At 39.8% G+C, this 57671-nt stretch carries 40 protein-coding genes, 1 pseudogene, 1 riboswitch and 1 other annotated feature (1 of these 43 running past the window's edge); of the genes and pseudogenes, 6 read left to right on the top strand and 35 right to left on the bottom strand.

Features of this window, described 5'->3' with window-relative positions:
- The 11 genes from EO115_RS03415 to EO115_RS03365 all read right to left on the bottom strand — a co-directional run.
- Positions 1 to 4620: the 5' portion of a TonB-dependent siderophore receptor gene (locus tag EO115_RS03415; protein WP_126937591.1), read on the bottom strand. It extends 534 nt beyond the left edge of the window; only the first 4620 of its 5154 coding nucleotides appear in the window; the start codon lies at positions 4618 to 4620; its stop codon lies off the left edge, out of view.
- A 502-nt stretch (positions 4621 to 5122) separates the two neighbouring features.
- Positions 5123 to 9709 (bottom strand): glutamate synthase large subunit, encoded by a 4587-nt coding sequence (gltB, locus tag EO115_RS03410; protein ID WP_371413256.1) that lies wholly within the window; start codon positions 9707 to 9709, stop codon positions 5123 to 5125.
- Between the two features lie 369 nt (positions 9710 to 10078).
- Positions 10079 to 11098 carry a branched-chain amino acid aminotransferase gene (locus tag EO115_RS03405; protein WP_126937590.1) on the bottom strand — a complete coding sequence of 340 codons (1020 nt, stop codon included), beginning with the start codon at positions 11096 to 11098 and terminating at the stop codon, positions 10079 to 10081.
- Positions 11099 to 11345: 247 nt separating this feature from the next.
- Positions 11346 to 11924 (bottom strand): hypothetical protein, encoded by a 579-nt coding sequence (locus EO115_RS03400; protein WP_126937589.1) that lies wholly within the window; start codon positions 11922 to 11924, stop codon positions 11346 to 11348.
- Positions 11925 to 12096: 172 nt separating this feature from the next.
- Positions 12097 to 12981, bottom strand: a complete 885-nt coding sequence (locus EO115_RS03395; RefSeq protein ID WP_126937588.1) for a hypothetical protein — start codon at positions 12979 to 12981, stop codon at positions 12097 to 12099.
- Between the two features lie 58 nt (positions 12982 to 13039).
- Entirely contained in the window at positions 13040 to 13453 is a 414-nt protein-coding gene (locus tag EO115_RS03390) for a hypothetical protein (RefSeq protein ID WP_126937587.1), read from the bottom strand.
- Entirely contained in the window at positions 13446 to 13781 is a 336-nt protein-coding gene (locus tag EO115_RS03385; protein ID WP_164724044.1) for a hypothetical protein, read from the bottom strand. The genes EO115_RS03390 and EO115_RS03385 overlap by 8 nt, the downstream gene beginning before the upstream one ends.
- A gap of 587 nt (positions 13782 to 14368) precedes the next feature.
- Positions 14369 to 15811 (bottom strand): [FeFe] hydrogenase, group A, encoded by a 1443-nt coding sequence (locus tag EO115_RS03380; protein WP_126937585.1) that lies wholly within the window; start codon positions 15809 to 15811, stop codon positions 14369 to 14371.
- A gap of 315 nt (positions 15812 to 16126) precedes the next feature.
- Positions 16127 to 17311 carry a methylmalonyl Co-A mutase-associated GTPase MeaB gene (gene meaB / locus EO115_RS03375; protein WP_126937584.1) on the bottom strand — a complete coding sequence of 395 codons (1185 nt, stop codon included), beginning with the start codon at positions 17309 to 17311 and terminating at the stop codon, positions 16127 to 16129.
- 36 nt (positions 17312 to 17347) lie between these two features.
- Positions 17348 to 19531 carry a methylmalonyl-CoA mutase gene (gene scpA / locus EO115_RS03370; RefSeq protein ID WP_126937583.1) on the bottom strand — a complete coding sequence of 728 codons (2184 nt, stop codon included), beginning with the start codon at positions 19529 to 19531 and terminating at the stop codon, positions 17348 to 17350.
- On the bottom strand, positions 19532 to 21706 hold the full coding sequence (locus EO115_RS03365; protein ID WP_126937582.1) for a methylmalonyl-CoA mutase family protein: 2175 nt from the start codon (positions 21704 to 21706) through the stop codon (positions 19532 to 19534). It abuts the gene before it with no gap.
- A gap of 314 nt (positions 21707 to 22020) precedes the next feature.
- Positions 22021 to 22197: riboswitch (cobalamin riboswitch) on the bottom strand.
- 323 nt (positions 22198 to 22520) lie between these two features.
- Between EO115_RS03365 and EO115_RS03360 the strand changes: the two genes are divergently transcribed.
- Entirely contained in the window at positions 22521 to 22862 is a 342-nt protein-coding gene (locus EO115_RS03360) for a TM2 domain-containing protein (protein ID WP_126937581.1), read from the top strand.
- A 95-nt stretch (positions 22863 to 22957) separates the two neighbouring features.
- Here EO115_RS03360 and EO115_RS03355 read toward each other — a convergent pair whose 3' ends face one another.
- Positions 22958 to 23893: a LysR family transcriptional regulator gene (locus EO115_RS03355; protein ID WP_126937580.1), complete on the bottom strand. Its 936-nt coding sequence runs from the start codon at positions 23891 to 23893 to the stop codon at positions 22958 to 22960.
- Between the two features lie 391 nt (positions 23894 to 24284).
- On the opposite strand from EO115_RS03355, the gene metF reads away from it, so the two are divergent.
- Entirely contained in the window at positions 24285 to 25166 is an 882-nt protein-coding gene (gene metF / locus EO115_RS03350; protein ID WP_126937579.1) for a methylenetetrahydrofolate reductase [NAD(P)H], read from the top strand.
- A 178-nt stretch (positions 25167 to 25344) separates the two neighbouring features.
- Here the strand turns inward: metF and alr are convergent, their stop codons facing one another.
- The 16 genes from alr to EO115_RS03270 all read right to left on the bottom strand — a co-directional run bounded on the left by alr (position 25345) and on the right by EO115_RS03270 (position 45164).
- Positions 25345 to 26454 carry an alanine racemase gene (alr, locus tag EO115_RS03345; RefSeq protein ID WP_126937578.1) on the bottom strand — a complete coding sequence of 370 codons (1110 nt, stop codon included), beginning with the start codon at positions 26452 to 26454 and terminating at the stop codon, positions 25345 to 25347.
- A 187-nt stretch (positions 26455 to 26641) separates the two neighbouring features.
- Positions 26642 to 27937, bottom strand: a complete 1296-nt coding sequence (locus EO115_RS03340) for an SLC13 family permease (protein WP_126937577.1) — start codon at positions 27935 to 27937, stop codon at positions 26642 to 26644.
- A gap of 558 nt (positions 27938 to 28495) precedes the next feature.
- Positions 28496 to 28876 (bottom strand): biotin/lipoyl-containing protein, encoded by a 381-nt coding sequence (locus EO115_RS03330; protein WP_126937575.1) that lies wholly within the window; start codon positions 28874 to 28876, stop codon positions 28496 to 28498.
- A 58-nt stretch (positions 28877 to 28934) separates the two neighbouring features.
- Positions 28935 to 29099, bottom strand: a complete 165-nt coding sequence (locus EO115_RS08370) for a hypothetical protein (RefSeq protein ID WP_164724043.1) — start codon at positions 29097 to 29099, stop codon at positions 28935 to 28937.
- 63 nt (positions 29100 to 29162) lie between these two features.
- Complete coding sequence (locus EO115_RS03325; RefSeq protein ID WP_126937574.1) at positions 29163 to 30692, bottom strand: carboxyl transferase domain-containing protein; 1530 nt, start codon at positions 30690 to 30692, stop codon at positions 29163 to 29165.
- Positions 30693 to 30728: 36 nt separating this feature from the next.
- Positions 30729 to 31151 carry a methylmalonyl-CoA epimerase gene (mce, locus tag EO115_RS03320; protein ID WP_009352819.1) on the bottom strand — a complete coding sequence of 141 codons (423 nt, stop codon included), beginning with the start codon at positions 31149 to 31151 and terminating at the stop codon, positions 30729 to 30731.
- A gap of 101 nt (positions 31152 to 31252) precedes the next feature.
- Complete coding sequence (meaB, locus tag EO115_RS03315) at positions 31253 to 32194, bottom strand: methylmalonyl Co-A mutase-associated GTPase MeaB (RefSeq protein ID WP_126937573.1); 942 nt, start codon at positions 32192 to 32194, stop codon at positions 31253 to 31255.
- Positions 32195 to 32261: 67 nt separating this feature from the next.
- A complete protein-coding gene (locus EO115_RS03310; RefSeq protein ID WP_126937572.1) occupies positions 32262 to 32657 on the bottom strand; it encodes a cobalamin B12-binding domain-containing protein in 396 nt (131 codons plus the stop codon).
- Positions 32658 to 32687: 30 nt separating this feature from the next.
- Positions 32688 to 34334 (bottom strand): methylmalonyl-CoA mutase, encoded by a 1647-nt coding sequence (locus tag EO115_RS03305; protein WP_126937571.1) that lies wholly within the window; start codon positions 34332 to 34334, stop codon positions 32688 to 32690.
- A 20-nt stretch (positions 34335 to 34354) separates the two neighbouring features.
- Positions 34355 to 35863, bottom strand: coding sequence for an acetyl-CoA hydrolase/transferase family protein (locus EO115_RS03300; protein WP_126937570.1), 1509 nt, complete (start codon positions 35861 to 35863; stop codon positions 34355 to 34357).
- Between the two features lie 603 nt (positions 35864 to 36466).
- Complete coding sequence (locus EO115_RS03295; RefSeq protein ID WP_126937569.1) at positions 36467 to 37687, bottom strand: O-antigen ligase; 1221 nt, start codon at positions 37685 to 37687, stop codon at positions 36467 to 36469.
- Entirely contained in the window at positions 37660 to 38952 is a 1293-nt protein-coding gene (locus EO115_RS03290; RefSeq protein WP_126937568.1) for a folylpolyglutamate synthase/dihydrofolate synthase family protein, read from the bottom strand. The genes EO115_RS03295 and EO115_RS03290 overlap by 28 nt, the downstream gene beginning before the upstream one ends.
- Positions 38953 to 38963: 11 nt before the next feature.
- Positions 38964 to 41624, bottom strand: coding sequence for a valine--tRNA ligase (locus tag EO115_RS03285; RefSeq protein ID WP_126937567.1), 2661 nt, complete (start codon positions 41622 to 41624; stop codon positions 38964 to 38966).
- Between the two features lie 42 nt (positions 41625 to 41666).
- Positions 41667 to 43052: an ATP-binding protein gene (locus EO115_RS03280; RefSeq protein WP_126937566.1), complete on the bottom strand. Its 1386-nt coding sequence runs from the start codon at positions 43050 to 43052 to the stop codon at positions 41667 to 41669.
- A gap of 143 nt (positions 43053 to 43195) precedes the next feature.
- Positions 43196 to 43406 (bottom strand) — a binding site (T-box leader).
- Between the two features lie 119 nt (positions 43407 to 43525).
- The gene (yfbR, locus tag EO115_RS03275) at positions 43526 to 44119 is read right to left on the bottom strand and encodes a 5'-deoxynucleotidase (protein WP_126937565.1); all 594 of its coding nucleotides are present in this window, start codon (positions 44117 to 44119) and stop codon (positions 43526 to 43528) included.
- A 163-nt stretch (positions 44120 to 44282) separates the two neighbouring features.
- A complete protein-coding gene (locus EO115_RS03270) occupies positions 44283 to 45164 on the bottom strand; it encodes a mechanosensitive ion channel family protein (protein WP_126937564.1) in 882 nt (293 codons plus the stop codon).
- Between the two features lie 325 nt (positions 45165 to 45489).
- Here EO115_RS03270 and EO115_RS03265 point away from each other — a divergent pair, with 325 nt between their 5' ends.
- Positions 45490 to 46233: an adenosylcobinamide amidohydrolase gene (locus EO115_RS03265; RefSeq protein WP_126937563.1), complete on the top strand. Its 744-nt coding sequence runs from the start codon at positions 45490 to 45492 to the stop codon at positions 46231 to 46233.
- Between the two features lie 145 nt (positions 46234 to 46378).
- Here the strand turns inward: EO115_RS03265 and EO115_RS03260 are convergent, their stop codons facing one another.
- Entirely contained in the window at positions 46379 to 48307 is a 1929-nt protein-coding gene (locus EO115_RS03260; RefSeq protein ID WP_126937562.1) for a YadA-like family protein, read from the bottom strand.
- 238 nt (positions 48308 to 48545) lie between these two features.
- The gene (locus EO115_RS03255) at positions 48546 to 49523 is read right to left on the bottom strand and encodes an asparaginase (RefSeq protein ID WP_126937561.1); all 978 of its coding nucleotides are present in this window, start codon (positions 49521 to 49523) and stop codon (positions 48546 to 48548) included.
- Between the two features lie 206 nt (positions 49524 to 49729).
- Here EO115_RS03255 and EO115_RS03250 point away from each other — a divergent pair, with 206 nt between their 5' ends.
- Positions 49730 to 51175, top strand: a complete 1446-nt coding sequence (locus tag EO115_RS03250) for an aminoacyl-histidine dipeptidase (protein ID WP_126937560.1) — start codon at positions 49730 to 49732, stop codon at positions 51173 to 51175.
- Positions 51176 to 51403: 228 nt separating this feature from the next.
- On the opposite strand, the gene EO115_RS03245 is transcribed toward EO115_RS03250, so the two are convergent.
- Positions 51404 to 53017 (bottom strand): class I SAM-dependent methyltransferase, encoded by a 1614-nt coding sequence (locus tag EO115_RS03245; RefSeq protein ID WP_126937559.1) that lies wholly within the window; start codon positions 53015 to 53017, stop codon positions 51404 to 51406.
- Positions 53018 to 53473: 456 nt separating this feature from the next.
- Here EO115_RS03245 and EO115_RS03240 point away from each other — a divergent pair, with 456 nt between their 5' ends.
- Positions 53474 to 54088: a sigma-70 family RNA polymerase sigma factor gene (locus EO115_RS03240; RefSeq protein WP_126937558.1), complete on the top strand. Its 615-nt coding sequence runs from the start codon at positions 53474 to 53476 to the stop codon at positions 54086 to 54088.
- Between the two features lie 335 nt (positions 54089 to 54423).
- On the opposite strand, the gene EO115_RS03235 is transcribed toward EO115_RS03240, so the two are convergent.
- Positions 54424 to 54627 (bottom strand): hypothetical protein, encoded by a 204-nt coding sequence (locus EO115_RS03235; protein WP_126937557.1) that lies wholly within the window; start codon positions 54625 to 54627, stop codon positions 54424 to 54426.
- A 12-nt stretch (positions 54628 to 54639) separates the two neighbouring features.
- Positions 54640 to 54873 (bottom strand): DUF2922 family protein, encoded by a 234-nt coding sequence (locus EO115_RS03230; RefSeq protein ID WP_164724042.1) that lies wholly within the window; start codon positions 54871 to 54873, stop codon positions 54640 to 54642.
- 561 nt (positions 54874 to 55434) lie between these two features.
- Here EO115_RS03230 and msrB point away from each other — a divergent pair.
- Entirely contained in the window at positions 55435 to 56403 is a 969-nt protein-coding gene (msrB, locus tag EO115_RS03225; protein WP_126937555.1) for a peptide-methionine (R)-S-oxide reductase MsrB, read from the top strand.
- Between the two features lie 114 nt (positions 56404 to 56517).
- On the opposite strand, the gene EO115_RS03220 is transcribed toward msrB, so the two are convergent.
- The gene (locus EO115_RS03220) at positions 56518 to 57330 is read right to left on the bottom strand and encodes a class I SAM-dependent methyltransferase (protein WP_126937554.1); all 813 of its coding nucleotides are present in this window, start codon (positions 57328 to 57330) and stop codon (positions 56518 to 56520) included.
- 203 nt (positions 57331 to 57533) lie between these two features.
- Positions 57534 to 57671: pseudogene (gene tuf / locus EO115_RS03215) on the bottom strand (elongation factor Tu); the annotation flags it as partial.

Below are 57671 nucleotides of genomic sequence, written 5' to 3'. Positions count from 1 at the left end.
AGCTGTTTCTTTTGCCGTTTCAAAAACTACATCACGATTACCTTGAGAATGTAAGTACCATGCAGATACGCCCAAGTTAGGTTTCACTTGTTGTTTTACTTCCACAAAGAAAGCTCGTTTAATACTTGGCACTTCTGCACGATCAAGAACATAGCCTTGTTGTAACACATGAACGCCTGTCGCTTCGCCTAATGGTACACGAGGGAATAGACTACCTTTTTCAGTAAATCGTAAATCTGAAGTGATTTTGTTCGCATAGGCTGCTACTGGTGCTACTAGCCCTTTATTATCAACCCCGTCAGCAGGCAATGTATTTTCTTTTTCTAAGGTTGCCCGTAACACATTTTCATCCACAGTACCACCTACGATATCGGTAGCCGTAAATGGAGGACGGTTGATATTCTCCGTATCATCTTTAATTTTATCATTGTAATAATCTACAAGCCAAGATGATAAATCCTGTTTTTTCAGTAACTCAAAATGTTCTTTTTCTGCGTCCGTGAAAGTGCCATTCGCACTTTCTTTACCTCGATAACTTTCTAATGTGCCTAGGCCTGTTGGATGAGCTGCTACAAAGTCAGCCAATTTTTTATTTACTGTATCTAAGTCTCTTTGTTTTTCATCTCGAGAAGCTGTATGTGATTTTAAATCATCAACTGCATAGCCATATTCCTCTTTGGCACTATCTTCTGCACTTTTGATAGCTTCTTTGATATTTTTATTATACCGCTCGATTAAAGTCGCTCCACGTTCTGCCAAGAATTTTTTCACAAATTCACTGCCATCGCCTTGGATCGGTGCATCATCGTCATAACTATATCCTAAAATATCTTTATTCAATGATGGGTATAAATCCGCCGACATGGTTCTAGGGAATGTTTGTGATGCTGTAGCATATTTATCCGTATCTGTACTATAGAATGGATACGTACCCGTTTCTGTCAGGTATTTAACTCCTGCTTCTCCTACTTTTTCAGGTGCTTTTCCAGTAGCTGGATCATAGGTTTTTGTATACCCATACACAGCTTTTGGAATGCTGATATAGTATATTGTTTCCTCAGACTTCAAGTAGTTTGGATACGCTTGTTTCGCCCAATTGTAGTACTTACGAATCGTTTCGTATTGACCTGCTACATCGCCCACTTTTTCACGAACCGCTATGTTCATTGGCTTAAATGGTTTTGTTAGTTTCAACCCTTCTACACTATTCAAGAACTCATTCACTGTCAATGGACGTTCCATAGTTTTGTAGGACATTTGCGTATACGCGGAATCTGTAATGCCTGTATTTCTAGAGAAATCACCATAGCCGACACGAACTTGCGTATTATCTTTCGTCCAAACAGCACGAACCCCATCAAAAGTTTGGTTGAACCAGTAACCAGTTTCCCCTAATTTTTCTGGTAAACGTCCTACAGAGAAATCCCAAGATTTTTCTTTTCTTGTGATATTCGCTTCTTCTAATTTCACTTTGCGTAAGCTTCGATTCGTATCCACCGTATCTTCTGTAGCATGGCCTGCATGACCGCTGGCGCTAGTGATAACTTCCACCGCCGTTTTATCATTAATACGACCTTCTACGCCGATTTGTACTTTTTGTTCCCAACCGTTTTCAGATGGATCTTGCATATTTTTCATAGCAGAACCAATAGCAGATGTTAACGTAGTTCTTACATCAGGACGGTTTTGACCTTCCATATAGTGCGTACGCCATTTGTAGTCCCCAGCAAAGCTCAAATCAGAGCTACTAATCTCACCAAATGGTGTCGTGATAAACTTAGCAAAGTCTACTGGACCTAAATCAATATTTGCCACTTCTTTACCGGACTGATCTTGTAATACTTTGTGAACATGTCCATCACTGCCAATTTTAAAGTTAATGCCAACGCGATATACACGATCTTGCATAGCTCGGTCATCATCACGGTAATTAAACAAGTTGTCTACACCAATGTAGGCTTTCATATCATTGCCCCAAGATTTTTGAACAATGAAATTCCATACACTATATGTTTTGGATTGATACTCTTGCTTTTTACCTTCTTTAAAGTATGTATCAATATGGGAAATATTAGGATTTTCATTCTCTGCTGGGCCATAGGAATCGATGAAGTTACCATTGCCTGCTAAGGAACGACTATCCAACATGTTCATATACAGATTACCATACAAAGATGCATGCAAACCAGAATCTTTATCATCATAGTTGATGCCTACATCAATTTTATGCTGTGGTTTATCCAACAATTGTTTCGGTAAGGTTGGATCCGATTGGTTCTCAGTATGCAAGAAGGTATATCCTAATTTACCAGACCATTTTTTATTAAAGTTATGTTTAACTTCTGCCTCTAACCCTGTAATAGATACTTTTCCAATATTTTTGAAGCTGTAGATCATGTCTGGAGCATGTTGATATTTTTCAGACCCCAAATGCGTCCGTTCATTATACTCTGGATAGAAGTCTAATAAATGACCTGTGAAGTAAATGGAATGGTAATCACGGATACGATTGTGGAAGGCGCTAGCACGGTAGGATGTCGTTTTATTTTCATGTTCCCAACCTACATCCACATTGATGGATTTTTCTGGTTTTAAGTCAGGATTGCCAACCCAGTACCACCCCATTCGAGCCGTACCGCCACCAAGTCCACCACTCAATGGGTTACCAGAATACATTTCCCAGTTATAATACAATTCGCCCATACCTGGCTCATTATAACTAGTGCCAACATTCGCTTTCAAACGAGTATGCACATCCCCACGTAAGTTATGTAGCATACCTACATTAAAAGTCAAATTGTTACCGAATAGACTGCTGTGGTCTAGACGCACAATCGGCGTAATCGTGGTGTTTTTATTCACTTGCCAATCATCTTGTACATATACATATTCTTTTTGAATATCTGCTTCGCCTACCGTCACACGATTGTGTAAGGCATCGCCTTTTTTGAATTGTACATTATTCAATTTCACATCGTATGATTTACCATTGATTTCCATAGGCTTGCCCGTATAGTAGTAATACACGATGGTACTTTGCCTAATACGGGATTCACTTGCATTGGCAGCTTTAATCTCAGGATTTTGCTCATACAATTTGTCTACTAACTCATTAAAACGATCTCTCGTTTCGGACGTAGTATGATCCAAGAAATAAGAAATGCGGTTATTACTATTCATGTGAGAACCTTCGATTTCTTTTGGTACATTGTCCACTAAATCAAAGGCATGTTCTTGGCTGAAAAATTCTTCATAGGTAAAGGAAGGTAAATAATCCTTACCTTGTACCCCTTTTTCATAGCCATACCACTCTTTCAAACGGTTCCAATATGGCGTGCCGTCTGCGTCCTTTTCAATCGGATAATCTTCCACGCGAGAGGCCACTTCATGCGTGACTGGATCTTCTTTCAGATGTTTATCATAATCCCATGGATTGATGAACTGTTTTGTCGTTTTAGGCGCACTTTTTAAACGGCTACCGCTGCCTTTTTCTTTTTTGATACCAAATCCAGTATTGACGAAATGCTTATCATTGACAGCAATATGAAAGTCCGAATGCACGTCAAATTGGGAATGGTCAATAGTATCCACTTGATTCAATTCATTGGCACCAAAGAAGGGTACATGACCTACTGTATTCGTTAAAGTCACATCATTTTCTTTCAATTTCGCGTAGTTCACTTCTACGTCCCAATTGATTTTTTCTTGATTTTTCGCATGCCAACCGATACTATATTGGTTCCGTTTGATACTCCGTTTAAATTGCACTTCTGGGGCCATTAAAGAGTTAGACCCTTTATTAAAACGATGCAATTCTTCTTTATGTTGGTCCACACGAATGTCTACCCCATGGTTTTTATTCGCTTGCCAATGGGCACTCATACCAATATTAGATTGTTCTCCAAAGTAACGCAAAGAGTTCTTTGCAAAGACAGTCATATCGTCATGCGCTAATTCCACACGCTTTCTTGGGTTCACTGCATACACAGGCATCACATCACGTTTGCTACCATAAATAGCCATATTGATATTGCCAATTTTACCTGTGTCGGCACGCATAAAGAAGTTAGAGTATGGCATAGACCCGTTGTCACCTTTTGTGCGCAAAGATTCTACATTAAATTGAAATCCGCTCTTCTTTGTCGGTTTCTTCGTTACTACATTGATGACGCCACCAATAGCACCCGAACCGTATTTCGCAGAGGCTGCCCCTTGGACCACCTCAATGTGATCTAAATTTTCTGCCCCCAGGCGCATCAACTCATCACCTTGCCCTGCATATTTAGCAAACTCACCAATAGCGGGTTGTCCATCAATTAAGATCAATGTATGGCGTGGGTCTGCACCCCGAATGGATACTCCTACACGACCCATCGCATCTACGGTACGAGATACACCCGTTTCATGGAACACTACATCTTCTACATTTTTAGCCTGTTTTGCTTCAATATCTTTTTGCGTAATGATCGTCGTATGCTGCGTTTCATATTGCTCCGCCGCTTTCAGTCTATCTGCTTCTACGTATACGGCATTGTCTGCTGCTACACCATGGAACATACCCATCCATGTCATAATTGCACCGTATAATAGTAGGTGCTTACCTGTCTTTCTTTGATACATCCTAACACCTCATAGTCTTTCAAAAATAAGTTTACTCGCATACAGACACACACATATCCGTATACTACATTATGATACCTTGCAAGGTTTGACTACTATTACAAGTGAAAGAAACCAATTTATTACCTACACACACTTTTACTTGTCTATTGTAAACCTTTGCAATATTTTCATATTAACTATATCAATACTGAAAATGAAAGTCAATAATTTCTTCATCTTTTCTTCATCTTTATCATATATGCCAATCATTTTTCTGTGTTATATCAGCATTTATATATATAATATAAATTTATATAGGTATCGATATCCATACCATATTGAGTGTATATATCAATAATTACTATTTGTAAAGGTAATTTTTGCTGATTCTATTACAACCATATACCTATGAACTCCACACCAAAAGAGGAATGGCTCTGCATCATCAGTTCCATTCCTCTTTTCTTAGTACCTATTCAATTTGAGCGTAAAATTCTATTATAAATACCTTAATAATAATCTATTTTCCACTCATATATTTCGCTTTGAATGCTGCTAATTGTGCTTCTTCTAATGACATACCTTCACCTTGGAAATGAGCGATACTTTGTTGCATTTCTTCGTAAGCTGTTGGCACGATTTTTGTAAAACGATCTTTGTACAGTACCCAATTTTCTAACATATGACGACCTTGTTTCGAGTTCGTATGCAATACATGTTGTTGTACTAGCTCATGAATCCGTGCTAAGTCACTTTCACTAGCTTTGCGAAGTTCCACAAGTCCTGTGTTACAATAACGTCCATCTAGATCAAGGACGTACGCATAGCCACCGGACATACCAGCCCCAAAGTTACGGCCCACACGGCCAAGGACAAGGACCTCACCGCCAGTCATATATTCGCAGCCATGGTCGCCCACGCCTTCTACAACAGCTGTGATACCGCTGTTACGAACGCAGAACCGTTCCCCTGCCACGCCGTTGATATAGGCAGCACCGGAGGTAGCCCCATAGAATGCCACGTTACCGATTAAGATGTTTTCATGCGCCTCATAGGTAGCTGCTTTTGGTGGGTACGCAATGATGGTACCACCAGATAAACCTTTACCAAGATAGTCGTTGGCATCCCCTTCCAGTTCTAATGTCATGCCGTTCGGAATGAAAGCACCGAAACTTTGACCAGCAGAACCAACGAAGTTCAATTTGATGGTATTCTCTGACAAGCCTGCTTCACCGTAACGACGAACTACTTCGCCACCAACCAAGGTACCTACCACACGATTCACATTGCTGATAGCCAATTTGGCACGAATTGGTTTTTGATCATCCAAGGCAGGACGGCACATACGAAGTAATTTTTTCATATCTAAGGTGCGGTCCAATTCATGGTCTTGGTCTATGCTATGCAAATGTCCCACAGATGCATCTGTGTATGGTTTAAACAAGATTCGTTTCAAGTCTACACGAGACAATTTGAAATTATCGTCTTGGGAGCGTTGGCGCACTAAATCGATACGACCTACTAACTCACGCACACTACGGATGCCTAAACGAGCCATGATTTCGCGCAATTCTTGGGCGATGAACTTCATCAAGTTTTCCACATATTCTGGTTTACCTGTGAATTTAGCACGCAATTTTTCATCTTGTGTGGCCACGCCGTACGGGCATGTATTCATGTGGCAAACCCGCGCCATACGACAGCCTACAGCTACTAATGGCAAGGTACCAAATCCGAACAATTCTGCCCCTAGCAAGGCTGCGATTGCCACATCATAACCAGTCATGAGTTTACTGTCTACTTCGAGCTGTACACGGTCACGCAAACGGTTCAACATCAAGGTTTGATGTGTTTCTGAAAGACCTAATTCCCATGGCACACCTGCATGTTTCACAGACGTACGGCCTGCTGCACCAGTACCACCATCATAACCGGAGATAAGGATGCTGTCTGCTTTTGCTTTGGCTACCCCTGCGGCAATGGTGCCTACGCCAGCTTCAGACGTTAATTTTACGGAAATCGCTGCACTTGGGTTAACACATTTCAAGTCATAAATTAACTCTGCTAAATCTTCAATAGAGTAAATATCATGATGTGGTGGCGGAGATACCAGTTCTACCCCTGGTGTGGAATGACGAGCTTTAGCAATGTCTGGATATACCTTTTTACCTGGTAATTGACCACCCTCACCTGGTTTTGCCCCTTGCGCACATTTGATTTGCAATTCTTTTGCGTGCACCAAATAATTTGTAGTTACCCCAAAACGACCAGAAGCAATTTGCTTTACTTCGCTGTTGCGATTATCTCCATTAGCATCGAGAACAAAGCGACTTGTATCTTCGCCACCTTCCCCGGAGTTCGATGTAGATCCTAAGCGGTTCATAGCTATAGCAATGGCCTCGTGCGCCTCTTTACTGATCGCACCATAGCTCATAGCGCCTGCTTTAAAGCGTTTCACAATGTCTTCCACTGGTTCTACTTCTTCTACAGGAATGCCGCCACCCACAGGGAAGTTCAATTCCATCAAGCTCCGCAAAGTTACATGGTAATCATTGCGAACCATTTTGGAGTATTCTTTGTATGTATTGTAATCCCCTTCGATTAAGGATGTTTGCAACAACTTAATCGTATCTGGATTGAATAAATGCTCTTCCCCATCTTTCATAGGACCGTACCAACCGCCTGGTTCAAGAACTTTCACATCCTCTTTGAAAGCTCGTTGGAATCGCTCTAAGGTTTCATGAGCTACTCCACCTAAGCCAATACCACCAATACGTGTCGGTGTGTTCGGGAAGTAGGTACTGATAAAGTTCGTATTCAATCCCAATGCCTCAAAGATTTGTGCCCCATGGTAACTGCGTACAGTGGAGATACCCATTTTCGACATCACTTTCATGATACCCGACACAGAGGCCTTGATGTAATTGGCTTCTGCCTCTTCTGGTGTGAGATCCCCCAAACGATTGGTTGCTTGTAGCTCACGAACCGTTGCTAATGCCACGTATGGGTTAATGGCCGTTACACCATAGCCTAAGAGTGTACAGAAGTGATGTACTTCACGAGGTTCCCCAGATTCTAAAATTAATCCCATTTCTGTACGCAACACGGTGTTAATCAAATGATTGTGCACTGCAGCTACTGCCAATAACGCAGGGATTGGCGCATGGTGTTCGTCCACGCCACGGTCAGACAAAATTAACACATTTTGGTCGGTACGAGCTGCTTCCTCTGCATCTTTACACAGACGATCTAAGGATTCTTTCATACCTTCTGCACCTTTGGCTGGATCAAACAAGATAGGCAATGTCACAGATTTCATGCGACGGCAGTCCAATTGTTTAATACTTGCCAATTCTTGGTTCGTCATAATAGGAGTTCGCATGGATACTGCGTATGTGCCCACTTTATTAGGATCCGTCAAGTTACCGCTATTGCCAAGCATCACTCGTGTAGAGGTCACCATTTCCTCACGAATAGCATCGATAGCTGGATTTGTCACTTGTGCAAATAGCTGTTTGAAATAAGAGTACAACATTTGCGGTTTGTCAGATAGAATCGCCAATGGTGCATCGGCACCCATGGAACCTACTGGATCTTTTCCGTCTTTTGCCATTGGGATAATCATGCGCACCAAATCTTCTTGGGTATAGCCGAATACTTGTTGCTGCATGAGCAAGTCGCCCACTTCTGGGATACTATCTTCCGTAGCTTGTTGAATTTCCGACAAGTGGATCACATGTTCTTTCACCCACTCATGGTACGGCAATTCTGTAGCTACTCGTTGTTTGATTTCTTCATCAGAAATGATACGACCTTCTTCTGTATCAATTAAGAGCATTTTACCTGGCTCTAATCGCCCTTTAGCACGAATCATATCGTCTGCTTCGTTCACAACACCTACTTCAGATGCCATAATCACGCGATCATCAGCAGTCACATAATAGCGCGCAGGACGTAAGCCATTTCTGTCTAAAACACCACCGATAACAGTACCATCAGTAAAGCCCATCGCAGCAGGTCCATCCCATGGTTCCATCATGAAACTGTTAAACTCATAGAAGTCATGTTTTTCTTGACTCATCAAGGTATTGCGTTCCCACGGTTCTGGAATCATCATCATAATCGCATGTGGCAAGCTACGACCTGTCATATGCAAGAACTCAAGGGTATTGTCGAACATGGCAGAGTCAGATCCTGTATCGTCAACAACAGGGAATACTTTTTTAATATCGGGGAACAACGGAGACTCTGCTTTACCTTCACGAGCATTGATCCAGTTTACATTACCACGAATGGTGTTGATTTCCCCATTATGTACTAAATAACGGTTAGGATGAGCCCGCGCCCAACTTGGGAATGTATTCGTACTAAAACGGGAATGCACCATCGCCAAGGCAGAGGTGAAATCTAAATCGTTCAAGTCAAGATAAAAGTTACGTAATTGCACTGGTGTCAACATACCTTTATAAACGATTGTCTTAGAAGACAAGGAAGCAATGTAGAAATCACTACTCATTTCTTTGCTCAATGGAACGATACGTTTTTCTGCAATTTTACGTATCATGTATAATTTGCGCTCAAACTCCGCTTGGTTCGTCACATCTGGACCTCTACCGATGAGGATTTGAATCATCCAAGGACGAATCAATGCCGCCTCATGACCAACTGCTGTAGAGTCTACCGGCACTTCCCGCCAACCCAATACGATTTGACCTTCTTCACGAACTACCTCTTCTAAGATTCGCTTTTGCTCATTCCGCAATGTTTCGTACTTATGAGCAAAGACCATGCCTACCCCGTAATCGCCAACTGGTGGTAAATGGATACCCAACACTTCGCACTCACGGCGGAAAAAGTCATGTGGAATTTGTACTAAGATGCCCGCTCCATCGCCAGTATCCTTATCGGCGCCAGCACCACCACGGTGTTCCAAACGCTCAAGAATACGCAAGCCATCGTCGATAATATCATGGGATTTCTTACCTTTAATATTCACCACAAATCCCATGCCGCATGCATCTTTTTCAAATTGAGAGCTATACAAACCATTTGCTTCCAAATGGCGTTGCTCCTCATGTTGTTTTGCAATGGTACTCATTTCCATCATAACCCTCTCCTCCTGTAGGCTCTCTATGACTATACTAGTGTACTTAACACTAGGTATACATATACTGAAAGTTCTTATTCCCCTATGCTTAGTGACTATACGTATAGCAGTTCAACTATGAACTGTATTAGTATATGCCTTTTTATTCTTCCTTCTTTCAGCATTAGACTCTTATCATAAAACATAACTTCAATTTATAGCAGTCATATATGATAGTTATCTTTCTATAGAATATAGAACTGCATACTATACTAGCAAAAATTAGTATATATTTCAATACATTTTACTTATGTATACATGTATTCTTACAAGAAAACGCATAGCTACCCTAAGGTAACCATGCGTTTACGTCATTGTAAAAGTATTCTATTATACGATGCGAACAATCCAGCCTTCTGGTGCTTCAATTTCACCATGTTGAATGCCCAATAATGTTTCGCGCAATTTTGTTAATGTTGGGCCCATTTCATCCATGCCGCTTGGGAAGAAGATATCTTCTTCTTTTGTATGCACCATGCCAACAGGAGAAATAACAGCCGCTGTACCGCAAAGACCACATTCAGCGAAGTCTTTCAATTCTTCTTTGTACACTTCACGATGTTCTACCGTCATGCCCAAATAATGTTCTGCCACATACATCAAAGAACGACGTGTGATGGATGGAAGAATACTATCAGATTTAGGCGTTACTAATTTACCATCTTTAGTAATGAAAATAAAGTTAGCTCCACCAGTTTCTTCTACTTTTGTACGGGTTTGTGGATCCAAGTACATGTTCTCTGCATACCCTGCTCCATGCGCTGCTTCTAACGCATGCAAGCTCATAGCATAGTTCAAGCCTGCTTTAATATGACCTGTACCATGTGGTGCTGCACGGTCAAAATCGGAGATTTGAATTTTTAATGGCTTTACACCACCTTTGAAATAATCCCCTACAGGCGTACCAAAAATACGGAATTGGAACTCATCTGCTGGTTTCACACCGATAACACTGTTCGTACCCATCAAGAATGGACGAAGATACAAACTACCACCTGTGCTGTATGGAGGCACAAAGTCTTGGTTTGCTTTTACCACTTCTTTCACTGCCTCGATAAAACGATCCGTTGGGAATGGTTGCATTACAAGATATTTTGCAGAGTTATACAAACGCTCAGCATTTAAATCTGGACGGAAACACACAATGTGACCATCTTTTGTGTAATATGCTTTCAAACCTTCAAAAATCGTTTGCGCATATTGGAATACACCTGCACATTCATTGAGGACAACATTCGCCTCACCCGTTAAACCGCCTTCATCCCATTGACCATCTTTGAAATTAGACACATAACGGAATGGCGTTTCTTTATAACTAAAATCTAAATTGTTCATATCAATCTTTGCCATACTGTCCTCCTATTATTCCATACCTGTGAAAACCGTGAAAGTATACGTATATCCATCCTTCTAGCCCTTCACATCATATGAATATTTACTGATTTGTATTTTAGATAAAAACTATTATACACCCAACACGGAAAATGTACAAGAGTACAGGCCTAAAAGATGGGGTAGATTCTAATTGTGTATTCTACTCTAATATTGAGCAAGAAGTTCTTATCAATTAAGTTTCTAAATCATAATCTGTGAAACCTTACATTGATTGAATACATATAATCTCATCAAGTGTCAGCTCCTTGCCTTTCGCTTCTTCCCAACCTGTATCCTTATATATTTTTTCTAAAATACCATGTGAAATCCAAGCTCCTCCTGATAGATATCCAGCATTAGTAGATTGATAAACTTCTACATAAAACCACTTTGCTTCGATCTCCTCGTTCTCTTCATCTACTGATATTTGATGAAGCAACCTACTAGCTAGATCATGAACCTTTTGTATTTTCTCCACATCAATTTTATAAAAAGAGTCAGTAATGGTAGGTACGCCTTCTCCATGACCTACCTTTCGTACATGATTCCTCAACGTACTATCATTCTTCAAGGTACATATATCGATTGCTTTATCCCAACACATTTCATGAAGAATCATCATGTCAGCTTTTGCTATGTCCATATGATTAGCATAAAAACTATACACATATTTTCTCTGATTAGGCCTATCTTCCACAATTTTAATAAGAAGATTATCCATCACTGCTGCAGGATTTTCTCTTAGCTTAATCCCCTCTATCCGTTCATAATAGGAATCTATATATCCCTCAACTTGTCTCATCACCAATATAGGATATTTCCTACGTTCTATATACTTTTGGTCTATCAAATCACTTTCACCTCTATGTATACTACATCAACTACTGCTCTTATTTCTGAAAATATTCTAACATTGTGGAACTTTTTTACACTATTTTTCTAAAAAAGTTCCTCAATTATTTATGAATCTCCTTCTACCACTCTTCAGTCACATACAAGGTAAACTCCTTTTTCCATGATTCTGGTATAGGCGTACTTTCATAAAACCAATAACATATACAATATTTTATAAAACTCAAGCCCACTCTAAGTGGTACATCATCATAACTCTTACTCTCATTTCTACAATAAGAGAGAAAGTCTTTTAAGAAAAACACAATTTGTTTCGGTTTTGTCGTATCGCGCAACCCTCTAAGCATATATCGTTCTAGTTCATCCAAAGAGTTAATCTTACCATTCACATACTTAGACATGGCATGAATAAACACCTCAGTATCCTGTGCATCTGTTAAGTCCACTACAAATGTATCTTCATCAGTTACTATCTTGTCTCGCAACAAATCATACTCTGATTCTTCCAAATAAATAATTTCATTATGAGGCGGATCTATCGTTTCTGTCCAAGAAGTCTCTTGCACATAGTATAACTTGCACAGCTCTAATGGTATGGATGACCAAGATTCCATAGCTTCTGTTTCAACAGCCCATCTAGGCATAACATTACCAGCAAAAAACGTCCACACCAATAGAGCATCTAAATCTCTATGCATATTAAAAGAAAATATGTCCCTCAAATAACCTAGAATTCCACTTTTTCTTTTCATCGCTATATCCAGATTTCTAAAAATGATATAGAGTTCTCGAACGGGTTCCACTCCTTTAGCATTACCATACAATAGGATATCTTCCAAATGATACAAGTTAACAATCTTTTCATCAATGAGTAACTTTTCCTTAACAACCTTGTATATATCATCCCAAGTATCAATATGATTTCCATCAAACTCTATCATCATTCTATGGCCCGCACTATTCTCCATATGCAAAGACCTATACTGCTTTTCCGAAATCGCTTCCATAGAAACTATACGTGCCAATGGATATTCCCCTTTCTCTTTTTATATTCTAGCAGAAAATTTATACATTCCACCATTTAATAAGTATATATATACTTTCAATACAAACAGCACTATAAAAAATATATTTTAAAATATTGCGCGCTGTCGAATTAAACCAATACAATAACTCTTTATGTGTCCAATAATAATATCCTACAATCGTATATAGAATCAGTACTAAAGAGTTCCACTTTATCAAATAATTTGTAAAACCATAGCGAACATATATAAAAAAAGCTACAATGAACAACAACGTACGCAACAGATGAATCACTACATTTGTAAAAACAGTATAGCGTTCGTAATTATATTTCCAACAATACACACATAACGGAATCAACCCTATGCAATGATAAAATAAAAACAAAGCATCTTCTGTTTCAGCACCATAATCATGCAATGTATGAAGTGCAAGTTTAACTAATTCAAGCATGATCCACCTCTTTTAGTGGAAGTACTAACTTTTTAAGAAATCTAAAAAGACTACTATTAATACTAAATCCAGCTAGTATAAAGCATAATCCATTAAAAGGAGGAATGAATATAAAAATCGCCCAAATCGGTGGTATCTGCATAAATCTAAACCGTTTGATAATAAAAAGAAACAACATATACTGTATACCACCTACAAACAATAATGCTATTACAATTAAAACCTCAAGACTTACTCCATTTTTTTCTAAAATAGCTCCAGGTATACCTACTCCCCAGCCCCACAAAAAAATCCACCATAGACTTCTCCAAAAATCTTTTGCAGTCATAGGTTTATATGGATTGAAAGTATCTTTTATCCTCATTTATATCCACCAATTCTCTCTATAGAACATCTAACAAGCCATATACTTCTCAATTTATATCTAATTATATTTTATCACAACAAATATCCATCTCCTAGAATTGCCCTCATTCGTAGATCATCTCTTGGGGCTTTAGTCCTATACAGGCCAAACCAGAAGAGCACGACATAGTCTGGAGCAAACTTCCTAAGTAGTAGCCTGTGAATATATTGCTCCTACATCACACAAACGAAGAAGAGTGCGGCATATTCCGGAGCAAACCTACCGTAGGATCAGTTTGTGGAGGAATGTGCCGTGCTCTTCCATTTGTTAGAAATACTCCACAGGCTACAAATGGAGTCAGATCACATGCCCTGCTCTTCCCTTGTTCCACATAGCACCGAGTCCCCGAGATGGAATAGAATAGAAAAGACTCCTATGGGATGATCCCCATAAGAGTCTTTTCGTCTTGCAGTATGTTGTCATGCTTAGATGACTATATAATAACTTCGTTCAGCAGCAAACCAACTTACACATTCGCTGACTCACCGGAGTTGAAGTTACTAACTAAATTATTCCGGCTTTTTAAATTTTGGAGATGTTGGACATGTTTCAGGAGTCACGTCTTTACGAGCCCCTAAGTCACCGCTACGATCTACATACGTAGTATGTAATAATTCATGAGCAATATGTCCTAATGGTTTTTCCAAGAAATTAGCATACGCATCTTTAATTTCAGGGTTTTCATAAGAAGAACGAAGCTTCATGTTGGAATCCCAATTATAAAGACCATCGATACGCTCACCTTTTACTTTATTAGCAACTGGTAATTTTGCACGTGGTTGTCCACCACCGCCGATACAGCCACCTGGGCAAGCCATCATTTCGATGAAATCATATGTCTTACCAGATGCTTTCAATTCATTCAAGAATTCACGGATATTTTTACCACCATGACAAACAGCCACATTAATTGTATGTCCACCGATTTCTACGGTTGCTTCTTTCACACCGTCCATACCACGCACATCTGTTAAGTTAAGAAGTGGCGCTGGAGATGGTTCGTCACCAGTAATGAATTTATAGGATGCACGCATAGCCGCTTCCATAACACCACCAGTGTTACCGAAGATAACCCCGCCGCCAGTAGCAGCACCGATAAATTTATCGTATGCAGAGTCTTCTACTGCGGCAAAATCTAATTCTGCTTCACGAATCCATTGTGCAAATTCACGTGTAGTGATACAGATATCTGTATCTGGACCCAAGTCTTCACCACTGTAACGAGACGCGTTATTTTGCTCAGGACGACGAATTTCTGCTTTTTTAGCAGTACAAGGAGCTACGGATACGGATACAATTTTCTTAGGATCAATGTTCATATTTTTTGCAAAATATGTTTTGACCATAGCAGATTCCATAGCGATACAGCTACGAGCTGAAGAGATATGTGGTACGTATTCTGGGAAGAATGTTTCACAGAATTTTACCCATGCTGGACAACAGCTAGTAAATTGTGGCAATGGACCTGTACCATGTAATTTACGTTCTAATAGTTCGTTTGCTTCTTCCATGATAGTTAAGTCAGCACCGAAGTTAGTATCAACTACATAGTCAGCACCTAACGCACGAAGAGCACCTACCATTTTGCCTTCTTGGTATGTACCAGGCTCAAACCCAAATTCTTCACCGATGGACACACGAACAGCTGGCGCTGTTTGGATAACAACGATTTTCTCTGGATCTGCAATGGCTTCTTTTACTTTATCTAATTCTGTACGTTCGTACATTGCGCCGAATGGGCAAATTACCGCACATTGACCACATTGGATACAGATAGGATTATCTCCTGTTGCTTCCAAATCATAATAGTCAAGTACGCTCATAGTGTCAGCACATGCTTTACGACAAAGAGTACAGTTCTTACATTTTTCTAAATCGTGAATAATCGCCACATTATCCTCAGCAATTGGGGCACGGCGATCAAGATGTTGGAATCGACTTTCGAAACTCATTATTATGCACCTCACATAGTGTAAACAATACTAGTTATGTATTCATTAACTTTCCGTCATATTATAACAAATAATTGGCTTTGTGGAAAGAAATCTATAAGCCATTTATTTTGCTATTCTTTTAAGTTCTAAATAAATTTTACACATCCATTGATTATGTACATTTATATCATTTTTATGTTACTTTTATCACACATGTAGATTTTTATTATATATTTTTCATTTTATATCTTTCAAAATCCATATACCCTAAGAACTACTAGGATTTCGCCTATTCATGCAGAAAACAGGAGAGTTTCCCCTCCTGTTTCTATGTTATTTCAATTCAAATAACGGAACATTCTTAGCCTGGTCTCCCAATGCTGTTTGTGTGAAAGTAGTAATGAACTGTTGTACTGCCAAAGTCGGTGTCAAACGCCCCTCGATGACAGCATCTTCGATACCACCTCGACAAGCTACAATTTCTGGTGCACGATAGAACAAGTTTTGTAAATGTTCTTCTACCATGGAATATACCCACGATAAGGTTTGATCACGGCGACGTGCTTGTAGCACTCCATTGCCTTGACATTGTTCCATAAATTTTTCGATAACCCCTTGCCACAATTCCATGATACCATCCCCTGTATAAGCAGAGCATGTGTACGCATGGGTTGTCCATTGTTCTGTGGCATCGCGAATGAACCATAAAATGCGTTCGTATTCTTGGCGCGTCACTTTGGCACGTTGCAAGTTATCTCCATCGGCCTTATTTACGACAATGGCATCTGCCAATTCCATAACGCCTTTTTTCATGCCTTGTAATTCATCCCCAGCACCGGTGAGTACTACTAGTAAGAAAAAGTCTACCATAGAACGAACTGTAGTCTCACTTTGACCAACCCCCACGGTTTCTACTAGGATTGTATCGTACCCTGCCGCTTCACATAACAGCAAGGTTTCTCTACTTTTACGAGTCAAACCGCCCAAGGTACCACCTGATGGGGATGGACGAATGAATGCATTCGGCTCCCGTGACAATTGTTCCATCCGCGTTTTATCCCCTAGTATAGACCCGCCTGTCACTGTACTAGATGGATCCACCGCAAGAACAGCCACTTTATGACCGTTTTGACATAATTTTGTACCCAATGCTTCAATTAAAGTAGATTTACCAGCCCCAGGCACCCCTGTAATCCCTACACGGGTGGATTTGCCTGTGTACGGCAACAAACGTTGGATGACTTGTTGTGCCATTTCAAAATGGGATGCTGCATTACTTTCAATTAATGTGATAGCACGAGATAAAATCATTCGATTACCAGCCAGTACCCCTTCCACATAGTCATCAACGGTCAGTTTTTTCCGTTTTACTACTTTAGGAGCTACCGGTTTTTGTAGTGCATGGGTATGTGCATCCATCCCATCATGACCACCGTCCACGCCACGCATAACACGGCATGCAAATTTATCATCTTTCTCCTCAGGAACCCAAGAAGGCTTATAGGTATCATCACTCATAAGACACCCTCCTTTCACCGATTCGAATATGACCGATTATTCTTCCTCTTCTAAGCGTTCTTCTAATAATTCGAGAACTTTTTTAGCACACACTGGAATGATGGTACCAGGTCCGAAGATGGCTGCTGCACCATGCTCATAGAGATAATCATAATCTTGAGCTGGGATAACACCACCGATAACAACCATAATATCTTCACGGCCTAATTTTTTTAGTTCTTCGCATAATTGAGGCATCAATGTTTTATGACCAGCTGCGAGTGAACTCATACCTACAATATGTACGTCATTATCTACGGCATCTTTCGCTGCTTCTTCTGGAGTTTGGAATAAAGGTCCGATATCTACGTCATAGCCCATATCTGCGAAGGCTGTAGAAATTACCTTAGCTCCGCGGTCGTGACCATCTTGACCCATTTTCGCTACGAAAATACGAGGACGGCGACCATGTTTTTCTTCAAATTTTTCAGTCATGCTGCGTACTTCTGTGATTACATCGTCATCGCTGAATTCGCTGCTGTATACACCAGAAATAGAGCGAATGATCGCTTTATGACGGCCGCATACTTTTTCTACTGCATCAGAGATTTCACCTTTAGACGCACGAGCACGAGCTGCTTCTACGGCTAATTCAAGCAAGTTTCCTTCTCCTGTTTCCATCGCTTTTGTTATGGCATCCAAACAGCTACGTACTTTGTCATTGTCACGATTAGCACGCAATGTTTTCAATCGTTCAATCTGTGCCAAGCGTACAGCTGTATTGTCTACTTCCAAGATATCTAATGGATCTTCTTTATCAAGGCGTAAGTAGTTAACACCGACGATTTTTTCACTACCGGAGTCAATGTGCGCTTGGCGACGAGCTGCCGCTTCTTCAATACGCATTTTTGGAAGACCTGTATCAATCGCTTTAGACATACCACCCAAAGCTTCAACTTCTTGAATATGAGCCCAAGCTTTGCGGATCAATTGGTTAGTCAAGAATTCTACATAGTAAGAACCGCCCCATGGATCGATGACTTTACATACGTTAGTTTCATCTTGAATATACAACTGCGTATTACGAGCAATACGAGCCGAGAAGTCTGTAGGCAATGCAATCGCTTCGTCAAGCGCATTCGTATGCAAGGATTGCGTATGACCCAAGGCTGCTGCCATCGCTTCGATACAAGTACGAGTGATGTTATTGAATGGATCTTGCTCTGTTAAAGACCAACCAGAAGTTTGGGAGTGCGTACGTAATGCCATAGATTTAACATTTTTTGGACCAAAGGATTTAACAATTTTAGCCCATAACATACGGCCTGCACGCATTTTAGCGATTTCCATGAAATAGTTTTTACCCATTGCCCAGAAGAAGGATAAGCGCGGCGCGAATTGGTCAACTGTAAGACCTGCTGCCACACCAGTACGCAAGTATTCCAAACCATCGGCCAATGTGTAACCTAATTCAATATCTGCTGTAGCACCTGCCTCTTGCATGTGGTAACCGGAAATGGAAATACTGTTGAACTTAGGCATGTATTTAGATGTATAGGCAAAGATATCACCGATAATACGCATAGAAGCTGCTGGTGGATAAATATAAGTATTACGCACCATGAACTCTTTCAAGATATCATTTTGGATCGTACCTGCCATAACAGATTTATCTACACCTTGTTCTTCACCAGCTAGGATATAAAAGGCCATAACTGGTAATACGGCGCCGTTCATTGTCATAGATACAGACATTTGGTCCAATGGAATACCAGAGAACAAAATTTCCATATCCAAGATAGAGTCTACCGCAACGCCGGCTTTACCAACGTCACCGACTACACGAGGGTGATCAGAGTCGTAGCCACGGTGTGTGGCCAAGTCGAAGGCGATAGACAAACCTTTTTGACCAGCCGCTAAGTTACGGCGGTAAAAGGCATTGGATTCTTCCGCTGTGGAGAAACCTGCGTACTGACGTACTGTCCAAGGACGTTGTACATACATCGTACCGTATGGTCCACGAAGATACGGAGGAATACCTGCTACGTATTGTAAATGGTTACATTGATCATAAATTGAGGAATCATACACTGGACCTACATCAATTTGTTCCATAGTACGAATGAAGTTTTCATCATAGGATTTACCGGTTTCAGCTTTTAACTGCTCTTTCCAAGCATCTAAGTCAGAAGATTTTGGGCTAGCCGGAGTAAAAGGAATATTTCTAAAATCTGGAATCATTTACATCATTCCTTTCTCGCGTTGCATTGCTAATAATGTTTGATAGCAATTGGAGCGTACACTAATATAATCATCCATACCTGCTGCATCGCAAAGTTCTTTCAACTCTGCAGATGGCGCCCCTGCCAAGAATACTTTCATAGCTGGGCGAGCGGCTTTGATTGCTTTTGTCACTGCTGGTGCCAATTCTGGATATGTATCGTCAGTAGAACATACGATTGTCACATCTGCATTCGATGCTAAGGCAGCTGCTACTGCTTCGTCTACAGTTGGGAATCCATCATTGGTAAGCACGTCAAATTCAGCTACTTGCATGAAAGAAGTAACGAAGTCCGCTCTCGCTTTATGTTGAGGAATTGGACCCATGTTAGCCAAGAAGATTTTAACATTATCCCCATTATGTGTTTCTTTGAAAGTTTCAGTGCGCATACGTAATTCTTCATATTGTTCTGTCCAACGGTGGGATAAAATTGCTTTCACTGTCACACCTTCACTGCCATCTGCTAAGGCTTCAAAAACTTGTCCAAAGCTAGCGCCTGCTACTAATGCAGTATACGCAGCACTTACCAAAGAACCTAGTTCACTGAAATCAGATTCTTGTAATTTTTTAAGAGCCAACTCTGCTGCATCTGCAGTGCCTACATTAGCTAATGCTGCTACGCGAGCTTGGCGTAAACCATCGAAGTCCACCACTGGTACTTCTAGTAGTTCTTCTGTCATGTTAGGATACATATTACTACCTACAGCTCGGTCTTTACGGGTAGCCAAGTTTTTAAAGCGGCTTTGTAAAATAGTATCTACAGCTTCTTGTGTTTCACCAGATACTAATGTTTCTAAAATGCCACCTTTACCTTCTAATTCTTGGAATAATGCCCAAGATTTTTCAGTCAATTCTTGTGTTAATGGTTCAAGGTACCAGCTACCACCTGCTGGGTCAACTGGTTGAATGAAGTTGAACTCTTGTTGCTCCATAATTTGGATGTTACGAGCAATACGGCGAGAGAATTCATCACTTGGACGAATACATCCATCAAGAGGACGTACGAACATGCCATCCATACCACCTACTACAGCAGAAAAGGATTGAGAGCCTGCACGCAACAAGTTTACATATGGATCGAATACAGTTTGTGTGAAGTGAGATGTACTTACGAATAAGTTAATTTTCTTCGCTTCTTCATCACCGCCACAATGTTCAATAATTTGTGCCCAAACCATTTTAATAGCACGTAATTTAGCAATTTCCATGAAGAAATTAGCACCTACGCTTACATGGAAACGAATTTGCTTCGCAAATGTATTGACATCAATACCACGGCGTTCCATCGCACGTAAATATGTCACTGCTGTAGACATAGTAAACCCTAATTCTTGTACATCATTACCGCCACCATTGTGGTATACATCTGTATCGACAAGAACTGTCCGTAATTGTGGTGCATGCGCATTGGCCCATGCAATGGTATGTGCCATATCATCGAAATATTCATCCATAGGGCGTGGTAAATGTCCATCTTGTGCCAAAGTACCAATTGGATCTGCCCCAATCATACCGGACAATGATTTCACATCTACCCCTTGCGATTCGCAAAGTGCATGTAATGCAGCCGCCCAGCATACACTACTAGCGCCTGTACGAACATCTAATTCTTTTGTTGTTAAATCCATGCCTTTTAACAACGCTTCTATTTCTTCTATAGTGGACAAGGATACCCCTACGTCAGCTACGTCTTTAGCATCAGCTGTCGTAGCATCTTGTCCTTTTCGAGTAGCACTATCTAGCGTAAAGCTGATAGCCGTGCTACCTTTATCTAATTCAAATTGCAACATGTCGTGCATGTCAGCAATCGTTTTTCCATCACAACGTTGTGCAATTGTCCAAGGTTTGTGGATATATCCACTCGCTTTCGCTCCCCGCAAATTGCTATCGCGACCAGGATATGTCAAATTCTGAGTCAATCCTTCTTGGTCGCTCAACCAATACATTGGTTGTAAAGTAATTCCTTCATATGTTTTTGTAAACATACTTTTTTGGAAATCTTTTCCTTTTAAGATACCTTCTACCGTCGTTTTCCAGTCCTCATAGGTAGGGATAGAAAACTCATCAAACGATACATCTGGTAACTCAAACTGTTCTTCGTGAACTTGTGGTTCATGATGCTTGTCTTGTCCCATAGTCTAGCTTCCTTTCTTTGACCACACAGGCATACGTTCCCTTATACAAACCATATATACTATATATTTTCGTGACACTATAGGACTCTAACCGTTTATATAATACACTTGCAGCTCAATAAAAATAAAATAAACAATTACACGTTGGGTATACCCTACCCAATCCTATGGCGCACAAACTTACATAGCCTCTCTGTAAAAGATACAACCATATTACCTTCTAAAACAGAAAAACCGTCTTCAATAGAAGACGGTGGTTATGACTTAGCGTATGCACTTAGCGCAAAACCATCTCTACCCGTCTCTCGCGGATCTAACGACATGCTTCTTACGGCAGTTCTTCTGACTCAGGATCTTCGCTACACTTCGCCTTCCCAGTTTCCCAGTGACGTTTCATGAAGTTTCGCTCCCCTTTACAGCGGCGGGACCGTGTTGGCTTTTCACCAAGCTTCCCTATTAAGCCTTGCGGCACCAGTAAGGCAAATATAAAGTTATACTTTGATTATAAACTGTTTTGTGAAAGAATAGAACGGTCTTTATGAACTATAACTAAATTTCACCATCGCATAACATGAGGTTATTAATTCGTTAACAATCACCATACATATTCTGGAACTACCATCAATTTTAAAGCAGTTACCAGGCATATTTCTGCAAAACTAATACATTTCTCACCAACATATTACCCTCCGTTATTATGTGTATTAAAAATAATTATTCTCAAAACACAAAAACTCAATCAATATTATGAACTTTCTTTCAATTAATGCTATAATAATAAAAAGTATATTCTCTTGTAGTAGGGAGGTCCATTATGCAACCACAATTTTATCCGTTTTTTAACAACCTAACACCTGAACAAAAAAATTATGTCACTCTAAAATTAAGTAGTGAAAAAGAAACTTTTATTGCCTATATTTGTTTCTTTTTGCTAGGAGCTCATTATTTCTATATTGGTCGCCCCTTAACAAATATTTTATTCTATATTACATTTGGTGGATTTGGTATATGGGCTCTCATCGACCTTTTCCGTATTCCTTCCATGGTGAACGAATATAACACTAACTATACATTCCGTGTGATTGAAGAAGCTAAATTATTATATCCAAGTAATCCAGGATTCCAAGGTGGCTACCAAAACTACCAAGGATATTAATTCATCAGAAATTATATCTATATATTAAAAAGGATACTGAACAACTTTCGTTCAGTATCCTTTTCTTTCTATTGCTTTATGTATCATGCAGAGTATTATTTCTTCTTCTCTTCAATAATCTCAAAACCATAGTTTCGAATATGCTCTTTCAGCAATTCTAAATATTTTTTTGCAATCGCACTCGGTTCCAACATATGTGGCATCAAGTAGCCCATTGTCATCGTGTCTTCTACATCAAGAGGAATCGCAATAATTTTGTCATCATTTAGCTCACGACTCAAAATGCCTGAACTAATCGTATATCCATTTAAACCAACCATCAAGTTAAAGATCGTAGCCCGATCCGATACTTTGATGGTCATTTTTCTATCTAATGTACTCAAAATTTCTTCTGAAAAATAGAAAGAATTATCTTCTCCCTGATCATAGCTCAAATACGGGAAGTCTTCCAAGTCTTCTAGTGTAATCTTTTCTTGATTAGCTAATGGATGCTCTCTACATAAGAACACATGTGGCTCCGCTTCAAACAGAGGATGAAATGTTAACTTATATTCTTTGAATAATTTTTCCATAACTTGACGATTGAAATTATTTAAATACAAGATTCCTATTTCACTTTTAAAGGTAGCCAAGTCTTCAAAAATATTCTGCGTTTCTGTTTCTCTTAATCCAAATTGATATTCATCTGTATCAACACTTTTAATTAACTCTACAAAAGCATGGACTACAAAAGCATAGTGCTGAGCCGAAATAAAAAAATGTTCCTTTCTCTTTGTGTTGGATTTATATCGTTCTTCTAATAATTGAATTTGATCTAATACTTGGCGAGCATATATCATAAACTCTCGACCATCATGGGTCAAGGTAACACCAGATTTTGTCCGTAATAATAGTTGAACACCCATTTCATGTTCTAACTCTTTAATCGCATTGGACAAGCTTGGTTGCGATAAGTATAACTCCTTAGCCGCTTCATTAATAGATCCTTTCTCTGCAATTTTTTCTAAATATTGTAATTGTTGTATTCTCATTGTTTTTTGCCTTTTCTATATCTATTCATGAAGTTCTTTACATACAAGGTTCCTGTATGAAAGTAAACAAAACCTAACGAATAAAGTCCGTTACTTTACACGTTAGGTACATCATTGTATAACTTAATTTTCTGCGCCTAATGGCATCTTTAACTATTGGTTTTTTTAGTATATACATAATACAAAAAATAATACCTACCGTCAAGATATATTTTAAAATATATGACAAAATATGTCTATATACTAGTATCTGTGATATAAAATTAGCTATATATAATATCCTTATTCATTATAGTTTTAAGCTATATCAATTCATATATATTAAGAATTGGTCTATATATATAAAAATTGGTATGATAGACCATATTGATTACAAGAAAGGACATCAGCCATGAGCGAATCTATACAACAAAAACGACCAACCTTATCATACGAAATATTTCCTCCCAACACACAAGTGGGGGACGAAAAAATTATTACTGTCCTAGATGAGCTAAAGAGCTTAAAACCAGAATTTATTTCTGTTACTTGCAGTAATAAACAACGTAACATTGAAGAAACAACCATAAAACTATCTAATTATGTACAAAACACATTGCACATTCCTACGAAAGCACATTTACCAGCTATCTATTTATCAAAAGAACAAGTGAAATCTGTTATAGATAGACTCGATGAACTTGGTATTCACAAGCTATTAGCTCTTCGTGGTGACATTCTAGAAGACTTACCTCCAGTAGGAGATTTCAAATATGCTACAGAGCTTGTACATTTCGTCAAGGAATATGCACCTCACTTTCAAATCTCCGGTGCTTGCTATCCAGAAGTACATCCAGATTCACCAAGTCAACTGCAAGATATTAAATACTTAAAAGAAAAAGTAGATGCTGGTTGTGAATTATTAGTAACACAGTTCTTCTTAGATAACAATGTATTCTATGAGTTCCAAGAAAAATGTGCCCTCGCAGGTATCGAGGCACCTATCTTAGCTGGGGTAATGCCAATCATCAACCGCAATCAAGCATTGCGCTTACTTACATCTAATGCAACAGCTATTCCACGCAAATTCAAAGCAATTTTAGATAAATATGAACACGATCCTATCGCTCTTCGTGATGCCGGCCTTGCCTACGCATTAAATCAAATCGTAGACTTGGTAACCGAAGGCGTCTCTGGTATTCATTTATATACTATGAATCAATCTAATACAGCTCTATACATCGAACAAGCAGCTCGTTCCTTATTTAGCTCTCCTGTTTATGAAAGCCAATAAATAGGATTATTACCATAGTTTTTATACACCTATCATACATACAAAATATAGCAAGGATGCTCTATGTAGTTTCTCTCGTCAAGAGAAGGTCCTACATAGAGCATCCTTATATTGCTTTATTAGCATATTCTTTTTATAGAGACCTACAAACCCATTCATATATGGAATATCCGTCTATCTAAATATAATGCCGTGGTACCCTTTCCGAAAAATTACAGAAGATTTCATACGGAATGGTTCCCACTAAATAGGCTAATTCTAGGGCAGTAATACTTTCTTGCCCTTGTTTTCCCAATAGCACTACACTGTCACCTGGTGAAACTTGAACATGGTTCGGGACTTTTACCATAAATTGATCCATGCATATACGCCCTACAATCGGGCATCGTGTGCCATGGATGAGTACAGACCCTTTATTAGACAAAGACCTCGGGTATCCATCGGCATACCCTACTGGAATTGTTGCAATCGTTTCTTCTCCTGCCGTTGTATACGTACTACCGTATCCGATAGAAGCCCCTTTTTGTAAGTGTTGCACATGAACGACTTTGCTATATAAACTTAAGGCTGGTTTTAACCCTAAGCGATTGGGTACATCCATAGATGGCATGATCCCATACTGAATAATCCCCGGCCGAGCATCATTAAACAAACTATCTGCAACAGCTAACAATCCAGCACTATTTGCTAACGAAAACCGATACGCCTCATCTCGATGAGCTCGAATCGTTTCTACCACTTGTCTAAACTGTTCCACTTGAAAGTTAGCATGGCTTTGATCCGCAGCATCACCATTTGCTAAATGTGAGAAGAACCCATCTACACGAAGATACTCATAAGATTCTACACGTTCTAAAAATGCTAGTACATCCTGTGGTTTGCTTCCGATGCGATGCATACCTGTATCAACTGCAATGGCACATTCTACTATTGTTTCATGCCTTTTGGCACATTCATTAAGTGCCTCTAGGTCAGTAGACTCACAAATTGCAGGCCTAGAGTTTCCCTCAATAACTAAATCAAAGGACTGCGGTAAGGTCAGCCCTAGCAAATAGATAGGCACAGTAATCCCTGCTGCGCGCAATGGTATCGCTTCTTCTGGAAAGGCTACCGCTAATGATTCATAACCTTCTTCAACGGCAATACGCCCTACCATGACACTACCATGACCATAGGCATTAGCCTTTACGACGGCAGTGCTCGTACACCATTCTGGTAAACAATCTTTAATTTTTCGTAAATTACTTCGTATTTGTGCTGTATCTATTTCTACATATGTAGGTCTCACAACTTCACCCTCTTGTTCTTAGTCTAGTACAGGTTACCTATACCAAGGTTCCTAATCATATTCTATCACATTTAAGTCAATTATCTCTACAAAAAGGACTGACATTAGAATCATATACTTTCGATTCCTTGTCAGCCCTTGTATATACTATATAGTTATGTATCTTTCATATCCAGTATGATATCTGTTATGGCATATTGAATGGCCATACCATAGGAATAATCACTAAACTTACGATAAAGCATACAACAATCAGTGGCGTGCCAGCTTTCACATAGTCCATAAATTTATAATTCCCTGGCGTCAACACAATCGTATTCGGTGGCGTACCCACTGGCGTAGCAAATGCGCAAGAGGCTGCTACACCTATGGCCATCAATACAGCATGTGGACTGGCACCCATAGCTTGTGCAATAGAAATACCAATAGGAGCCAATAATGCACAAGATGCCGTATTAGACATAAATTGTGTTAATACACAGGATAGCAAGAATAAAATCGCTGTTGCAAAGTACGGACTAGGATTATCTCCCATAATATCCACCACAGCGTGAGCAATCATTTGACCTGCACCAGAATCATTCATTGCAGAAGCTACAGGCATCATGCCTGCAAATAAGAAAATTGTTACCCAATCTATAGATTGATACGCTTGTTTTTCTTTCAAACAACCAGTCAATACCGCTAATACAGCGCCAATGATGGCTGCCAAATGTAAAGGCACATCAATGCCGATTTTTTTCAACGTTGTAGATAATGCCATGAATAGAACAACACCAATCAAGATGATACCAGAGTACCACATTTTTTTAGGATCATTCGAAATATCATTAGCATCGACCTCTTGTGCGACCTCAGCTTTTGCATTTCCATCATGAGAAGGAAGGAAATGTTTACCAATAGTCACCATATATAGCATGAAGGCGATTGTCAAAGGAATCCCTATCCATGCAAATTCAAAGAATCCAAATTGAGGAAGTTTAGCTTGCCCTAAGGCACCATTAATAATAATATTGGGTGGTGTACCTACTAGTGTAATAATACCACCAATACCAGCCGCAAATGCCATCGGCATTAATTGACGAGATGCAGGAATCTTAGCAGATGCACATATACCAATCACAACTGGCAATAAAGCTGCTGCTGTTCCCGTATTAGAAAGAACAGAGGACATAAATGCAGTGACAAGCATTAACGCAATCATAAGTCCATTTTCACTATTGCCTGCTTTTTTTACCACTGTAATACCAATTTTTTGAGCTAAACCTGTATGAAACAAGGCTGCTCCAATAATAAACATACCAGCAAATAACACTACTGTACTATCAGATAAACCGCTAAATACTTGTTTCATGGGTATAATACCCAATAACCCAAGTGCCATAGCACCTCCGATAGAGGTAATTGCAAGAGGTATAATTTCCGTTACGAATAGTAAGGCCATGATACCCAGTACAATTAATGTCAGTACAGCCGGATCCATAAGAGTCAACTCCTCTCCAAGAAAAATATGCCTAATATCAACCGTTTAATACATCACAATACTGTCCATATAATATAGGATGATAGGCCAATCAAGCACAACATAATAGCCGTCACTCCATACCCTTCTACTGTGCAAGGGTATCCGAAATGTAACCATTCTCCTAGTACTCCTCGACGGAGAAAAAAACTATAGGTGGTTCGTTTCTGAAACCATTTTGATTTCCGCTCTTCACCTATGAGAAGTGCGGTACAAGTACAAATAAAAAGCGCCATACAAATGCACGTAAATACCTTTGCTTCATCTGATAGTATCATGATTCCACCTCATGGAGAATAAAAATAAACACAAGATTACGTGTTATGTAAAGCGCATACCAACTATATATTTCTTATATGAATTCATAGTCATCCTGCCATATTTGTAACAAGCCTAGGTAACACTATGTATTACCTAGGCATAGTACAATCATATATATAGTAGGCATATTTATTCCTACTACTGATGTGATTGGCGATACTACAAATCACATTATTTATATCACCAGATAAGCTTTGATTAGCCTAATACAACTAAAGCGTCGCCAGTTGCTACTGTTTGATTAGCTGCTACACGAACTTCAGCTACTGTTGCATCATGTGGTGCAACGATTTCGTTTTGCATTTTCATAGCTTCTAAGATGCAAAGAACATCGCCTTTTTTAACTGCTTGGCCAGCTGTAACAGCTACGGACAAGATTTTACCAGGCATTGGGCAATCAACAGTTTGAGCACCTGCTGGAACTGGAGCTGCCGCTGCTGCTGGAGCCGCTGCTGGAGCTGCTTTAGGAGCTGGAGCTGCAGCTTTAGGAGCTGGAGCTGCTACTGGAGCTACACCACCAACTTCGTTTACTTCTACTTCATATACTGTACCGTTAACTGTAACATTGAACTTTTTCATTATAACTTCCTCCTGAATTACCTATTTGTAATGAAATTATTTCATAAGCTGAGCTAGCTTATAGGGCCTTTAAACGACCAGCTAATCGCCAAGAATTAGCTACTACTGGGCGAATAGATGCAATTTGATTTTGCGAATAACCCATTGCAACGATTGCACTGATGATAACTGCTACTACTTCTGTTTCTTTATTAGCAGCTTGTGCATTGGTAGTTTTATTCATTAAGTTCTCCTCCATTGTCATATTGATGGCCATAACCAACCACGTGTATGTCCCTGATTCGTATTATAGAGGGATATTACCGTGTTTTTTAGGAGCACGGGTTTCGCGTTTGCTAGCTAGCATTGCTAGGGCATTTACAATTGCCGGACGAGTATGTTTTGGTTCAATAACTACGTCAACGAATCCACGTTCTGCTGCTTTGTATGGAGTTGCGAATTCTTCTACATATTTAGCAGTTTTTTCGTCTTTATCTTCATCGCGCTTGAAAATAATGTTTGCAGCACCAGCTGGTCCCATTACAGCGATTTCAGATGTAGGCCATGCATATACTTGGTCAGCGCCCAAGTCTTGGGAACACATTGCAAGATAAGATCCACCATATGCTTTACGAGTGATAACAGTAATTTTTGGTACTGTAGCTTCAGAATAAGCATACAACATTTTTGCACCATGACGAATGATACCGCCCCATTCTTGGTTTGTACCTGGCAAGAAGCCTGGAACGTCAACAAAGTTTACGATAGGAATATTGAAGGCATCGCAGAAACGGATAAAGCGAGAAGATTTATCGGATGCATTGATATCTAGACAACCTGCCATTACACGTGGTTGGTTAGCAATGATACCTACGCTTTGTCCTGCAAAACGTGCGAAGCAAGTAATAATATTTTGTGCATAGTGTGGTTGTACTTCATAGTATTCACCATTATCAACTGTTGCACTGATTACGTCAAACATGTTGTATGGCATGTTTGGATTATCTGGAAGTAAAGTATTTAAACCTTCGTCTTCACGAGCTGGATCATCACCAGTATCAACTAATGGAGTATCTTCCATATTGTTGCTTGGTAAGAAGCTCAATAAATAGCGAATTTGTTCTAAGCAATCATCTTCGTTTTCTGTAGCAAAGTGAGCTACACCGGACACACGGTTATGTGCCATTGCACCACCAAGATCTTCTGCTGTTACTTCTTCTGCTGTTACAGATTTGATAACCGCTGGACCTGTGATGAACATTTGAGATGTATTTTTTACCATGTAGATAAAGTCAGTTAATGCTGGAGAGTATACCGCACCACCTGCACATGGTCCCATGATTACAGAAATTTGTGGGATAACACCGGAAGCATTTGTATTTTCAAAGAAGATTTTACCGTAGCCTGCCAACGCATCTACTGCTTCTTGAATACGAGCTCCACCGGAGTCATTGATGCCGATAATAGGGGCACCCATTTTCATTGCCATACGTTGTGCTTTAACGATTTTAGCAGCGTGCATTTCCCCAAGGGAACCACCTTCTACTGTGAAATCTTGAGCGAAAGCAAATACCAAACGTCCGTCGATAGTACCATAGCCAGTTACTACGCCTTCACCTGGTAATTCTTTTTTCTCTTGACCAAAGTTAACACAACGATGTTTAACAAATTGATCTAATTCAACGAAGCTATTGTCGTCGAATAATTTCGCAATACGCTCACGAGCAGTATACTTGCCGTTAGCATGTTGTTTTTCTACACGTTTTTCACCGCCACCTTGTTTTACAGTGGACAGTTTTTTATGCAATAATTCAATCTTTTCCTGAACTGTTGCCATTTTACACCTCCATAGGATTATTACGGATACAGTTGATTACTTCATGCGTTGGCAAAGTTCTAGTAAAACGCCACCAGTTGCTTTTGGGTGAAGGAATGCGATAGCAGATCCACCAGCACCGTAGCGAGGTTCTTCATCAATTAATTGAACGCCTTTAGCTTTTAAATCAGCGATAGCTGCTTTGATATCATCTACACGAAGTGCTACGTGTTGGATACCATTACGACCACCATTTTTTTCGATAAAACGACCGATAGGGCCATCTGGAGTTGTAGATTCTAAGAACTCAAGTTCAGCGTCTCCGCAAGGGAAGAAGCTTACTTTAACTTTTTGCTCTTCTACTACTTCATCTTCTGGAAGGTGTTCCATACCAAGTGCGTTTTTATAAAATTCTTTTGTTGCTGCTAAATCGGATACACCGATACCGATGTGGTCCACTTGTAATACTTTGAATGCCATAATAACTCTCCTTTCAAATGAGCTGCAACTCGAAAGTGACATGCATCACTTTTCGATTACTTATATGATACCACGATATTAGATTTTTTTCATTCTTTTAATTATCTTTTTAAAGACTTTTCTAACACCGCGTTAACAACACTATAAGGGTCATTAGTTCTATTATTTACGGCTGCTACATCTTGTTTGAAAGCATCACTTTCTACAACATGTTCATGTACATAACGCATAATTTGTTCATTGATCATAGCTACTAACTCATCATGTGTACGTTCAGCACGACGAGCTGCTAATTCTCCACTATCTTCTAGATATTCAAAGTGTTCATCTAGTGCTTCCACTAATTCATCAACACCTACGTCTTTGCTAGCGATAGTACGCTTAATTGGTGGTCTCCAATCAAGTTCACGAGAATCTAAATCTAGCATCATCTCAATTTCAACATTAAGCTTATCACAGCCATCGCGGTCTGCTTTATTGATGGCAAACACATCGCCAATTTCTAAGATGCCCGCTTTAATCGCTTGGATATCATCACCCAAACCTGGTACTAGTACTACCAATGTGGTATCTGCATTTTTCACAATATCCACTTCGGATTGACCAACACCAACTGTTTCAATGATGACAAGATCCATGCCGAAAGCATCCATTAATTTGACAACGTCTGCTGTTTTCTTAGATAATCCACCTAGACTGCCACGTGTGCCCATGCTTCGAATAAATACATTTTCATTCAATGTTAAATCATTCATTCGAATGCGGTCACCCAAAATAGCACCACCTGAGAATGGACTCGTTGGGTCAACAGCTACGATACCAATTCGCTTACCTTGTTCTAGATAATGTTTGACAACTTTATCTGTCAACGTACTTTTACCAGCTCCTGGAGCCCCCGTAATACCCAAAATACGAGCATTACCAGTACGTGGATAGATGGCTTTCATAATGTCAATGGCATTATCATATTCATTTTCCACAGCCGTTATGGACCGTGCCAAAGCAAGACGAGATCCTTCTAATAATTCTTTAATTAAATCCATATTGTCACCGCCCTACTCTATAGATGACTAGGCCCGAACATGCATGCCCGAGCCTAGCTCAAATATATTATTTTACGTTAGCTTTGATGAACTCAATTACATCAGCTGTTGGAGTACCTGGTGTGAATACTGCAGATACGCCAGCTGCTTTCAAGCCAGGAATATCAGCATCAGGAATTACCCCGCCACCAACTACTAATACATCGCCCATGCCTTTTTCTTTCAACATTTCAACGATTTTAGGGAACAATGTGTTATGCGCACCAGAAAGAAGAGATAACGCAACTACGTTAACGTCTTCGGAAAGAGCCGCTTCAACGATTTGTTCTGGAGTTTGACGAAGACCTGTGTAGATAACTTCGAAACCAGCATCGCGAAGTGCGCGTGCTACTACTTTTGCACCACGGTCATGACCATCAAGACCTGGTTTTGCTACGATTACTCTGATACGTTTTTCTGCCATGATGTTATACCTCCAAATAGGTTCGATTAATTATAAAGTGGAATGAGCTTGGTATTCACCGAATACGCCGCGCAATACGTTACAAATTTCACCTAATGTAGCATATGTTTTAACGGCAGCCAAGATTAATGGCATCAAGTTTACAGATTCATCTTCTGCACCAGCTTTCAATGCTGCTAACGCTGCATCAACTGCTGCTTGATCGCGGTCTGCACGAACTTGTTGTGTTTTCTTGGATTGGTTGATACCTACAGAAGCATCGATACGAAGAAGACCTTCAACTGGTTTTTCCTCTACTTGGAATTTGTTAACACCTACGATTGTACGAAGGCCAGATTCCACTTCCATTTGCCATTTATAAGCAGACTCTTGGATTTCTTTTTGGATGTAACCTTTTTCGATAGCTTCAACAGCGCCACCCATTTCGTCGATTTTTTGGATGTATGCTTTAGCTTCTTCATAGATAGCATTTGTCATAGCTTCTACATAGTAGGAACCGCCCAATGGGTCAACTACGTCAGCTAAGCCGGATTCGTAAGCAACGATTTGTTGTGTACGAAGAGCGATTTGTACAGATGCTTCAGTTGGAAGAGCCAATGCTTCGTCACGAGAGTTAGTATGTAAGGATTGAGTACCACCCATTACAGCAGCTGCAGTTTGAAGAGCAACACGAACGATGTTGTTATCAACTTGTTGTGCAGTCAACATGGAACCAGCTGTTTGAGTATGTACACGTAACATCATGGATTTAGGTTTTTTAGCACCAAAACGTTCTTTCAAGATATGTGCCCATAGACGACGGGATGCACGGAATTTCGCAACTTCTTCTAATACGTTGTTGTGTGCGTTCCAGAAGAAGGATAAACGACCTGCGAAATCGTCAACTTCTAAACCAGCTTTAAGAGCTGCTTCGATGTATGCAATACCATCAGCAATTGTGAAAGCGATTTCTTGCGCAGCAGTGGAACCAGCTTCACGAATATGGTAACCGGAGATGGAGATAGTATTCCATTTTGGCACATATTGAGAGCAATATTCGAAAATATTAGTGATCAAACGCATGGATGGTTTTGGAGGGAAGATGTAAGTTCCGCGAGCTGCGTACTCTTTCAAAATATCATTTTGAATGGTACCGCGAAGTTCAGTGGAAGGTACACCTTGTTTTTCAGCAACTGCAATGTACATAGCAAGAAGTACAGATGCAGGAGCATTGATTGTCATAGAAGTGGAAACTTTACCCAAGTCGATACCTTGGAACAAGATTTCCATATCTTTTAAGGAGTCAATCGCAACACCTACTTTACCAACTTCGCCTTCAGCCATAGCGTCATCGGAGTCATAACCGATTTGTGTTGGTAAGTCGAATGCGCAAGAAAGACCAGTTGCACCGGACTCGATTAAGTAACGGTAACGTTTGTTGGACTCTTCAGCAGTTGCGAAACCAGCATACATACGCATTGTCCAGAAACGGCCACGGTACATTGTAGGTTGAACGCCACGAGTATAAGGATAGAATCCTGGGAATCCTAGATCACGTTCGTAATCGAAACCTTCTAGATCAAGCGGTGTGTATACCGGTTGTTCTGGTAAGTTTTGACGTGCAGGTACTTTCTCACAGTTTTTAGCGTACGCTGCTTCATATTCAGCAAGTTTGGCTTTTAAGTTGTCATTAGCCATGTCATCATCCTCCTAAAAAATTAACCTTGTTTTTTCATGCTTCCTGTTTCAGTGAAGCGTTTATGCCAAGAAAGAGCTTCATCTAATAAGATAGGTGTATGGGCGCCATTTGTCTTTTCAATAGCTCTTTCGAGGTAATCTAATAATTCTTGTTTGTAGTCTGGGTGAGCACAGTTTTCAATGATCTTGTATGCTCTTTCAATTGGAGCCAAACCACGAACATCGGCAATACCTTGTTCTGTACAGAATACTTGTACATCATGTTCTGTATGGTCAATGTGAGATACAAAAGGAACGATGGAGCTGATGTCTCCGCCTTTTGCCACAGAGTTCGTACAGAAAATGGAGATATAACCATTTCGAGTGAAGTCCCCGGAACCACCGATACCATTCATCATTTTGCTACCCATGATATGAGTAGAGTTTACATTACCGAAGATATCGAATTCAATAGCTGTATTCATAGTGATAACACCAAGTCTACGAGCTAATCCAGGGTTATTGGAAATCTCTTGCGGACGCAAAAGAATGTGTTTGCTGTATTTGTCGATATTGTCATAGAAGCGTTTCAATCCATCTGGAGATGGGGACAATGCTGTACCAGAACAATCTGTTACTTTACCTGCATCGATTAAGTCCAACATACCATCTTGGATAACTTCTGTGAAAATGGATAAGTTTGTGAAAGGACCTTCAGCCAAGCCAGACACAACCGCATTTGCTACGGAACCTACTCCAGATTGTAATGGCAATAAGTTTTCAGGTAAACGACCTGCTTTAACTTCTTCTAAGAAGAAGTTAATCAAATGTTGACTCATCGCTTTTGCATCATCATCGATTGGTGCTAGTGGACGAGTTGTGTCAGGTACATCACATGGAACGATAGCTACGATTTTCGCAGGGTCACATGGGATGTAATCTGTTCCGATACGATCGCCAGCCGCTTTGATTGGGAATGGCTCACGGTATGGAGGATCTTGTGGTTCATAGATATCATGCATACCTACCAAGGACATTGGTTGGGATACGTTCACTTCTACGATAACTTTTTTAGCTTGGCTAACAAATGTTGGAGAGTTACCAACGGATGTACTAGGAACGATACCACCATCTTCACGGATGCAAACCGCTTCAATGATAGCTACGTCAGTGTCACCGAAGAAACCATAACGAATTTGTTGAGCCATTTGGCTAAGATGCATATCAATGTAACGAATTTTTTGGCTATTTAACGCTTTACGTGTATCGTTATTTGTTTGATATGGGAAACGACGGCGAATACCGTTCACACGAGTTAACGCTCCGTCTGCTTCATCACCAACTGATGCGCCAGTCCAAAGATCAATTTGGAAAGGGTCTGATTCCATGCGTTTCGCAAGCGCCAATGGCACTGCTTTAGGGTAACCAGATGGTGTAAAACCACTGATACCTACATGGTCTCCTGGATTAATCAATTTAGCTGCTTCTTCTGCTGTAGTAATTTTTGCTTGCAACGCTGCGCCTTGCACGCGATCTAAAATGTCGATCATACTACCATCTCCTTTAGTTTGAATGACTTATTCAGCTGTGTCACAAGATAAGTACAGTTACATACTCCCACTCATAGTACCCAATCACTATGCGATTGCTTTTTATTATAACTAAAACGTTAGTGTTTTGTAATCTATACTTAAAATGTGATATTTGTTAATTCTCATAAATAGTACCGATTTTTCATCACATTGTCAACCTTATTGTGCAAATATATGCATAATAGGCATACGAAATACAAAAAAATAGAGGGCCTATAACTTTTTGTTATACCCTCTATCTACCTATATCTATAATTGTTGTAGCAGCCCAACTTTTTTCGATATAGTTATTCCTATCTAGATTATCTACTTATGTTTATGCATATCTTATCGTTATATTATTCATAACTAATGGTTATTTGCCATTATAACCATTAGTATGATTGGGAAAGCGCCCTATCTTGTATCTATATTTTATCAAAATTCTATACATCGATACACTCTTTCCCTTCATCATACTATATTTTGACAATCACATTCAAAATAAGATAGTCCATATAATGAATATATTATATAAACTTTAATGCATTTAGATCGTATTGTACTATTCTCTTATTACGATTAATCTCTTATGACACTCATGGCAAATCCCAATAGTTGCCATAATACGAGACTCACTTGTTGACTATATAGGGCATGATCAAAGAGACCACTCACTAATACAGAAACAGTCACCAATGTCATCCCATATCGATACGGAATCCCTCTGGACTTACCTTTTTGCATATTACGACTATGTCCCAATAAAATAGCTAAGAACAAGCATAGCGAAATCGGCCCTGTTTCTGCTGCCACATGTAAATATAAATTATGGGCATGATAAATAATCACCGTTGGGTCTTGAATAAAGTAATTATAGTCTGGATAGGTCATCCAAAACGCATCCCAACCGATACCAAACACAGGGAAGTCCTCCACCATGTACATGGTACTATCCCATAGAGCCCATCTAAGCATAACAGATGTATCTTGTCCACTAAACAAGGACCACAATCGACTGGATACTTCTCCATGATAAAAGAATAATACCAATGGCACTACCAACAACGCATATAATAATCTGCGCTCTACACAAAGCCCGGCTACAAATACTGTCACGGCTAAACTCAGCCACATACCTCTAGAGTAGGTGAGTACTAAGCACAAGAGCATAATGAGTAGAGCTAAACCCATTTTACTACAGCGCTTCCAATCTTTCTCTTTCAGAACTTGTATTGTTCCTAAACCGCCTATAGATAGAACAAACAACAAATATTCTCCTAGCAAATTCGGATTCTGTAAGGTTCCATACATACGACGCATAAGCCCTGGAAAGTGAACATTATCCACCCACTCATGGATATGCGTAGATATCATATAAAAGTACTGATAGGCCGCACCTAAACAAACGAGGACACCAGTGATACAAAACAAGGAGAGAAACTTCTTGCGCCGTTCTTCTGTATTCATATAATAGGTCATTAACCAATACACCGTACCATAGATACCTATATGATAGCCCCAACTCATAGCCGACCATTGGACATTCACAGAATTTATAATAGATATCCCTGTCCAAATGATATAGGCCAATACGGTCCACTGCAACCAATGTAGGGACCCAGAAAATCGCTGTCTATCGAAGAGCAAAGCCAATAGTCCTGCCAAGATGACAAGTACATTACCACCTATAGGAATCAGTGGAATACACAGTGTAGCCCCATAGAGGAGGTAGACTATCCATTGGTCTACAGATAGTCTACGTAGGGCATCCATTAATGCCCCATTTCTTGGGCGAGCCATTGTTGCACGTCACCAAGAATGTATAAGGACCCCACCACAGCGATGATATCGCCTTCTTTCGTTGTTTTCATGGCATGGTCTAACCCCGCTTGGATGGTCTCCATAGGGTCTGCTTGGACCGGCATTTGTTTTGCCAATTGTGCTGGATCAATGCCACGTGGTGTAGGGGCTGGCACCGTAATTACTCGGTCTTTTTGTCCCACTAAATAGCTGACCATGGTGGACACATCTTTATCTTCTAAAATCGATAACACCGCTGTTTTTGGTTGGTCTGGATACAGTTCATTGTATGTCATGGAAAAAGCTTCTGCGCCGCTCGCATTGTGGGCTCCATCTAAAATGATGGTTCGTCCATGAACTTTGAAAGTTTCAAATCGTCCCGGCCAAGTAGCTCGAGCTAAACCTTCACGGTAGGTTTCTTCACTTACTGCTGGTTCTTTGTCTTTCAAGATTTGCAACACCCTTGCTGCACAAGCTAAATTTAACGCTTGATGGATACCATGCATAGATGTGAAGAGCATGTCTTTATGGCCTGCTTTATCTTTTACAGTAATCATTTGTCCCATCGCCATGGCACTACGACTATCGATGGTAAAATCTTCGTTAAACACATGGTATTTTACACCTAATGATTTTGCCGTTTCCTTAATCACATCAAGAGCTCCCCCTTGGGCTGCTGTTACAAGAGGCACACCTTTCTTGATTATACCTGCCTTATGACGAGCAATCTCCTCAACCGTGTCTCCACAGTACGCCTGATGGTCGATGGTCACGTTTGTGATAACAGCCACTTCTGGAGTGATCACATTGGTAGAATCCAACAATCCACCTAAACCAACTTCGATGACAGCGTAGTCTACACCTTGTTCTTGGAAAAACAAGAATGCTGCAGCTGTTAAGATTTCAAACTGTGTAGGTGCTTCTACACCGTGGTCCATAACGGCTTTCACAGCATTGCTGACACGTTCAATCAAATCAGCAAAGGCCTCTTCCGTAATGCAGGCCGTGTTCACACGCATGCGTTCCGTATAGGATTGGAGATGCGGGGACGTAAATGTCCCCACTCTGAGACCGCTCATATACAATCCATAAGTAATATAGGTGGAAACAGACCCTTTACCGTTCGTTCCTGTGACATGGATCGTTTTATATGTATGTTGTGGATTTCCTAACTCTTCTAATAGAGCCGTAATCCGTTCTAATCCTGGATGAATTCCAAAGGAGGCTACCTCTTCTAGGTAGGCAATCGCTTCCGTATAATTCATGATGGATCTCCTTATGCTAATGTTTTTAAGAACTCTTCACGTTCGTTCAAAGCTTGTTGTTTTTGTTTGTATTCTTCCAATTTTTCTTTTTCTTTCGCTACCACCGCTTCAGGGGCTTTTGCTAAGAATCCTTGGTTGTTCAATTTACCTTCTAAACGGGCGATTTCTTTCAATACTGTAGCTTGCTCTTTGGCGATACGTTCTTTTTCTTTGTCTGCATCGATTAAATCTTTCAACAACAAGTACACTTCTAAACCGTTTACCACTGTTACAGTGGCATTTTCTGGTTTTGGTGCATCTGGTGAAAGTACCGTTACTTTTTCAGCCCAACCTAAGGTATGGAAGTAATCGCCATGTGTTTCTAAGATACCTTTCAACTCTTCGGTAGCAGGCACTAAGATCACTTCAGAACGTTTGCCCATTGGTACATTCATTTCTGCACGCATGTTACGGATACCTTTGATGCCGTCCATCATCACATTCATATGAGCTGCTGCAGAGCCGAAGCCTTCCATGGATAATGTACTTGGCCATGGAGCGACCATGATGCTGTCCCCTTCATGTGGTAAATGTTGCCAAATGTGTTCTGTTACGAACGGCATGAATGGGTGTAATAATTCCATCATATGACGAAGGATGGATACCAATAAGTATTGTACTGTTTGACGGTCACGACCACCTTCTTTGTTGTATAAACGAGGTTTCGCTAATTCAATATACCAGTCGCAGTACGTATTCCAAATGAAATCGTACACCGCGCTCGCCGCTTCCCCTAATTCAAATTTATCAAGGTTATTTGTAATGTTTGTGACTGTTTTATTGTATTCTTCTAGAATCCATTTATCTGCCAATGTGTAATCTTCTGCACTTGGTACGAAACTTTCATCAAAGCCCTCTAAGTTCATCAACACAAATTTAGAGGCATTCCAAATTTTGTTGGCAAAGTTACGGTTTGCTTCCACACGTTCCATGTAGAAACGCATATCGTTCCCCGGTGTATTACCCGTTACCAAAGTAAAGCGCAACGCATCAGCACCGTATTCTTCGATGACTTCTAATGGATTGATACCATTGCCCAAGGATTTACTCATTTTACGACCTTGGCTATCGCGTACTAAACCATGAATGAATACGTGTTTGAAAGGAATTTCTTCTTTGAATTCTAAGCCCATGAAAATCATACGAGCTACCCAGAAGAAGATGATGTCGTAGCCTGTTACCATAACACTAGTTGGGTACCAATGTTTCACTTCCTCTGTGTTTTCAGGCCAACCCATTGTAGCAAATGGCCATAACGCAGAGCTGAACCATGTATCTAATACGTCTGGATCTTGTTCTACTTTACCATGGCAATGTGGACATTCCGTCAACGTTTCTGCTGTTACGATGGTTTCTCCACAGTCTTGGCAGTACCAAGCTGGGATACGATGTCCCCACCACAATTGACGAGAAATACACCAATCACGGATAGATTCCAACCAGTTGGTATAGGTTTTGGTAAAACGTTCTGGTACAAATTCAATGGATTTGTCACGTACCACTTCTAAAGCAGGTTTTGCCAATGGCTCCATAGATACAAACCATTGTTTCGACACCATAGGTTCTACTGTTGTATTACAACGGGAACAATGACCTACGCTGTGACCATGGTCTTCCACTTTTTCTAATAAACCTTGCGCCTCTAATTCTGCCACTACTTGTTTACGCGCTAATTCACGAGGCATGTTCACAAAGTGACCTGCTCCTGCATTCATGGTGCCATCTGGGTTCATCACCACGATACTTTCTAAGTTATGGCGTTGTCCCATTTCAAAGTCATTAGGGTCATGAGCTGGAGTGATTTTTACGCAACCAGTACCGAACGATTGATCTACGTATTCATCGGCAATGATTGGGATATGACGATTCACGAATGGAAGCAATAATTCTTTGCCTACTAAATGGGCATATCGCTCATCATTAGGGTTCACCGCTACGGCTACGTCACCAAACATTGTTTCAGGGCGTGTAGTAGCTACGGTTAAGAATGTATCTTCCTCCCCGATAACAGGGTATTTAATATGCCACAAATGACCATTTTCATCTTCGTGTTCTACTTCGATATCGGATAAGGCTGTCAAACAATTAGGGCACCAGTTAGTGATGCGTTCTCCACGATAGATTAAACCTTTTTCGTACAATGCTACAAATACTTTTAATACTGCTTCATGATAGCCTTCATCCAAGGTAAAACGCTCTCTCGTCCAGTCACAAGAAGCGCCTAAACTACGGATTTGTTTTACAATGGTGCTACCGTATTCTTGCTTCCATTCCCATACACGTTTCAAAAACTCTTCACGACCTAAATCATGACGAGATTTTCCCTCTGTTTTCATGATATTTTCTTCTACTTTTACTTGTGTTGCAATCCCTGCGTGGTCTGTGCCAGGCATCCACAATACGTTGTAACCTTGCATACGTTTCGTACGAATCAAAATATCTTGCAAGGTGTTATCAAGGGCATGACCCATGTGCAATTGACCTGTTACATTTGGTGGCGGCAACACAATACTAAAAGGCTCTTTATTTGTGTCCACTTCCTCATGAAAATAACCTTTCTCTTCCCAATATGTGTACCATTGTTGTTCAATCTCCTTCGGATTGTAAGTTGTGAGATTTTTATATTCTTTCATATGTCCTCCTATTTTGGATATAATAATTATTTTAAAAAGTAGTTACTTCTTTACAATCCAATATCCGGATCTAGCACTACCTTTATATTCTAATTTACCAAGCTTTTTCAAAAAAGTAATATCTCGTCGAATAGTAGATTTCGATACACCTAACAACTTCATTAAAATAACATCTGTTATTGTTGGGTCCTCCTCTATCAACTTAAGAAGTGTATCGATACGGATATCTTTATTTTTGTTCTTTACCGTATCTACACTCTCCTCCACGCCTTTTTTTGTGCATTCTTTTTTGGTGTCATTTTTGGTGTCATTTTTAGTATCATTTTTGGTGTCATTTTGAAAAATATCGTAATTTCTGTTGTATAAAGTCACGACAACACCATTATTAGATATATTATACACTGGTTGTTTACCAAAACCTTCGTAATCATCAAAAATTCTACGTACACCTGATGCATAATTTTCTATCATATCAATTTTATCCAATACATTGACAATAATTTTATTTCGCTTTGCTACCATTCCCATCTTGATATTATCAAGTGTTAGTCCATCTGGAATGCTACCCGGTGAATAGATTTGAACTCTATCGTCATAGAATTCAACCTTTATATCACCGCTTAATGTATAATCCCTATGACAATAACAATTGACAATTGCTTCACGTAGCGCACCACTAGGAATGTCCATATATTCATTTCGTTCAGGTTTACCACTGATAGTAATCTTTTTACGATTCGATAGGTTTGCAAAATAAAGAATATCATCAATCTGTTTTACAAGAGAGCCCTTAAACTCTTTTTTATCAAGAAATACTCGTACATCTATCCCCTGAAACACTGCAAACTTACTAATACTAGAATTTTGATCACTTAATAATAATGCAGCATTATTATACGTACCATCTTTTCCAATCAAAGATAATGCATATGGATCAAACTGTATCCCCTTTTCTTTAAATTTCTGCTCGATATAAGTAAAAGTTAGTTTTGTCTCACCTATACTGATAGTTTCAAATTCATGAGACTTCTTTTGTAAAATCATTCTCTGAATTTCTTCAAAACTAGCGACTCGCTTTGTACTTCCCACCCTTATATATACGCCTTTTGAGTTAAACCCTTCTCCTTCTTTAATAAAATAAGGTTTATCATCTCCCTCTAATACCTTAATTCTAAAAGGGACTTCATTCGGGTATACATATATTAAATGAGCCACATTTGGTGTAAATCCATTCACAATCCAATTGGATATCATCTGTTCCCACTTCTGCTTTTTAGATAATGTGATGGATTCATTAATCGTCCCATCATCATTAACACCTAAGCAAATATTTCCACCTTCGCTATTTAAAAATGCTACGATTTCAGCTTTTAGTTTATTTTGTTTCTCTGGAATATCTAATTTATATTCCACATTATAATCTTCCATATTAATACCTCGTTGATGAGATCTACATGTATATTATTCCTAAAGCTAGTCTAACAAATTCATATCCACACCTCATTATAATCATCATAAACTATAATAAGGTATAACTTAATCTTTACCCGTACAAAAAAGACCCCCTCGTCCGTTAGGACGAAAGGGTCTATACTTCCGCGGTACCACCTAGATTATTGCCGTAGCAATCACTCATTATCGTTAACGCTGATCAGCGGGCACACTTACTCTAGTTCACCATGCCAACTCCGAGGCTACCCTCTTTCTAGTACATGCATTGTTTCACCAACCCAATGCTCTCTGTGATGCGTTCAAAAGATTTTTCCTCTTCTTAGTTATTATCCATATAGTATTAGTATACGTGAAAGTATGCAGTATCGTCAATATATCTACTCATAAAACTCTCTACAATGTCTAGGCCTAGCATCCCTCATCAAACGATTCGGAATAGGCAGTTCCCACTACTTGGCAAAAGACACATTCATTTCATCTAAAGACTTCGTCAAGCTAGGGATATAGACTTGCAAAAATAGATCTACTTCTGGCAATTGCATGTTCACTAATCGTTTGTGAATCGTATCAAAAGCTGCATTAAACTCGTCGTTGCCAGCCGCTTTTTCTGCAACACACTTCATAAACGCTGACAAGGTATCTGCTGCTTTCACCAACACTTCATATTCCTCTGGCATAGACACCAATACTTCTTCATAGGCTGGTTGCACTGGTTCTGGCAACGTATGCCATAAAGTTTCATTCGCCAATTGCTCTACTTCTCCATAGAGAGCACGCAACTTAGGGTTAAAATATTTCACTGGCGTCGGCATGTCCCCCGTGAACACTTCACTCACATCATGGTACATGGCTAGCACTGCCAAGCGATTCACATCTAACGCACCATTAAAATATGTATTTCGCAGTATTCCTAATTGATGGGCAATCATAGCAGTTTCTAAACTATGACCTTGTAAATTTTCCACTTCTGTATTGCGCATCAAGCTCCAACGCTGAATATATTTCATGCGCCCTAAGAGGGCAAAAAAGTGGCTCTCATTCATTGTCCTTTCCTCCTATAGTATCTTATATATGTATTATACTAAGATTTGTTCCACTTTAATACAGTTCTTCTCACATACATTACAAAAACAGAGACATGCTGACAACTATGCATCAACTTCCTCTGTTATATAAGAGGGTAGCCCGTTACCTTTGGTATTGTTATTAATATTTCACCATATGAACCACTCTCTGTGGATATGGAATATCGATACCTTCCGCATCAAAGCGATCTTTCACATCGGACATAACCCCATAGTACACATCACGATAATCTTCAGCATTAATCAATGGATAGGCTACAATATTGACAGAATTATCACCAAATTCTTTAATACCAATTTCAAGGGTATCCATGTTGAGCACCTTTCCAGTTTGCTGAAAAATCTCTTTCAACACCTCAATGGCACGATGATGATCTGAACCGTATCCAATGCCAAATATGAACGTCACATAACGAGTACTCTCATAATTACTATTCATCAGATTATTAGAAGTAATGGCAGAGTTCGGAATGAACACGATCCGATTCTCTTTGGTGGCAATAGCGGTGTTGAAGAAATGAATTTCTTTCACAGCCCCTTCCACACCATTCACAGAAATCCAATCACCTTCTTTAAAAGGCTTAAAGATTAAAATCAGCAGCCCAGAAGCAAAATTTGACATATTATTTTGTAAAGCTAAACCAATAGCAATACCAAAAGCACCAAAGGCAGCTAAAAAATTATTCGTTGGAAACCCCAGCATAGATAGAGCAGACAATATAACGACGGACAAGATCCCATAATAAATAATTTGTCCCGTAAAGCTGCGTACTGTGGCATCATAATTCGCGCGGTTCATAACCTGTAAGACTATTTTTCTAATGAACATCGCCAAATAACGACCTATCACAAATACAACGATAGCCAACAAAATACTTGGCAAATATTCCACTGCCAAGGTTTGTAAATGGTCGATAAACGTAATACTATCTTCTACGTGCTCAGCTACCTTGTCAACACCTGCTGCCGTAGACTCCACAATTTTTTCCTCTGCTACTAACATACTAACTCCTTTCAAAATGATATATCCATTTCTAACAAGCGTTCTACTTTAATCATTGTATTATACCATGATTGCACCTATACCGTCCTCTATTTACATCCAAGTAGATTCTACGCATCCTAAACAGGCATATGTCCCACTATATGTCACCATCCTTCTGGATTTTCTGAAAGCTAGGGACCTTAAAATATGATATACTATACACATTGACCCACTCAATTACAGAGGTCATAATATTATACAATAATTTTTCTTATGAACTCATATCGTAAGAAATACTATATACCCAAATCGTAACTAGAAACCCTAGTAGTATGGAGTCACTATGCAAACTCAACAAAACCCTTATCATGCACCAAATCTATTACAATGCGGTGGTTATGTAGATATCCATAGCTCAGCTATTACTATTACCTATGACATGCCTTACTATGCCATTAGCACCAGTCCATTCAATGGTGGGTTGCACCACGTCATGGCCGTACGAAATCAGCAACTTACCTTTTTCGTCAACGATGAAAGTGAGTTACCTGGCGGATCTACCTCTGCCTATCTTGCCAAAGAATGCGTGCAATTAGACTTGCCAATCCATTTTTGTACCGCCTTATTAACGAGTGCCTCTATGAACCGTCATGCCTATGTATGCCAAGCAGAAGGATCTATCATCATAGAAGTAATTGCTACAGCAGGTGTTGAAAAAACAGCACATCGCGCAGGTGATGGCTATACATACCATGAAAAAGATGGCACCTTCCACTCTGGGGGCACCATCAATCTATTAGTATTTACAAATTGTGCCCTCACTGACGGAGCACTTACAAAATCGTTGCTGACTATAACGGAAGCAAAAACCGTAGCACTCCAATCCAAGGGAATCACTAGCATCCTATCTGGACAACTAGCTACAGGCACATCCACAGACGGTGTCATCATGACCATCGACCCAAACGGAGAAATCCTCACAGACTCAGGCACGTTCTCCCAATTCGGCGATACCTTGGCAAAAGCAGTGCGTTCCGCCATCGAAAGAGCATTAGAAAATTATATCCATAAGGCAATAGAACCATAATTATATTGCAGTACCATATTTTGTCCAACATGGCTATCTTTAGAAACATCTTTAATAACATACAATTTATACGTGTCCATATATACATAAATGCTGTGAAAGTAAATATTTCCACAGCATTTTGTATAAACATTTTTGTATGCAATTAATCTTTTTTAGTGCTAGATTGTAATCCTAACATAGCTTTTAGTTCAGCTACTTCTTGTTGCAAAGCAAGTACTTCTTCGCTTAGCTTAACGCGAGATTTTGTGATTCGTTTGGCACCGTCTACTTTGATTGAAAAACCAACATTAAACATGGTATGCCCGTTACCTAGTAATGTACCAGCGGACAACATCATATCTTCATTAGGACGATAGTAAGCACCAACGGCAAATGCATGGGAACTTTCATGTTTGCCATAACTAGCCGCCAAGTCCCATTTCGCATCTGGGTCGAAATCTATTGGATGTAATCCAGCTAATGCGGCCGCTCCAGCTCCCACTGTATCAATTCTTGATCCTAGTGTATCTAGTCTTGAACCTAGTGTATCTATTCTTGAATCCACCGTATCTATTCTTGAGCCCAGAGCATTTATACTTGTATTAATAACTCTAACTTGTTCATCAGCATGATTTACCACTCGTTTTAATTGTGCTACGTTCACCGCATCTGTATCCTCGGAGCCGGCTGCAAGTGAGGTAATCCGACGAGTTACAGTAGTACCATCACCAATAGAAACAGCGGCATTTGTCGGTTTCCATGTGGAAGATGTGTCAGAGGAAGCGGTGCCAGTAGACCAATCATAGCCAGAAGCTTCCTTAGTCAGATCTCGACTAGAAACGGAGTTAGCACCTAAGGCAATACCGCCGTCCACTGTGACATTGGCATCGTTACCAATGGCTACACTATCGCTAGCAGTGGTTTCAGTTTCCTTTGTAGCAGAACCAATGATAATAGAATTATGAGTACCTGTGGCTTTACGATTCGTACCGATGATAGTGGTGCCAATTACATTAGAAGCAGTATTGTTAAAACCAACTACAAAGTTGTCTGCAGCACCAGCTGCTTCTGTACCAGTCACCGTATTATTAACACCAATCATAGCAGTGCGCAACGTATAATCAGCTTTATTTCCTCCGCCAATAGCAAGAGTAGCACCACCAGAATTACTATCCTTAACCAGTTTTCTTAGAACCTTGGACATGTCTGTCACAGAATCGGGGCCTCCAAAACCACTAACTAATGGGGATAGATTAATATCTGTAATAGAATTGGTGATTTCATTACCTGCGCCAAAGACTAAGGTGCCATTACTATTGGCTGTTTTATTCGCTACGCCTACGATGGCATTTGCAATACCAGCGCTTGTATTAGTAGTTGTTGCTGATTCAATGGAGTTCAAGGTACCATTGATGGTAGCGCCAAAGTTTTTAGGCGCTTTACTAGCATCATTTCTATCATAGTCACTAGAAATTACGTTAAGAGCCCCTGTACTAGTGGCTACAGTTCCGTTCGTAAAACTATTTGCACCAACAGTTGTAGAATAGACACCTGCCCCTGTAGGCTTGATAGTACGTTGAGACTCCGTACTTACCTCAATATCGCCAATTTTACCACGATAATTATGAGACCCAATCATAGTGCCACCAGTACGAACATAGGTATTATTACCTATCGCAACACCAGTAACGACTCTATCTGGGCTTTTTGGAAGGCTGCCAAAACCAAATTTATCAAAATCCATTTGTTTAAAAGCAAATACTTTATCTAATCTATTAGCGGTATTTTCTACAAGAGCATATTTACCAATCGCTATCGAGCCAGATTGGTCATGGTGATTCCAAGTATTAGCTTTTTCGCCAATCGCAATATCTCCATCAATATTCTTAGATCCAGAACGACCAGAATAGTATACATAAGCACCTTTACCAATGGCAACCACACCTTCATGGCCGGCAATAGTGCCGGCACCAATAGCGATACCAGGACCTTCTCCGGCTGGATTTGTTGCCGGGCTCGCACATACTGGACTAGCACACACAGAAATTATTGCCCAAAGAGTGGATAGTTGTAATACATGTCTAGATTGCACAACAAAATTCCTCCTTATACACACTCACCTTTATGCATATTTTTATGCATTCATATACTTCCATTGTACAGAAAAATAAAAGTGTTGTGCACCCCTAAGTAGTGTTACCCCCCCCCCGATTTCCACGAATTGTATATATTTATAAGTAACGCTACACATCATTGATACATATCTTTATGCAGTTTAGAGGGCTAGACTTGTGCAACGGTTACTTATCGTTTTTAACACTTTCAACCATCTAATAGCTAGCAAATATCCGTTCTAAGTCTTCTCGACTTCGTTCCCTCTGCAATGCTAACATCAACAAGATTCTAGCTTTTACAGGGGACAAGGAATCGCTAACGATTAATCCCTCTTTCGCATCCGATGAATTGCTAGATACAATACCATTCCCAATGCGGGATGACCGCACTTTGGGAATGGTAATTTTTTTTAGCACCTCACGTACAGATTGTGGCAATGTACCATGGCCAAAACCACCTATAATCAAACCTTTAGACCGTTGTGCTATAAAATCAATCACATCTAGGTCCAACCCAGCATATAAATTGACAATACCTATAGGCGGTAGCTCCACCTCTTCACGCAAGATAAATTCGCTGTCTTTCGTGTGTGTGCGACAAGGTGCATAATATAAATACCCCCTTCCATTTTGCACACAGCCCATATGTCCCAGTTGCGCATTCCCGAAGGTCCCTACATCCGTTGTGTGTAACTTAGCTACTTCACGAGCACTATCGATATAACCATTCATGACAACCAATACACCTTGGCCTTTTGCACTTTCACTGCGAGCCACTTGTACCGCTTGCAATAAATTTACTGGACCATCTGCACTAAGCGCTGTAGCAGGACGCATGGAACCAGTCATCACAACCGGTTTCTTCGTATGTACCGTCAATTGCAAGAAATACGCAGTTTCCTCCATCGTATCTGTGCCGTGGGTAATAACAATACCACCTATATCATCTCGCTCAGCCACTTCATTCACAAGTAGCGCTAAGCGTACCCAACGATAGGGACTCATCTCCGAACTATCGATATTGGAAAATTGAATACTTTCAAAGGGTCCATACCCTTCTAGCGTAGGCACAGCTTGCATCAATTCTTGCACTCCAATCGATCCCGCTCTATATTCAGTAAGGGCACTAGCACCATTCCCGGTGCCCGCAATAGTACCACCAGTTCCTATTATCATAATTTTTTTTACATTCATACAGTATCCTCCCCGCACATCAGTATCTTTATTATACCATCCTAGACCCTAAAAGTATCTATACCTATACTACAAAAATCTATCCTGCAGCGCATACGTTCATCACATGTATCCATCATATTTTCGCATCATGTATTGACCCTATTCTTAGAAAAGAGTATAGTTAATTTATCAATATCATACATTATACTAGAGAGGTAAAGACTATGACAGACACAACATACACAACCAGTGTCATGCATTGGTTCCGACAAATCAGCCAAATTCCTCGTGAATCTGGTAACGAACAAGGCATTAGTGATTTTTTAATGCAATTTGCAAAAGATAGAGGATTAGACGCAGAGCAAGATGAAGAGCGCAATGTCATCATCCGCGCCAATGCCACACCAGGCTATGAACAAAATCCTCCAATCATTTTGCAAGGCCACATCGATATGGTGGCAGAAAAATCTGCTACCTCTACTCATGACTTTGCCAAGGATCCTATTGAACTTATCGAAGAAGGCGAATGGTTACACGCCAACGAAACCACATTAGGGGCCGACAATGGCATCGCTGTAGCAATGGCACTAGCTGTTCTAGATGACCCAACGATTCCTCATGGACCACTAGAATGCTTATTTACAACAAATGAAGAAACTGGTATGAACGGAGCTATGGTCGTAAAAGGTGACCGTCTACACGGAACCTATTTACTCAACATCGATACAGAACAAGAACATGAATTTATTGTCGCTTGTGCTGGTGGTTGTCGCTTAGACCTTACTTTACCGACTAATCCTGTATCGACACCAGCTGGTCTAACAGCCTTTCACATAGCAGTTGATGGATTACATGGAGGTCATTCTGGCATCGAAATTGGTAGCCAATTTGGCAATGCCTTAGCAATCTTAGGCCGATTACTCCATGAAGCAAATCATACAGCATCTATTTACATCAGTCATTTTGCAGGTGGTTCGAAACACAATGCAATACCACGTACAGCAGAAGCCACTTTCTTATGTGAAACCAAACACGTGGAATCTATGCAACGTCAACTGTCTGAAACTATCGACATTATTCGTCATGAACTGGTACCACAAGATCCAGATTTCCAAGTTCATATCACTCCTTGCGATACACCTAGTACCATCTTCGCCCCTACACAATCGCAAGCATTACTCCAATTCTTGTATTTAGCCCCACATGGCGTATTTGGAATGAGTAAAAAGTTGGACGGCCTCGTAGAAACAAGTAATAACATTGCCATCGTAGAAGATCATGCGACACATATCGACGTGTTAATCTCTGTTCGTAGCTTGACAATGAGCCAATTAGCCTATCTACGAGATCGCATTATGACACTAGCAACCCTTCATGGATTCACCGCTTCGGAACAAGGTCGTTATCCAGCATGGGAGTACGAGCGTGGCAGTCAACTAGAAGAACAAGCTGTCGCACTTTATAAAGAAGTCATCGGTATCGACCCATATGTAACAGCCGTTCATGCTGGCCTTGAATGTGGCCTACTAAAAGCACAATTACCAAACACACAAATGTTGAGCTTTGGTCCCACAATTTTAGGAGCCCACACACCAAAAGAACGACTACATATACCATCAGTCACAACCGTATCTAAGTTCTTATTAACCTTATTAGAAAAATTACAATAACACTATGAACAAGGGGAGTCGCCATGCGATTCCCCTTTGTTATAGATCGACCACTATACTGCTATCTACTCCTAGATACCTTCATAACACAAAAAACTGTACTCCCATGTCACATAGATAGGGGAGTACAGTTTTTTAATGAATACATGTATAGGTCCATTACGGTTACAACTAAAGAAATTATGAAATTTTTTTGGCAACTAGTCCCAAAGTGGACCGCAAATAGTCCTAATTATTACGCAAGAACCCAAGCTGACCTAAATCATCTAATGTACTATCTACCACAGTACGACCTTTTAGTGGCACCACTTCACCAGATGGTTTTGTTTCATCCACTTTCAGAATTTTATCAGCTACTTTGTATAGCTCTTCTAACGTTTTTGGCGTTTCTAATTGTTTCATCATCAGCACATGAGCGGAATTAAATCCTGTAATGCTGTCATTGTACAAATCGGAGATGTTAATAAATCTGGATCCACCTCGATCCACAACAGTTTGTACATAATTAGCCATCTCTTTTGGCACTGTAGATACACCTTCTTTGAATGTGTGGATTTCTTTTTTCTCCGTCACAGGCGCAATAAATCCACACAACAAGAACCGAATCAACATACTGTATAATTCTATTTTATCATACTCTACACCGTCTTGTAATTGTTTCAGTTCTTCTTTGCAATCAGCAACGGTGAACATTTCTCCTTTACGACATTGATTAACAATGGCTTGTTCTACCACATTTGTTGTATCCTGTAGTTCCTTACCCTTATTGACCATACCGAAATACAGAGAATCAAGAGTGGTAATTAAAAACTCTTCATTATGACGTAGTAAATGAGCTTGAGACTCGTGACATAATAAGGAACGACGGAATTGAGTATCGAAATAGAAGTCTAGAATTTGTTCTTTTGTATTCCAATCTCCACCAGACATCGCTTCGATTAATTCTCTGCGTTCTTTTCTCATCCATGTAATAGCAGACAGTTGGAAATCCGTATCAGCTACATAGACTAATTTATGTTTGTTAGCGCGGTCAATAAAATCCGTTATATATACAGGGTCATTAATAGGCTCTAAATATTCGTGCGCAATATAATATGTTTTATGATCTAAGGCAGAATCAAAGCTATCTGTTTTCCAGCCTAATTTAGGTACCACATCCTTAGAGCCTTTGATAAGTTCATTCATATGATGTACGAAGGAAATCCCTTTTTCTGTGCGAGGTAATAAATCCATATCCTGATCATACCGTGTAGCAAAGAGCATCATCTCCCGCACTTGGCCCAATCGATGCCAACCTGGGTATACATTATAAGAAACATAGGCTACCCCTCGTTCCGATAAATTCACATTACAAATTTCTAAAATTTTATCTTTTACCACATCTGGTACCCAAGACCAAATGCCATGGACAATGATGTAATCGAATGTACCAAAATCTTTATCAATTTTTAAAATATCTTGTTCCAGAAGTTTTACATTTTTTAAATCTATGGCGTTAATAATTTCATTACCGATTTCAATTTGAGATCCACTGAGGTCAACCCCTACAAAGGACGCCTCTTGATGATACACAGCTTGACCAATAATGTTGCCTCCCATAGAACAGCCCAGTTCTAAGACACGAGCCTCTTTCGCTGGAACTGGATTTAGGCCCCATAACTTTGCCTTCGCTTCTAAACTATTGATAGAGGTTACTCCAAAGGATTTTGAAGGATATACTAATTCATCATAGGAGTTTTTTAAATGTTCAATAACATCAGTTTCTTCTTTTGTAATCGTTGCTTTTGTGTTTACTTTCATGCTAAAACCTTTCTTATATATTTCTATACGAACTACTTTCATAGTAACTACACGTAACGCTGTTTATATCTTTTTTAAAAATATCATATCTAGCTATTTCTATATAATATATTGTATCAGTTTTTTATGTTCCTAGCCAATAGAAATAGTATAAAAATTACACTTATTTCTATCTATCGGTATATAACTCACCATGTATACTCTATCATTTTCTACCAAATGAACCGACATTCCTTATAATACTTCATTATACTCATTTTATAGCGCTATTCCTATAGATATAGACCTAAACAGTATAGTCCCCCTAGATTTCCTAGCCTCTATGCCAATTTGATATTTATACAATTTTTATTAATTTAAAGGGTGACTTTTTATATTCCTTGATTTATAATTCTAACTAACAGATATCTGGTTCCATGTTAGCTATATTACAAATTACATACGTATGTAACAATCAGTAGGTATGGTAAGACATATCATCTTTCAAAGGAGGTTCGTATGAAAGCATCATACATTACCACATGTTTGAATACCATGACACCTGATCTTGGATATGATTCTTACACAGATGAAGAGCTCGTGATATTAGTACAAACAGGATATCCGTCCGCTAAAATTGTACTCTGTCACCGCTATGTACCTCTAATTACAAAATACTCCCATGTCAGTCAGCTACAAACAATTCAAAGTGAATTAGAAGCTACCTTGTGGGAATGTTTTCTTGAAGCCATACAAACATATGATACAACAGGTACAGTGCCTTTCTCTGGATTTGTAAAATCTCGTATCCATTATTGTGAAATGAATCTATTTCGACGTATGCGCACCCAATGGACCCACGAGGCCACGTGTATCCAGAACGAAGAGGAGTCAGATCCTCTATCCGAGCTTCCCGCTCCGAACAGCACCGAAAAGGAAGCGTTGGATCATTTGCAGCAAGCAGCATTAATAGAGGCTCTTTCCCAAGTAGATCCTATCTATGCTAGCATCCTCATCGACATTTTATATCATGGGAAACACATTAGCCAACTGGCAAAAGAGTACGGAATCTCTCGCCAGGCGATGCATAAAAAATATAAAAAAGCAATTTCTCTAGTGCAACAACGCATATAATCGTACAGAATTAATCATTTATATCATACTGTCTCACCATACCCCATATCCTAGAACCTGAGTCAATATACCTATGATTCAGGTTCTTTGCATGCGTATCTCACACTCCATGACACACCTACTCTAGTATCTAACATATAAAAACACCACCCTGCCCCTAGTAGGCAAGGTGGTGATAAGTCCTTGGTACCATTCCTATATACATTTCCTTCCCGTGTACCTCCCATACGATGGAACGCCTGTCTAAAGGTCTTATCCTACCTTAACGTTTCCACCATCGAATCAGAATCACGGCGATACGAATAATTTGTAACGCTTTTTCTAGCGTGTTCATCTTACGCCTCCAAGGCGATTGCATTGTTGCGAACAACACCTGTTAATGGGTATGCATAGAGTTTACCTAATGCTTCTCCCACAGCTTTCATATCGTCATCAGTAGCGGCTTCGTTGATATACGCGAAATTTGCTACTTTCAATGCATGAGCAGCGTCCCCTTTTTTAAATTGTAATTGCAATTTTGTTACCATTGTGTTTGACATCTAATCCCCTCCTTATTCTACAATCGTAGATTCTGTTGTTACTAATGTACCATGTTGAAAGCTAGTCAATGGATGATCTTTACGACCACGGATCACATCTTTTTCCACCATCAATTGACCGACTGTGTCAATCTCTGTTTTGGTAACCCCTTCTTTAGGAAAAGTTACCACAATTTCTACCTCTTGCTTCGTCGCATCGGTAAACACTAAATGTAATTCTTTTTTAAGCACTGTACTAGTTGCCATATGTAAACTCCTTTCTGAGTACCAAGTCCTTACACTTAGATACATTCAGAAATATAGAGTGTGTCAACTATAGTTATTCACTATAAGTAGTAAGATTTTATTATTATACTTAATCCTACTAATCTGCTATACTAAATTTGTCGATGTGATACTCGACAGGAATATTGTGAGAACACTCCTGTATTCCAACCTTTCAAACTACTTACATATGTCGTGACAAGGGTGACTTCCCATACACACCTATACTTGTCACAACAAAAGCCACCTGCCGGCCCCATACGAGCCAGGTGGCTTTCACCTTTATAAGCATGTCTTTTAACAATATAATGACTAAAACTCGTGATACTACCATGTATCTTATACGGGCTATATCATCTATGTATCAATCCTCGTGCAGTATTTCTAATACGAATACGTGCTATAATTAAGACGAGCTATCGTGTAACAATTTGATGATACGGAATCGATACAATACCAGTATCTTCGCTAGCAACCTACATATAAAATATATTATGAATTATCACTAACATAAGTTATATTACATTGAAAAGGAGTGATACTATGAACCATACGATTTATTTAGGCGGCGGTTGTTTTTGGGGTGTTGAAAGCTACTTTCAACGCATTCCTGGGATTATAGATACAGAGGTCGGCTACAGCAATGGTAACCACCCGAATCCTAGTTATGAAGAGGTATGCCATGGCAGCGGTCATGTAGAGACGGTCAAAATTACCTATGACTCCTCTGTGATTTCCCTATCTAAAGTACTACAATATTTCTTGCGCATTATTGATCCTTTCAGCATTAACAAACAAGGAAATGATGTGGGTGTACAATATCGAAGTGGTGTGTATTACGAAAATCCAGAGGATAAAGCAGTTATCGAATCTACTTTATCTCGTGCCAATAGTCATTATACAGAGCCCTTTGCCGTCGAGGTATTACCTTTACAATCATTTTATCCAGCCGAAGAGTACCATCAAGATTATTTAGATAAAAATCCAAATGGTTACTGTCATATCAATGTGGCTAAAGCATACGAGCCCTTAATTGATGAAAGCGACTACGAACGCAAATCCGATGCTATCTTGCAAGAAGAACTCAATGACTTAGCCTACGCTGTAACACAGCATAGCGCCACAGAACGGCCTTTCTCTCATGTGTATACCGATGAATTTCGTCCTGGCATTTATGTAGATATTACATCTGGAGAACCTCTGTTCATCTCTGCCCAAAAGTTCGATTCAGGTTGTGGCTGGCCTAGTTTTGCGCAACCAATCAACAGCGACGTCATTCGTTACTATCACGACGATAGTTTAGGTCATCATCGCATTGAAGTGCGCAGTCGCATTGGTGATGCTCATTTAGGACATGTCTTTGAAGATGGGCCACGCTCTATGGGTGGTCTACGCTACTGTATCAACGGCGCTGCCTTGCGGTTTATCCCTTTAGAAAACTTGGAAGCAGAAGGGTATGGTGCCTTGCACGAGTTTGTAGAACGCAGCGAAGCTCTATCTCAAGATTCTTAAAAATATTAGCATACAATAGATTTGCATGTCTTTAAGCTCACGTTCATGACTATAGCTCATCCCAACTGACAACACAAAAAAACTGTAAATTCTGTATCTTATAAGTGCATAGGATTAAACTCCCCATGAAATCCACGCAATGGTATCCGTTGTGTGGTTCTCCAATTTCCCATCGACCGCTTTCGCAGATAAGAACTCACGGATTTCTTGTTTAATCACCTCTAAATCACCGCCCACTTTTCTTTGTACTCGTATACAGAAATAATCCACAGCTTCATCGACTGTCAAGTTTTCTACTTCTTCTACCGTTTTGTAGGTAATTTTCACATCTTTTCCAATTTCGTTGATTGTGCTCAAGCAATCTTGTAGCATGGATTCCCATGGGCTTCCGCTTACACCATATCGTTCGGAATAGATGGCATCTAAATATTCATCTTTTCGATCGGCGAACATGATGCATAAACAATTTTTGCGACTAGCTTTGTGCAAGGTATGAAGATTAGCCGTATCCGACATAATGGGGCAGAAAATGCTATACACCAAGTCAAATTGTTTGTCCCATCCCAGGGCTTGTCGAGCCTCTTCGGACCATGGTCCCAACCATAAATCTAGCGAAATCCCTTCATTTTCACTAATAGCTTTGCCACCTTCTAGCATACCAGTAGAAAGGTCTACACCGGTTACTTTCACCCCATTGCGAGCAAGTCCCATAGCATAATCGCCTGTACCACAGCCTATATCAAGGGCTGTTTCACCTGCTGCTGGATGAATCCCTAGTTTTTGCAATCGTGCTACAAAGTCCACTACTTGAGCCACCCGATCCTCACGTTTATGCATATTCACAAAGAACTTGGATGTTTGATTCCAAGATTGTTGTTCCTCTTGCCAGCCCTCCATAGAAACAGGCATCGTTGTGATTGTACTCATAAAAACCTCCTTTATCACTATATATGATAAAAATTATCAATTTATATATTTTGATTATACTATACAATGAGCACTTATATTGTGTCTACGGCAACAAAATCTATACGACCATACTATATAAGTTTATATACGCATCTATAATTCTAGGAGAATACAAAAAAGCGACCTTACGGTCGCTTTTTTAGCTAGAATCTATGATTCAATTATGCTTCGATAGCTGTAACAACACCAGCGCCTACTGTATGGCCACCTTCGCGGATCGCAAAACGTAAGCCTTCTTCAATAGCGATTGGAGTGATAAGCTCGATGTTCATAGTGATGTTATCACCAGGCATACACAT

The sequence above is a fragment of the Veillonella sp. CHU740 genome, assembly GCF_003992055.1.
In the GTDB taxonomy this organism is placed as follows: domain Bacteria; phylum Bacillota; class Negativicutes; order Veillonellales; family Veillonellaceae; genus F0422.
The sequence above is the reverse complement of the archived record's forward strand: the minus strand, read 5'-3'. Positions and strand labels throughout refer to the sequence as shown.

Bases quoted from the DNA above. Each gene is read 5' to 3' on its own strand.
- gltB (WP_371413256.1), bottom strand. From the start codon at position 9,709: ATGATGGAAATGAGTACCATTGCAAAACAACATGAGGAGCAACGCCAT.
- meaB (WP_126937584.1), bottom strand. From the start codon at position 17,311: ATGAGTGATGATACCTATAAGCCTTCTTGGGTTCCTGAGGAGAAAGAT.
- EO115_RS03330 (WP_126937575.1), bottom strand. From the start codon at position 28,876: ATGAAAAAGTTCAATGTTACAGTTAACGGTACAGTATATGAAGTAGAA.
- EO115_RS03405 (WP_126937590.1), bottom strand. From the start codon at position 11,098: ATGGCAAAGATTGATATGAACAATTTAGATTTTAGTTATAAAGAAACG.
- EO115_RS03220 (WP_126937554.1), bottom strand. From the start codon at position 57,330: ATGAGTACAATCACAACGATGCCTGTTTCTATGGAGGGCTGGCAAGAG.
- EO115_RS03355 (WP_126937580.1), bottom strand. From the start codon at position 23,893: ATGAGAATACAACAATTACAATATTTAGAAAAAATTGCAGAGAAAGGA.
- EO115_RS03230 (WP_164724042.1), bottom strand. From the start codon at position 54,873: ATGGCAACTAGTACAGTGCTTAAAAAAGAATTACATTTAGTGTTTACC.
- EO115_RS08370 (WP_164724043.1), bottom strand. From the start codon at position 29,099: ATGAATAAAACTACCAATGCACAAGCTGCTAATAAAGAAACAGAAGTA.
- msrB (WP_126937555.1), top strand. From the start codon at position 55,435: ATGAACCATACGATTTATTTAGGCGGCGGTTGTTTTTGGGGTGTTGAA.
- EO115_RS03305 (WP_126937571.1), bottom strand. From the start codon at position 34,334: ATGGCTAATGACAACTTAAAAGCCAAACTTGCTGAATATGAAGCAGCG.
- yfbR (WP_126937565.1), bottom strand. From the start codon at position 44,119: ATGAATGAGAGCCACTTTTTTGCCCTCTTAGGGCGCATGAAATATATT.
- EO115_RS03270 (WP_126937564.1), bottom strand. From the start codon at position 45,164: ATGTTAGTAGCAGAGGAAAAAATTGTGGAGTCTACGGCAGCAGGTGTT.
- metF (WP_126937579.1), top strand. From the start codon at position 24,285: ATGAGCGAATCTATACAACAAAAACGACCAACCTTATCATACGAAATA.
- EO115_RS03325 (WP_126937574.1), bottom strand. From the start codon at position 30,692: ATGGCAACAGTTCAGGAAAAGATTGAATTATTGCATAAAAAACTGTCC.
- EO115_RS03245 (WP_126937559.1), bottom strand. From the start codon at position 53,017: ATGAAAGTAGTTCGTATAGAAATATATAAGAAAGGTTTTAGCATGAAA.
- EO115_RS03290 (WP_126937568.1), bottom strand. From the start codon at position 38,952: ATGAATTATACGGAAGCGATTGCCTACCTAGAAGAGGTAGCCTCCTTT.
- EO115_RS03280 (WP_126937566.1), bottom strand. From the start codon at position 43,052: ATGGAAGATTATAATGTGGAATATAAATTAGATATTCCAGAGAAACAA.
- EO115_RS03365 (WP_126937582.1), bottom strand. From the start codon at position 21,706: ATGGGACAAGACAAGCATCATGAACCACAAGTTCACGAAGAACAGTTT.
- EO115_RS03395 (WP_126937588.1), bottom strand. From the start codon at position 12,981: ATGGAAGCGATTTCGGAAAAGCAGTATAGGTCTTTGCATATGGAGAAT.
- EO115_RS03295 (WP_126937569.1), bottom strand. From the start codon at position 37,687: ATGGCTCGCCCAAGAAATGGGGCATTAATGGATGCCCTACGTAGACTA.
- EO115_RS03250 (WP_126937560.1), top strand. From the start codon at position 49,730: ATGACAGACACAACATACACAACCAGTGTCATGCATTGGTTCCGACAA.
- EO115_RS03300 (WP_126937570.1), bottom strand. From the start codon at position 35,863: ATGATCGACATTTTAGATCGCGTGCAAGGCGCAGCGTTGCAAGCAAAA.
- mce (WP_009352819.1), bottom strand. From the start codon at position 31,151: ATGGCATTCAAAGTATTACAAGTGGACCACATCGGTATCGGTGTATCC.
- EO115_RS03265 (WP_126937563.1), top strand. From the start codon at position 45,490: ATGCAAACTCAACAAAACCCTTATCATGCACCAAATCTATTACAATGC.
- EO115_RS03400 (WP_126937589.1), bottom strand. From the start codon at position 11,924: ATGAGACAAGTTGAGGGATATATAGATTCCTATTATGAACGGATAGAG.
- EO115_RS03285 (WP_126937567.1), bottom strand. From the start codon at position 41,624: ATGAAAGAATATAAAAATCTCACAACTTACAATCCGAAGGAGATTGAA.
- EO115_RS03385 (WP_164724044.1), bottom strand. From the start codon at position 13,781: ATGACTGCAAAAGATTTTTGGAGAAGTCTATGGTGGATTTTTTTGTGG.
- EO115_RS03390 (WP_126937587.1), bottom strand. From the start codon at position 13,453: ATGCTTGAATTAGTTAAACTTGCACTTCATACATTGCATGATTATGGT.
- EO115_RS03380 (WP_126937585.1), bottom strand. From the start codon at position 15,811: ATGAGTTTCGAAAGTCGATTCCAACATCTTGATCGCCGTGCCCCAATT.
- EO115_RS03235 (WP_126937557.1), bottom strand. From the start codon at position 54,627: ATGTCAAACACAATGGTAACAAAATTGCAATTACAATTTAAAAAAGGG.
- scpA (WP_126937583.1), bottom strand. From the start codon at position 19,531: ATGATTCCAGATTTTAGAAATATTCCTTTTACTCCGGCTAGCCCAAAA.
- meaB (WP_126937573.1), bottom strand. From the start codon at position 32,194: ATGGATTTAATTAAAGAATTATTAGAAGGATCTCGTCTTGCTTTGGCA.
- EO115_RS03240 (WP_126937558.1), top strand. From the start codon at position 53,474: ATGAAAGCATCATACATTACCACATGTTTGAATACCATGACACCTGAT.
- EO115_RS03310 (WP_126937572.1), bottom strand. From the start codon at position 32,657: ATGGCAGAAAAACGTATCAGAGTAATCGTAGCAAAACCAGGTCTTGAT.
- EO115_RS03360 (WP_126937581.1), top strand. From the start codon at position 22,521: ATGCAACCACAATTTTATCCGTTTTTTAACAACCTAACACCTGAACAA.
- EO115_RS03340 (WP_126937577.1), bottom strand. From the start codon at position 27,937: ATGGATCCGGCTGTACTGACATTAATTGTACTGGGTATCATGGCCTTA.
- EO115_RS03255 (WP_126937561.1), bottom strand. From the start codon at position 49,523: ATGAATGTAAAAAAAATTATGATAATAGGAACTGGTGGTACTATTGCG.